Below are 57,078 nucleotides of genomic sequence, written 5' to 3' on the forward strand. Positions count from 1 at the left end.
AGGCGATCGTGTCGCAGCAAATGTATTGAATCGCGATTTCGAAGCCGATAAGCCGAACCGAAAATGGGTAACCGATGTGACTCAGTACCGCGTCCTTGATACATGGGTGTACCTCTCTGTCATCAAAGATCTCTTCAACAATGAGACGGTTGCCTACCATATGAGCTTACGGAATGACAAGGAACTTGTTCTAGAAACGTTCAGGAAGGCCTTCAAAAGAACGAAAGACGTGACTGGATTGATCGTGCATAGCGATCAAGGATTCCAGTACACGTCTCACGATTACCACGACATGCTGCAACAGGTTGGCGCCCAAATCAGCATGTCGCGCAGAGGCAACTGTTATGACAATGCCTCCATGGAGAGCTTCTTCTCCCATCTAAAAGTCGAAGGGCTCTATCCTTATGATATCCGAAGTGTGAACGAGGTACAAAGGCGAATTGAGGAATATATCGAGTTTTACAACTTCCGTCGCCCACAACGTAAATTAAACAAGCTGACGCCGGTAGAGTACCGACGCCAGCTTGCAGCCTAGGGCTTTTTTCAATGTCCGAAAAATGGGGTCTTGACCATTCAAAACGGTGGGTTTCTCTACAATCTGAGGGAGGATATATTCCCCTTATCGCTTAGCTACACCAACGGAACTTCAGGCATATCCGGCTGATTTGAATCTGGGCCAATCTTACCTGCAACCGCTAGAGCTCTCTCCGGCTTCGCTTCCGCTTTGACTGCTACAGCTGTTCTCTCAGGCTTTGCTTCCGCCTTGACAGCAACATACGCCGGGACTGCGGCAGCCATCATAGCTGCAGCTGCTACCGTCATAATCACGCTTTTTCTTTTCATGATTTATTACCTCCATGGATTGTTTTCATATCTTAGATTTCCGCAAACAACCGGTTTCCGCGTTCAGCAACAAACCGGAGCGCCTGATCGAGCCGATCCTCCCGAAAACCGAACATTGTTTCCATCATCGCCATCCAATCTTGTTTACGGGAATATTCATGAACCTCGGTACTGTGGTCCGTTTTAATAAACAGCTTCTGATTGATAACCGAATACGCAGCGTCCGGTTTAAATAAAGTCACAACGATACGACGCATGAATGGGTTATCCTCTTCGTCCCTAAGCGAATGGGCTATATCCGGCTCGAAGCTCTCCGCTTCGACTGGCGTCCACTCGATATATTTCGTTACGAAGCTCTGCCCATTCGCCCTTCTATCGATCATGTAACGGCTGGCATCCAGCCGAACGATCTCCACTTCTTCCCCGCGGCGAGAGAACCGAGGTTGCTCCTCTAGATCCAATGGCTCGAACAATGGCGCCCCATAGCCCACATCCACATAGTAGGCGCGCCCTTCGACGGTCACTTTATTCGCCAGATGCGCATTACCGTTCGTTGCCCGAACGATTTCCGTCTGGAACCCGAGCGATTGAAGCAGCCGGCCGAAATGGAGGTTCAGAATATAACAATTCCCTCCCAATCGCTCGCGCTCGACATGATCTAAGAAGGCTTCTAACGACGGAAGCCATCCCCACCCGGTCTTGCCTTGATTCAAGTAGTAATGAAACTTGCTCAAATTTTCGAACGGAATCTTGTGCAGGTGCCTTCGGACCAACAAACGCAAATATTCCATTGTCGGCATTTGAATATCGGCCTGAAGACAGGACAAGTATCGTTTCTGTAAAGCTTTATCCATGCCTCCGCCCCCTTTAATCCGGCTTTACAATCATGAAGATGAATATGACAAGCCCCAGTATCCCCGCCCACAGATGAAGATTGCGTACACGAGCATATAGACCGATCAAATGTGCCGCAGGTTCTTCCAAGGCTGCCGCCCCAGTCTCGTTGATGAGCTTCAGCAGCTTGTTGGCTGTTGGGTTCAACAATCCGATGATGAGTATTTCAATCACAACATAAACCGCCAAGGAACCAATAATCCATACCTGTGCGAACGGACCGTACGAACCTAAGAAGAACAATAAGAGTCCCGAGAGAATGGCCATCGTACCGAATATTTTGGGGAAGATCTCCAAGTACGCGACTTGCGTCAAGTTTCTCTTCATTTCTTCAGCCGTGGATGCCTTCCGCAGGATGAATGGAAATGCGTAAGCCGGTCCCAAGCCCAAGATTGCGGATAAAACATGGATGACGATCAAGCATACCAATCGATATCACCTCGCTTTCAATGAGAATTCATTTTCTTGTTCTCATCTTAGCAAGCGGGTGTCATTGCTCATATCGGTGAAAATACGTATTTATTCCAGACTCATTCGGAATCGTCCGTGAGCAGCCCCTTCTCCATTACATAACGTGTCAATGCAGCACGGGAGGGTACATTCAGCTTCTGGTATATCCGTTCTAGATGCGTCGTTACGGTTCTCGGACTAATAAACAACTGCTTCGCGATCTCCGCATTCGTAAGCCCTTTAGCGACATTGGCCGCCACCTGCCGCTCCCTTGCGCTGAGGCTTGAATGGAACGGGTCGGCTTCCTTCTCCCATTGCAGCTTGGCAAGCTCGATCACCTGCTTGAACAATGCTTCTCTCTCCTGCGCAGGCACGGATGTTATCGTGAGCAATGCTTCTCCAAGCTTGGCAGCAAGACCGGTAAGGTAGCGGTCCTCTCTCGAATGAACGGACGCCATCTGTCCGCTGTTGCCTTCGCAGCAGACGATACCGATTACCGCATGGGATGAGAGGATAGGAAACGCCAAATAACTGACGGGTGTCGCTTCTGTTAAAGGAGTCTCGAGCCTATCTTCCTGCGCTTCCGATTCAGAGCGGATCGAATGAAGATACCTAAGCTGGGAGCGGATGTTTGTTAAACGGACGATTCGGCGATCACTCTTGACCAATAATGCGAGTCTCTTCATCGATTCGAATGCCGCCGCGTCTACTCCGGCTCCGGGCACTCCCCGAGAGGCTTGCAGCTTTACATCCTGATCGTTCTCCCCCGGAATCCAGTAGGATAACCGGTTCCATTCGTGAACGGCTGCCAGTACGTTCAGCAAATCGCCATATGTTTCCGGGGCCGGTTTCAGATGGACGGATTCTTCGACACATTGGCGTACCGAAACGACTTCAAATACGACAACGGATCGCAAAGGCGCTGGTAGCGGGACTCCAGCCACCCATGAGACCGTCTCTATATCCTGTCTGATTTGTTCGAAGAGGGCCCCCTCGTATTCGGAACGGACGTAACGAACGGAAACTTCCCAGTGAATGAGATCATGCGGATTCACCATTTTGAGCAGCGCAAACGGGTTTTCCATTAGGTTTCGATACGTTTTGTTCAGGAGCTGGTTAGCAATAGCGATGCAATGAGGTTCCGCGTGCCACACTCGGGTCAGGTTAGCGATATTGGGGATCCCTTCGGCAGAGCCGGTGACAAGGCATGCAGGCAATGCGCCTTCGAATAGAGGCATGAGTTCTGCAGGCAGCATCATTGATCCCCGCTTTCCATCACTAGCGAACCGGCATCCGGTCCGGGCGTTTGCACGAAAACCGCTTGGATTTGAATGCCGACCGCTAGACATTCTGCTGGCGAGACTTGAAGCAACGGCGCGAGACTAGGGAGGTGCCGGGATGCCCTTCTGCTCTGCTCGGCAACCATAAAGTGATCTTCCTTTGTCAGCGACCGGAATCCGTTGATTCGGCCTTTGAACTGATAAGACTCGTTGTCCACTCCCGAAGTAAGAAGCGCGGCCAACTGCTGCTGGTGCTCCATATATTCTTTCAAACGCATCCACTGGGCTTTTAAGACGATGATCCATAGCAACTCTCGCTCAGGCTCCCATTGAAAGCCGTATCCCCTGCAGATATAAGGAGTTTTTCCTTGTCGAGCTGCCGCTAGATGGATAAAGATAGGCACCTGCCTTTGCATAAAAAGGGCTATTCCCTCCCGCCGCTTACTCACGTCTTTCATTCCTCTCTTTTCCATGTGTTTGTTCGTATTTCGAGTGAATCTTTTTGGGATATTGTCAAACATACATCTTACGTCTACAGGAATGACAGCATCTTAGTTAGTGGACAAACTGGAGGGGTTAAAGCGTGTCGAAATATAAAAATGCTGCAGTATGGATACCTTTAGTTTAGCGCTTATGATTACTGAAGTCGGCTGCGCCAATCGATACAACGCAGCAGATCACAATCATTCCGTTTTGACGAACTTGATTATACCGTATTCAGCACTCAAGAGTGGTCTCGTCTACATGAAAGTCACTCCAATAATGTCCTCGTTCACTGGCGTAATGGTTGAAGAATGGCTGTACTGGGACAACGCCACCTATATGAAAGAGATGGATTGGGAAAATGATTTAGCCTTATTAATTAGAAACCTCCGCCGCCAACGGAGGTTTTTGGGCATGTCTGAAAGTCCACGCCGCCAATGCTTAGTAAACATGACTGTTCTTTTGTTGTCTATAAAAAAAGCCATTGAAGCCATTCTTCCCTGACACACAGTTGTCAACAATGGAGGGTTATGATGGTCTCAGATGATTGTTCAGCAATCAATTCAGGTACAAGAAGGGAATGGAACGTATGACAAACAAATTACCCGCAATCGTTGGGGGACTGCTTCTTGCGATTCTGATGGCGTCCATGGACAACACGATTGTTTCAACCGCAATGGGCACGATCGTCGGAGAGATGGGCGGACTCGACAAGTTCGTGTGGGTCACCACAGCGTATATGGTCGCAGAGATGGCCTGCATGCCGATCTTCGGCAAGCTGTCCGATATGTATGGACGCAAACGGTTCTTCATCTTCGGAATCATCATGTTTATGATCGGTTCCGCATTATGCGGATTCGCGCAATCGATCGTTGAATTAAGTATTTTTCGGGCTGTGCAAGGGATCGGAGCAGGAGCGATGGTATCCATTGCGTTCACGATTTTGTTCGACGTCGTATCGCCTAAAGACCGCGGGAAGATGATGGGTGCATTCGGTGCCGTGTTCGGTTTATCGAGTGTGGTTGGTCCACTGCTAGGCGGGTACATCACCGATCATGTTAACTGGAATTGGATCTTCTACATCAACCTTCCGCTCGGCTGTGTTGCTTTACTGATGATTGTCCTCTTCTATAAGGAGTCGGCTGAGCATTCGCGGCAGCAAATCGACTGGGCGGGTTCGATGTTTCTCGTAGGCGCCGTTGTCTGCTTTATCTTCGCGCTTGAGCTGGGCGGCAAAACGTACGCTTGGGATTCACCGCAAATTATCGGATTGTTCGCCGGATTCGTGGTTCTTGCTTTCTTGCTAGTCGTGGTTGAGAAAAGAGCAGCAGAACCGATCATTTCGTTCGGTTTGTTCCGCAGCAGACTGTACGCAACGAGCAATCTGGTCGCCATGCTTAGCGGCGCAGCCTACATGACGGCGGCGATCTTTATCCCGATCTACGTGCAAGGCGTGTTCGGCGGTTCGGCTTCCAATTCAGGTTTAACTTTGCTGCCTATGATGTTCGGGTCGGTTGTAACTGCCACGTTAGGCGGATTTCTAATGACGAAGCTGCAGTACCGCACCATTATGATCGGGACGTTGGCGACGCTAGTGACTGGTATTGCCCTCCTATCGCAGATTACGGTAGAATCTTCTCGACTTTCGATTACGGGAATTATGATTCTTATCGGTCTTGGAATTGGTGCTTCCTTCTCGGTATTAGGCACTTCCGTGCTTCATTCATTCCCGGCGGCGCAGCGCGGAGCGGCCACCTCGACGCTGAATTTCAATCGCTCGCTCGGCATGGCGCTTGGCATTACGATCTTCGGAATTGTACAAAGCCACAGCATGCTCTCGAAGCTTACCGATTCACTTGGCAAAGGCGACATAGCGGTTCCCGCTGACTTGAACTTAAGCGATCCGCATTCGCTGCTGAATCCGACGTTCCGCGAATCGGTCGATCCTCAGCTTCTGGATACCGTAACAGCTGGGCTGTCGGGGTCCATCGAAGCAACCTTTGCTTGGAGTCTTATCCCTGCCGCTCTGGCGCTGATCGCAGCTTTCTTGATGACGAAGGACAAAATGGAACCGGCTGCCGAAGGCGAGGAATTAGCAGCCGTACATTAAATTCATATAACGGCATGCTGCGACATGCCGGTTTAGGAGACATGACGATGAAGCTTGAACGATTAATGACCATTACGATATTGCTGCTCAACCGCAAGCGGGTGCAAGCGCAGGAATTGGCGGACCAGCTTGAAGTATCGCTGCGTACCATTTATCGCGATCTTGATTCGCTTGGTCAAGCGGGCATTCCCATCGTCTCCTATACCGGCATGGAGGGTGGTTATGAGATTATGGACAGCTTCCGGCTGGATCGACAGCTGCTGTCCTTCGAGGAGCTGACCGCCCTCTCCACTGCTCTTCGCGGTCTCGCATCTACGAAGGCTTATGACTCTTCGAATATGGACCGCCTGCTCGGTAAGGTTGGCGCGATGGTCACGCAAGCCGAGCAAGGCCGGACAGGAGAAGGACATCGCATTCATATCGATTTCACCCCTTGGAAGAACAGCCAAGAGGATCAGAGTCGGTATGATTCGCTTCGTAAAGCTGTCGACGAACGAAAGCTCATCCGTTTCAACTACACGAGCCGAACAGGCGATGAGCAAGGGCGTGAAGTCGAGCCGATGGCGCTCGTGCTGAAGAACTATGCATGGTACCTGCATGGCTATTGCCGCTTACGCAGCGATTATCGGATATTCAAGCTGTCTCGTATTCAGGAATTAGAGGTGCAAGCTGGCACCTTCATTCGCCGAGAGGAATCGCAAGAGCAGTTGAATGAAAGGTGGACGCCGCCTGAGACGGATGAGAAGTTCGCGGTCGTTCTTCAATTTAAAGCATCAGCCGCAGTGAGCGTAATGGACCAATTCGATAACCAAGATATCGAACGGCTGCCAGACGGGCAGCTTATGGTGCGCACGACCTTTTCTAGTGAAAGCTGGCTTATTCGCACCGCCTTTCACTATATGACAGATGTCGTCGTGCTGGAGCCTGCTCATCTTGCCGCCAGGGTGAAGCAGACCGCGCTAGCTATTGCAAGGCAATATGATGGATTGAATACAGAATAAATTAGGGAAGGAGGTTGGCTTATGAAGTCTCTGCATGGCAAAGTAATCATTGTTACCGGGGCTTCTCGAGGGATCGGGAGAGCAGCCAGCGTGCAACTGGCATCGCTGGGAGCGCGGGTCGTTGTCACCGATTATGGGAATGAGACGGCCATCCAATCCGTTGCCTCCGAGATTGCTGCCACAGGCGGCGAGGCATTGGCAGTACTCGCTGACACTCGTAACCAAGAGCAGATGGAGCAGCTCGCAGATGCCGTGAAGAACGCATTCGGACGGATCGACGTTCTGATCTGCCATTCGAATGCTGGTGCCCACGCTTCAACCTTTGCCGAGCTCGCTTGGGAGCGGTTCGAACAGCAGCTGACGGTTGAATTGAAGTCGGCCTTCGTTACAACGAAGGCCGTTATCCCGACGATGGTGGCGCAGCAATTCGGCCGCATCATCTATCTTTCCAGTACGGAAGGCAAAGACCCCACGCCTCAACATATCGCATTCGGCACGGCAAAGGGCGGGCTTGATGCGTTCGCTCGATATATCGCGCAAGAATTCGGCCCATGCGGCATCACGGCAAATATCGTCGCTCCCGGCTTCGTAAGAGACCATGAACCGATGATGATCTCAGAAGAAGAAGGCCGAGTGATAGGCAGCTTTACACCGCTGGGCCGGATCGCCGAGCCGGAAGATGTTGCGGAGGTTATTACGTTTCTCGCAAGCGATGCAGCAAGATTCCTGACAGGGACGTACACACCGGTTACTGGTGGACTTGTCATGGAGTGAGCAGCATGTTAATACAGCAGTCCTCCTTTGTTCAATAACAAGGCCATCCTGTGCAGGATGGCCTTGGGGTTGATCGTTTGTTGAACTAACGTACCCGTTAGCGGGATAGCGCGAATAAGGTACTCAATCAAGGGGACTGACCCCTACGTGTGACAACAAAATGGCTCTTAACTCCTCTATTTCGGTAATCACTGCTAGAGGGCAAGGCTCTTGAGGTACTTGATAATTCTTCTTATTTAACCATATAGCTTTCAACCCTTCTTGTATTGGAGCCGCAACATCATTGGTCCAAGAATCTCCTACGACAAGTACCTGCTCTGGTGGTAAAGAAGTCATACGTAGAACATAATGATAAATTTCTGGGCTCGGTTTTTCATAGCCGATAACTTCGGATATGAACACATACTCTTTTGGAATGATACCACCTAGTCCGATTGCCTCCAATTTATCATTCTGCCACCCTTTGCTTCCATTCGTTAAAACTCCTATTTGATAATAATTACTAAGATCCTTAATGGTTTTGTTTAACATCACATTAGGCTTCATATGCTTCTTACTTATTGATTGGTAGAACATTTCAAAGTTAATTGCCGTTTCTACATCCGTTGTTTTCCCCATTTGATCCATAGAATAGAGAAAACGTTTAGTCCGATATTCGTCAAAAGAAATTTGTTTGCTATCTAGTTTCTTTACTAAGAATTGTTCTACATGACTAAAGACTTCAAATAAATCGTTACTATTCATTTCACTGGTAAAAAAATGATTTCTGAACGCGTCCTTGACACTATTTTCCCAATAGTCGGCAAAGTGTAAAAGTGTATCATCTAGATCAAACAAAACCAATTTAATTGGATGCATAATACGCTCCCTCCCATTATGTGATGATAAAGTCTTCTTGAATATTATTTTTCCAATTCTATCCTTCCGCTCAGATACATACAACACTAATTTTTAAACATTGTTTCAATTCGTTAATACTCTAACGTGTTGCGGCCTTTTCCGCTGCTCCATCGTTACCTCAAGGTGCTTATATGACTTCAAAGTGCGTACTTTTCAACTCCTTTCTCCTCCTGCACAATTAGGACCATAAGAGCTGAGGAGGCATGAGGAATGAATCGGAATGAGGAACAATCGCGCAAAACCGCACTTGTCATCGGAGCCAACGGTGTGATCGGACGGAATCTGATCGAGCATCTGTCGACACTCGAGGAATGGAATATGATCGGGGTTTCACGAAGGGGTGGAGAAGATACGAACCGCGTACGTTATCTAGCAGTGGACTTGCTCAATAGAGAGGATGCGCGAGTGAAGTTAAGCCAATTGACCAACGTTACCCATATCTTCTACGCGGCCTATCAGGATCGTCCTACATGGGCGGAGCTCGTCGCTCCTAACCTTGCAATGCTTGTGAACGTCGTCGATGCAATCGAGCCCATCGCCGTGAATCTGCAGCATATCAGTCTCATGCAAGGCTACAAGGTGTATGGCGCGCATCTTGGCCCCTTCAAGACGCCGGCAAGAGAAACGGACGCGAATCATATGCCGCCCGAATTCAACATCGATCAGCAGCAATTTCTCGAGAGACGGCAGCCAGGCAGCAGCTGGACTTGGTCTGCCCTGCGCCCTTCTGTCGTCTGCGGGTTTGCATTAGGCAATCCGATGAACTTGGCGATGGTTATCGCCGTCTACGCTTCCATATCGAAGGAACTGGGCTTGCCGCTCCGTTTCCCTGGAAAGCCGGGGGCTTACAACAGCTTACTGGAGATGACTGACGCCAACTTGCTAGCGCAAGCAACGGTCTGGGCAGCGACTGACGAACGTTGCGGCAATCAAGCATTCAACATTGCCAATGGGGACCTCTTCCGCTGGAATGAACTGTGGCCGAAGATCGGCGCATTCTTCGGGCTCGAGACTGCCCCTCCATTACAGATGTCATTAGATGTCGTCATGGCTGATAAAGAACCGCTCTGGAATAGCATGGTTGAGAACTATGATTTGGAGAACAACAGTTATGCCGACGTATCGTCTTGGCGTTTCGGAGATTTCGTATTTTCTTGGGATTACGACTTCTTCGCGGATGGAACGAAAGCTCGCCGATTCGGATTCCATGAATTTATGGATACGGAGAAAATGTTTATCGACATCTTCCAAGACCTTCGCCGACGCAAAGTCATTCCTTAATGGCTTAGCCCGATAACGGCGGTTCAAAGAGGATCTTGCCCCTCTCGCCATATACCTTATCAACATGAACATCGCCCCATCTGCACATCAGATGAAGGATCTCTTTCAAGCTCCACCCATATTCCGTTAACTCATATTCGACCTTCGGAGGCACTTGGTTATAAGCAATTCGGTTCACAATTCCATCTCTCACCAATTCGGTCAACTGCTGCGTCAGCACCTTCTGCGACATTGTCGGTATTAAGTGCATGAATTCACCATTGCGCTTCTTACCGAACGTGAGATGGAACAGAATGACCGGCTTCCATTTGCCTCCGATCACCTCAAGCGTAGCTTCGACCGCTGTGTTGTAAACTTTATCCTCGTTCTGCATGGCGTTAGATCGCCTCCCCTATTGCTTTACTTTACCAATTGGAGCCTGCGACTACAATATTGAACCAAGCAGTTCCACCCTATCTTCTCTTCAGCAAAATCAAAAAAGGACACCCCATTGGGTGCCCTCTTCCCTTTATTCCTGAGCCAAGCCAACATTCAAGAAAGCTTTGGTCCGGTCAAATTTCGGATTCGTGAACAATTGCTGTGGAGGTCCGGATTCAACGATCTCGCCTTTGTCGATAAACATGACCCGATTCGCTACTTCTCTGGCGAAGCCCATCTCATGCGTCACTACGATCATCGTCATGTGTTCCTCTGCCAGGTTCTTCATTACCTGCATGACTTCTCCCGTCAACTCAGGGTCGAGGGCCGAGGTCGGTTCGTCGAACAACAGAATCTCAGGATTCATCATCAGCGCACGGGCAATCGCAACCCGCTGCTTCTGGCCGCCGGACAGATTAGCTGGGTATGCCGAAGCTTTATCGGACAGTCCAACCTTCTCCAACAGCTCCAGGCTCCGTTTGCGAATATGGGCTTTCGAGTCGCCTTTCACAATTCGCGGAGCAAGCTCCAGATTCTCTCTTACGGTAAGATGGGGGTACAAGTTGAAATGCTGGAACACCATGCCCATCTTGGACGTAATCCGCTTGATTTCAGCTGGCTTCGCATAGATGCCATTGTGGACCAAAGCGTCTCCCGCGATTTGAATCGACCCGCCGTTAATCTGCTCCAGATGAATGAGACTGCGGAGCATCGTGCTTTTGCCGGAACCGGACGGTCCAATGACTGCAACGACATCCTTCTTCTCCACTTGAAACGACATTTGCTTCAGTACATGCAACTCGCCATACGACTTGCTGAGGTTAGCTACTTCAATGATTGCCACACGCGCCATCCCTTTTATTCAAATTTCGATCTTCGCTCCAGCCATTTGAAGAACACGGTCAGCAGCAATGTCATGACCAAATAAATAACGCCTGCGATAAAGAAAGGCATAATGGTGAAGTCACGATTAACCGCCGTCTGGGCAAAATGAAGCAATTCCGGAACTGCGACCGCATAGAGCAGCGCAGTATCTTTAATCAATGTAATCGACTCATTGGATACGGCCGGCAGGACGATCCGAAACATTTGAGGCACAACAATGCGTACCATCGTTTGCCGTTTACTCAATCCTAATACTTGAGAAGCCTCGTATTGACCTTTATCAATCGCAAGCAAACCGCCTCGGAATATTTCTGCAAAATAAGCCGCATAATTCAAAATAAATCCTAAACAAGCTGCGACAAATCGATCCAGCACCAAGTACTCTCCGATTCCCGGAATCATAGGAAGTCCGAAGCAAATGACGAGCAATTGCAGGAGCAGCGGCGTTCCGCGCATGATATAGATATAAGCATTAGCGAGCCATGATAGCGGCTTAATGCTGCTCTTTACCGCCAATGTAAGGAGAAAACCTAGAGGGATAGACACCACAATAGCGATTAAGAACAAAAGCACTGTCATTTTGGCCCCTTGCAGCATAGGGACGACGATAGACGTGAAATAATCAGCAGACATTTCCATATACCTCCACAAAAACAAAAACGGGATTTCCACATAGGAAACCCGGTTTTGCATCTCTTCCTCGATTAGGTTTACTTCAATACTTTATCTTCGCCGAACCACTTCTTCGAAATTTCGGCAGCGGTTCCGTCTTGATTCATCTCATCCAGCGCTGTCTGCAGCTTCTCGAGCAGCGCCTCGTTGCCCTTCTTAACACCGACTCCATATTGTTCAGGAGCCAGCGACTCATCGAGCAGCTTGAAACTGTCTTTATCTTGGGACATGTAATAATCAATGACCACTTCGTCGATGATTACCGCATCAATGCGGCCAATCTTCAGGTCGTTAAGCGCAAGTACGTTATCCGGATACTCCGTCACTCTCTTAACGCTTGCTTTCAACGGGCTTGCGTCCAATGCGTCTGCTGCCGAAGAGAGCGATTGAAGCCCCACTTCTTTGCCCGTCAGGTCATCCAGCTTGGAGAAGTTGGATTTAGCGAGCGTGACAACGACCTGTGCATTGGCCAGATAAGGCTTGGTGAAAAGCACTTTCTCTTTACGTTCGTCCGTAATCGTATATCCGTTCCAGATCAGGTCAATTCGACCGCTGTTCAACTCTGATTCTTTGGTTGACCAGTCAATCGGTTGAAACTCTGCTGTCTTGCCCATTTTCTCGGCAGCCGCTTTCGCCAGATCGATATCAAAACCGACGATTTCATTGTTATCGTCTCGGAATCCCATCGGCGCAAATTTGTCATCAATGCCGATTACGACCTTGTCCGAGTCAGCTCCATTCCCCTTCGAGCTCGAGCACCCTGTAATAATAGAAAATGCCGCCACTGCTGCCAACGCCAACGCTGCCAATCTTTTCATAAGTACCTTATCCACCTTTAGTCATGATGTCTCAAAAGCTTTAGTGCGTTACCACTTTATCAAGAATTACATGATAGCATAATCTATCGAAATATGTCGATATACGTGCTTCGAACTAGATGCTAGAAGAAATTTCAACTCTCATTCCACAAGCAGTAATAAAAAAAGAGAGGCTTGACGCCCCTCCTCTAATCGACTTTGTTTCGCTTGCGCTTCCGATAATAGCGGTTCCTATATCCTTCGCCAGCTGTGATCATATCCTTGTCCTCCATGACGCTAGACGCTCATCCATTATTAAGCGCAGTTCGTCAGGAATCCGCTCAAACGTAACCCCCGTTCCGAGAAACATAAGCCAATCCGCGTAATACGTAAGCGCATCAACGTCTGTCACATCCAGCTGAACATTAAAAATTCCGCTCGACTGAAACATCCCGGTAAATGCCAATAGGATTCCCGGCGGGTGCATGCGCTTAAAGCGCTGAATCCCAGTCGCATCAAGCCTTACAACAAGATTGGACTCGCGCGCAACACGCCGTTTTTTGCTTAGGATCTCTTGCTCAGACAACTTCATCTCCTGTTCGGATATCGCTGAATCCCGCAGCATGTCGACAGGCAAATACCGAAACTCATCCGTATCGAAATCATAGATCTCGACCAGCCACTGAGCGTTCGAGTTAAAAATATGCAGCAAATAAACGTCCATCAACTGCGGCCAGCCAGGACTCAGCTCATACGTCACGCGCAAATGCTTGTCCCGCACGGCAAGCGAAATCAGTTGATTCAGTTCCGCAGGCGCCGCATCGTCGAGCTCCAATAGATTCGGATTGCCAGGATTCGTATTCTCAAAAAGCAAAATATGATTCAACTCGATTAGTTCGTCTTGCTGCGTTTGCGTTGCGATCCCTATGAGTTTCTCAGTAATTGAGCGGCGATTTTGAAGATAAGGCAGCTGCGAATTTTTCGAAGCGATAAAGCTGATGAACATCGCTTTCAGCTCATCCGGGGTGAAGCGCGCGGCGGGAAGATACTGATTCTGCATGACATGGTAGCCGCCACCGCGACCAAGCTCGGTCGTCAGCGGAAAACCCATCTCCTGAATCTCGTTAATGTCGCGGATCGCCGTCGCGCGGGAAATCTTGAACTCCCGCTGAATCTCGGCAATCGTAAAATGCGCGCGGTTATTGATGTAGCGCATGATCAGGTTCACTCGTTCTGTTTTCTTCATGACTTAATTGTATCAAATAGGTATCACAAACCTCAATAAAAAGTATCATTTTTTGATACATTCAGCAAATAGAATCAATCTTGTAAAAAGGAAATTCACTCAAAGGAGAGAATCAAATGACTAACTACTCCATCAAAACGATCTCGGATAACTACAAAATGACTGCTTTCGGCGTACCGTTCGAAGACTTTAACGACTGGGCAGGCAATGCAGCAAAAACGGCAGCGAGAAAAGCAGAAATCACGGAAAACGGCAAGCTGGCTGAACTGCTCGCGCTCGCTGACGGGCAAGAATATCAAATCAACTACGTTATAGGCGGCAAGGCTTGGCGCGGCTTCGGCGTGATGGGCGAGTTCGAAGTGGAAGACGCGGTGGTCCTCGATTTTCTCGCTGGCGACTACCTTGTCGTTCCAGGCACAGGCGCCGACAAAGACCGACTTGCAGACGAAATCACAGGCAAAGTTTTCGGCGGCATGCTGCAAGAAATCACGGACTACAAATATGTTGGGCCTGGTAACGCAACATTCGTCGAAGCAGCTGAAAACGGTGATTTCTACGGTGAAATGTGTCTTCGCGTGAAAAAAGTAAATGGCTAAACTTGGTTGAATGATTGGGAACAACGTGAACTGCAAGCTTGCGAGAAAGGAGAATCGACATGGCAGAATACACGCTAGAACGCAAAAAATCGTTCGTATTGACCGCTTACGGCTTTTCAATTCAGTCCAATTTTCAAGACGTGCCGGCTTTGCTGAAGGAAAAATCAGCGTTTTGGGACGGACTCAAAGCTGACGGACGATTTGATAAGCTCAAAAACGCCGCAAAAGACGATCGCGAGTGGTCAGTCAACGAGGTTTATCAAGGAAAGCCTTGGAATTATTTCGCAGTAGAAGCACGTAAATCAGTGGCTGACGCAACGCGCGTCATCGAGTTTCCAGATAGCGAGTACATCGTGGTCGCAGGATATGGAGACAAGGAGACTTTGTTCGATCAGCTGACCTACCGCGCTTTCGGCGAAGTCTTGGGACAAATTACCGACTATGCTTACATCGGCGGTCCAAATGCGACTTACCGCAAAGATAACGGCGACGGCACCTTCTATGGTGAATTCTGGGTGCCCGTGGTTAAGAAATAAGGAGCCGTTATCAGATGCATTAGTTTGATCACAAAATTACATCACTATTAATGAAGCAACCACTCCTGACAATGGAGTGGTTGCTTCTTTATATAACTTCTCTTTATTGGGAATGTTCGCCAAGTTAGTGCTTTCTCAGTTTATTAAAGTCGAATAAGCGGTCATTTCTAATTAAATTATCGTCTCCCGTTATGACTTTGCTTACGTTGGGTTTTAAAATATCTCCTCAAGTTCATATATCATGCTGTGCATGCCCGGACTCAGCTTTTCAAGGTTTGCAGCATCTTCGGCTGATACTTTCCCTTCTGGTGACTGAAATGCTTTTTTGATGTCCTCCATACTGTCCCATTGCAGTTCGGCTACGAGGTAATATGTGATGCCTCCTCGAATTGGCGTTGTATTGCGACTTATCGAATAACGACGGAGACCCGGAAGTTTTTTAGCCAAGGGAATGTGTACCTCGCGGTAGTAGTGCTCAAATGCCTCAATATCATTTGGCTCAGTGTATAGTACTAAGAATCTAACCATTAAAAGACCTCCCTATTTTTGATTTTACTGAATTTGGGTTTGTGATTATCTGTCATATATTAAAGTCGATTAGAAGATAACGATTTCTACATTCCAGAAACATTTATTTTAATTTTCATCCACTAAGGAGTGCCGTTTCGTATGCGGAAGCAAATCCGAGTATAATAGAGGTTAAGTATTGGAATGAAGTTCAAGCTTTCAAATCTAGCGTAGATGAGGTTACCGATGAGCAAGCAGCATTTTACCCAATATCCATTAAGTGGAGAGATTCTAAGAGCGCTGAGCAGCTTAGGTTATGAGACGCCAACCGAGGTACAGACGAAAGTGCTTCCGATCGCCCTGGAGAAGAAGGATCTCGTCGTCAAATCACAGACAGGCAGCGGCAAAACAGCCGCTTATGGCATTCCGCTCTGCGAGCTAGTCGATTGGAACGAGAATAAGCCGCAGGCCTTAATTCTTACGCCAACCCGCGAGCTCGCGCTGCAGGTCAACGAAGACATTACGAACATTGGGCGATATAAGCGGATCAAGGCGACGCCTTTATTCGGTAGATCTCCTTTTCATATGCAAAAGGCGGAGTTAAAGCAGCGGACGCATATCGTCGTCGGTACGCCGGGACGTGTGCTCGATCATATTGAACGCGGCACGATATCACTTACGCGGATTGCTTATCTCGTCATTGACGAAGCCGATGAGATGCTGAATATGGGCTTTATCGAGCAGGTTCAGTCGATCATTCAAGCACTGCCTAGTGAGCGGGTTACCATGCTGTTCTCCGCTACTTTCCCTGAGGATGTAGCCCAGCTTTCACGTAAGTATATGGACCATCCTGTTGAAATCGAGATTAAAGCGAGCGGCCTGACGACGGCAACGATCGAACACTCCCTCATTCAGGTGACGGAAGCGGACAAGCTTGCGGTGCTCCACCATGTACTCATCGTCGAGAATCCTGACAGCTGCATTATTTTCTGCCGCACGCAGGAGCATGTCGATACCTTATTCCGAGCAATGGCCGATCTCGAATTACCGTGCGACCGTATTCATGGCGGCCTGGAGCAGGAAGAACGGTTCGAGGTTATGAATGCGTTCCGAAGAGGACAGTTCCGTTACTTGATCGCGACAGATGTAGCTGCCCGCGGCATTGATATTACGAATATTACCCACGTCATCAACTACGACATTCCGCTGGACAAGGAAAGCTATGTCCATCGCACAGGGCGTACGGGACGCGCCGGCAAGACCGGTAAAGCGATTACCCTCGTCACATCGAAGGATAGTCATCGACTAGCCGAGATCGAAGCGTACATTGGATTCTCGATTCCGAAAGTTGCGGCTCCCTCCGAAGAAACGGTTGATCGAGGCAGAGAAGCGTTTGAGCGCAAGCTGAACAAAGCGCCCGAGCAGCGATCCGATAAGCGCGAGCAATTAAACAAGAACATTATGAAGCTTAACTTCAATGGCGGTAAGAAGAAGAAGTTTCGGGCTGTAGACTTCGTCGGAACGATCGCCAAGCTCGATGGGGTGTCCGCGGACGATATCGGTATCATTACCATTCTCGATCATGTGACCGATGTCGAGATTCTCAATGGCAAAGGCCCGCTCGTGCTTGCAATGATGCAGGATACGACGATCAAGGGCAAGCTGTTGAAGGTGCGCAAGGGGAAGAAATAACCGAAGTAAATAAGGAATCAAACCAAAGAAGCTTCAAGGACATTGAATTGTTCCTTGAAGCTTCTCTTTGTGATGATCATGTTTACTTATGGTGCCGTGTCACCGCGCTGTCTGTATCGGCATGTTTTAAGGCCATCCTTCAGCGGATGGGCCTTAAATCACAGCGCCTTTTCTGCTCCTTCGCCGCTTTCGTTCCTATTCTCCCGGAGCAAGGTCCCATGCTCCTGAGTCCACGTCCACATCGCGGCAAAAATCGGCTGCAAAGCTTTCCCGCTCTCTGTAAGTTCATATTCGACATGCAGCGGTACGCCAGGATAAAGCGTACGAGTGACGAGTCCCTTCTCCTCTAACAGCCGCAAACGGTCTGTTAGTGTTTTCGGACTTATGGGTTGCAGCTTACGACGCAGTTCCCCGAATCGTCGGGTCCCGTTAATTAGCTCGAACAAGAGAAGAAGCGTCCATTTTCCATCCAGAATCTCAAGGATCGGTTCAACGATGCCTGGACAGGATCGATCTATCATCGGCTTTCTCTCCTTAGTTCATTTTTTGAAACTATTGCACTTAAATGTAACTACTTTTCAAATGTACCATGGTGCAATTATGATGTAAACCAAGAGAGGGGAAATATTCCATTGTTTAAGAAGGGAGGACACAACATGAACAGACCCTTTGAGTTGGATCCGATGGAGTACCCGTTCACGGATCGCTGGCTGCCTTACCGTGATGGTTATATTCATTACCTCGATGAAGGGCAAGGACCAACGGTTCTTCTCCTCCACGGAAACCCCACATGGTCATATCTTTATCGGAACGTCATCAAAGAGCTTCGCGAGGATTTCCGGCTCGTCGCTCCGGATTACCCCGGGTTCGGCATGTCGAAGGCGCCTACAGGTTACCGCTTTACGCCGCAAGAGCAATCGGCAGCCATTCAAAATCTGATTAACCATCTGGATCTGAAAGATATGATTGTAGTCGTTCAGGATTGGGGAGGCCCGATCGGGCTGAACTACGCGGTACGGCATCGGAATAACTTGCGCGGCATCGTCGTGATGAATACTTGGGCCTGGCCTGCAGAAATTATGCCGATGAAATTGTTTTCACTCGCCATGGGAGGTTGGCCAATCGGCCGCTGGCTTCAAACACGGTGCAACTTCTTCGCCAAAATCATTGTTCCGCACGGAATACATCATGCCGAGAAGGTCACGGACAGCTTGAGAAAAGCTTATACCGACCCGTTCCCGACTCCGAAGTCCAGGATACCGACATGGGTATTTCCAAGACAGATCCGCAAGGCACGAAAGTGGCTTACCGACATTGAATCGAAGTTGTCGAATTTATCCGATTTGCCTGCTCAAATATTGTGGGGAACGAAAGACAGCGCAGGCTTCCCGATCGAACAGATGGCCAAATGGCAAAGATACTTGCCGTTAAACGAAACCGAGATTTTGGAGGATGCCTCGCACTACGTGCAAGAGGATCGTCCGGACCGGGTAGTTGCAGCAATTCGAAGAATACGGTAGAGAATAAGAGGAGGAGTTTTACTATGAAAACAATTTTATGGGCAACCTTATCAGCTAATGGCAATTATGCGCAATCCGGTCCAGATAACCCGCCGAAAAAGGAAGCTCTGGACGACTTCTTTACACACGTCAAGGATACAGGGAATTTCATTGTCGGGCGTCGGACATTCGAAGGCATGCGTGGCAATGGTGGGCCAGGGCCTTTTGCCGATATCGATATCGTTGTCGTCTCTAAGAACGTCTCGGATATCCCGGGCGTAACGGTTGTAAGATCGCCAGAGGAAGCCTTGAACCACCTGCGGCAAAAAGGCCATCAAACCGCTCTCATTAGCGGTGGCGCGGATATCCACAATTCATTCCTCAGCCAAGATCTTGTGGACGAAGTGATTTTCAATGTGGCGCCCGTGATGGAAGGCAGAGGGTTGAATCTTCTAATCGATAAAGATAACTACTCATATAAGCATGTGGAGCTGCTGAACTGCCAGCCCCTCGGCGGTGGCATCGTCCAACTGCGCTATGCGATTCAACGATAAAATGGTTACTCTGCACAAAGACCCTTTTTCAAGGGTCTTTTAATTTTAAGAGAGCTGCAGATCGTCATCTCCTAAAAACTTGCCCTTATTTATGGTGCGGTTCACCAAGCAGACCTTTCTTGCTAGATCGGAAAAACCCGGAGTCCATCGTAATGTAGATACTACCTTCTCCTTCTATCCTCTTATTCAGAAAGGCTCTGAAGGCCATTAATTTATCGCCCTTCAGATAATCCCTTGCGTTCATAGGCGTTGAAGTCATGTAATGAATGAGCGGCTCCGCCTCATCCACCTTCATATAATCCTCATACCGAAGCAGATCAATGACCGAGAAGTGGAACGATAGGATCTCTGTTCCGTTATCCAGATGGAACCTCTCCATAACATCGTCCAGCACACGTAAATCCGGAGCGAATTCCCTCGCCAGCTGCTCTATTTCCTGAAGGTGGGCCTTGCTCATCGTTGAGGTATAGAACAAGCCGTCACTTTTGAGAACCCTATGGCACTCGGACAACGCTTGTTCGATATCCAACACGTGATAAAGCATGTGATTCGCAATCACGACATCGAACTCGCCATCGTGGAACGGAATGGATTGCGCGTCGACGGCAAGAAACGTAAACCTGCCGCTGCTGTCTTGGACATTGGAGCGTGCGACCTCCAGCATGCCCGAGGAGATATCCGTAAGCGTGATGCTCCATGATGGCGGAATTCTGTCCTTATTGCGGCTCCACAAGGCGGCATCGCCGCAGCCAAGCTCCAATATTCTCAGATTGGGTTCCGAGCCGAGTTGATCGAAGAACCAACGATGCCAACCCGTTTTATTGGCGCTGAAGGTGTCGTACAACTGGATTCTGGCCTGCAGACGGAGAGCGTTTCGATACTGCTCTCCCCAATCTTTCTCGGTATGAATCGTCTGAATGATTTCGGACAAGTTATCCCAATCCGTTTGCGCTTGTTGTTTCCCCAGCATATCGAGCGCTTCATCGATTGCTTTCGATACATATTGCATATGGGAAACCTTTTGCCGGATCACTTCCTTTTGCAGCATGAGCGAGCTTCTTAAGTCCTGTTCAGGGAAGGAATCTCCATGAATGATGGACTTGATTTCATCAAGACTTAGACCGATAAATTTGAGCGTATCAATTTTTTGCAGCCGGACTAAATCTTCTCTGCCGTACAATCGAGCAGAGGCATGGTTAACATGCGATGGCTTCAGCAGCCCGATCTGGTCGTAATACCGCAAGGTTCGAAGGGTCAGTCCCGTCCGTTTCGCAATCTGTCCTGTCGTCCAATATTCGTTATCTTCCATTCTACAGCCTCACTTATACGATTCGAGGAATATCTTTGAGCTTTGTATAGATGATTTTCCCCATTCCTTGAGCGACTCTCACCATTTCGTCAGCGCCTTGGGAAGGCCCTCCGATTCGAAGAACCGCATCGCAATGCTTCAATAGTCGAATAGAGGATGGATGGAAAATTTGATTGAAAATATCGTCTCCAATATTGAGCGACCCGGCTTTCTTAATTAGCGGAAGTGAATACCACTCGCCTAGCACAGGCAAATGGCCCGCCTCGTATACTTGAAGCGCGGTTTCGTTCATCAATTCGATGTTCCGATGAATCAACGCCGGATCGTCTCCCGTTCCCGAACGATAAGGTCCGGCAACGAGAATATGCTGCTGTCTTGGGGCAGGGTCTAGCAGCCGATTGATCTGAGCGTATTGCAGCAGCATAATCGTTTTGCCGTCTTTGATCTCCCCTGTTTTAATCATATCAAGCGCCTTCAGGAAGGAATATTCCAATACTTCGATGTTCTCTTGCTCTTCCTCGAGCCCTCCGCCATCGCTGATCCTCATCATCGGCGTGTATTCCGCGACGAAGAAATGCAGCAGTTCCGTTACGGACCCTGGCGACATGTAGGCTTCGCCGATTTTTTGAATTTTGTCTACCTTATATCCGGTCTCTTCTTCGGCCTCTCGGCGAATGCTCTCTTCGGCGCTTTCCTCGTCCAACAAACCCGCGCAAGCTTCGATTAATAACCCCGTCTCGTTCCCGTTCACGTAAGTAGGGATTCGGAACTGCCTCGTTAGAATAACGGTCCGCTTCTCCCGATTATAAAGCAGAATCGTTGCACCGTTCCCACGGTCGTACGATTCCCTGGACTGTTTCGTCCAAGTACCGTCCTTTGCCTCGCTCATATATGTAATTTTCTTAAGCTCATACCAGTTATCGGACAAAATTTCTTCGTTTACGATTCGGACCTTCGGATTCATCGTGATCCTCCCTTTCTTTCGATGAATCCCATTATATTGGGTTACGTAACGTCACCTTCAAGCTTTATTTGCTTATAAATTTGCAGACCCTTTATAAAGACAAATCTTAGGCCATCCTTTGCAGGATGGCCCATTCATTTGAACCTATCGTTCCGTCCCCATTTCTTAGCTCCCTTGCAGCAAGCGCCCGATCACCTCTCCGAATTGCTGCGGCTCCAGGGCATGATTGTACATGCCGAGAAATGCCGAAGTCGCTTCTGGATGGGCAGCGACCAACCGGTTAACCATCGTCTGCTCAGGTGTGAAAGGTACGTTCTTCGTAATCTGGCACGCCATATGATAACGAGACATCATTTTCGCTTCCGCCAAGCTCTGATACGATTGCGCCATCTGCTCCCACTCGGTTTCCCAGTTAGCATGCTGGGATAACACATTCGTCAACGTACGCGCACTAACTAACGCATCATGCATCCCTTGCCCGACAGCGGGATCCTTGAACGATAAAGCATCGCCAACGAGCGCCCAGCCTTCTCCCATTCCCTGATGCCAATCGTTATCGTAACCGCGCAGCCCTCGCACCTTCCCGACAAGCGTAGATTTCTGCACCCGTGCTGGCAGCGGAGAATCTCCGAAGCCGCTGTCGATTAGATCGCGCATCGCGGTTTCCGGGGATTGTGCGAATCGCTCGCTCCACGCCTCATCATCCAGCGGGAACATAACGCCAACCACGTACAATTGATCGCTCGTCGGGAACACGATAACCATATTGTCGTTGATTCTGTACAATTCCACATGAATATCGCCATCCTGCTCATAACCTGAGAAATACCCGACATAAGAAGCATAATCCGTCGGTACGGCCATGATCTGCGCACTGTTTACTCGTTTCCGCAAGGTCGAATTGCGACCATCGGCACCGACGACGAGTTTCGCCGTGAACTGCTGCGTCTCTCCGCTTCGATGAACCCCCGTAATGCCCGTGACCGTATTTCCCTCCCGAATCACATCCGTTACTCGGAAGCCTTCAAGCGACGTTACGCCAGGCTGCGAAGTCGCATGCTCGAACAGAATTTGATCCAGGTGAAGACGCCTGATACATAGACAGTCACTTTCTCCATTCACTTCAGGAAAGTCCCCATCGATGACCGCATCCTCGAACTGAACAACGGCCCGTTTATAAAGAGGCGTCCTCGTCTGCAACAGCCGATCTAGAACCCCCATTTCCCGTAGGATTGCCAAGGAGTTGTTGAAGAAATTGTGCGTCGATAGAATATCGCTCGGAAACTCTCCCTTGTCCACCAACAGCACTTCATAACCTGCTCGGGACAATTCATAAGCAAGCGTCGAACCGGCAACTCTTGCTCCAACAATAATAACGTCATAATGATGATTCATCTAATCATCCCCCACAACTGTTTTTCCAAATATTAGCTCCCGACAATCATATTGAGCGAGTGGAGATCTTATGTCCATCAGGCTGCAAACCTATGACTAAAGGCGCCCAACAAGTGGACGCCTCAGCTCATTTAAATATGGAAGAACTCTCTCAGCTATGTAATAGACCGTTCATTTCTTTCCAATGATAAATCGTTGCTTTGTCGGACTGATGGTCTGAGGCCTTATGCATTGTTCGAGCAATATTTCTAGCTTCCATGCCTTTGTAACGGTTCATTTGTCCCATGAACAATGGGTTTAACAACTTCCAGATCGTCAATATCGTTCTTTCTATTATACGAAATTCCTTGCGCCTCCCCATGATCATGCATGGACGAAAGATATGCGTATGCTCAAAATCCAATGCCATCAGCTTCTGTTCGATTTCGCCTTTGACTCTTAAATAGGGTAGACGGGATCGAAGGCTAGCGCCAACCGCGGTAACCACGAATACGGATCGGGCTCCCTTTTCTTTGGCGACTTGAGCAGCAAGTACGGGATAGTCCAAATCAATCTGTGGCGTCGTTCCGCCTAATGTAATGAACACATCATCCGCCTCAATCTGATCTTTCAAGTCAGGCAGCGTATTATAATCCCCTATTAACATAGTGAGCTTAGGATGCTGAATAGGCAAAGGCTTCCGGACTACGACAGTTACTTGTTCATAGGAGGAATGGTAGAGCAACTCGTTTAATAGATTCGATCCTACAAACCCGCTTGCTCCGAAGATGATTGCTTTTTTCATAGCGAACGACCCCCTGCTTCATAAAAACTTCCATTATTTATTATACGGTTCCCGCGCTATCTGTAACAGCAAATAAATAAACAAGGGCCCTCAATAGAGTGCCCCGGGCTAAACCTGCCAAGATAATACAGTACCCGTTCTGAGATTTATACTTGCAGAACCAGTTTGCCGACCGTGTTTTTTTGCTCCAAAAGCGCAAGCGCATCGGCGGCGTTTTCCATCGGATACACGCCGTGAATCTCAGCGTGGATCTCTTTCCTGGCCAGCATGCTTAAAGCCTCTCGTGCCGCTTTTCCAGTCTCTGCAGGATTGCTTGCGGCGTATGCTCCTAATGAGAAGCCAGCGGACTGTTTATTGGAAAACCATATCTGGTTGAAAGAGTGAGCAACATCCTGTTCACCGCTGGCGTTTCCGACAACAACCAACTGGCCCAGGGGCCGGAGCACCTCCAAGCTTTGTTTACGCATGCTTCCTCCGACAGGGTCAAAAACAGCGTGAACGCCTTTCTGTCCCGTTGCCTCCAATGTCCGCTCAGCAAAATCGGTCCGAACAAATAATTCGTCATACCCGAAAGAGGCCGCAAGTTTTGCTTTCTCTGGGGTGCCAACGGTCCCTAATACTTTGCCCGCTCCCAATCGTCTGGCTACCTGTCCCAGGAAGCCGCCCAAACCGCCTACCGCCGCATGAACAAGCACGTCGTCACCTGTTCTCATTCTATACACATCTTTAATTGCTAAGTAAGCGGTCGTTAGATTCACGATTGAAGCTGCCGCTGTCGCCAGGTCAAGCTCCACCCCCCATTGATCGAGCGGAACTGTCAATTCCGGCCGCACGTTCGCCATCGATGCGAATCCGTTAAAATCAAGCAGCGTCATAGAGGCGACGGGTTGACCGACGTAGAACCCCTCTACGCCTTCCCCGATTGCACGTACATATCCTGACACTTCCAGGCCGGGAGTAAGCGGCAATGGGAAATCCGATATAAATTCACCGCGGCTCAACAGCACTTCAAAATATCCAACGCCTGCATAGGCAACATCAATCGTAAGCAGGCCAGGGGGCGGCTGCAGATCCGGCTTTTCGCACCATTTTAAGCTTGCTGGTCCGCCTGGTTGATCAATTACAATGGATTTCATCTCCAATAACCTCCTGGTTCGGGAATGAGAACATTGTATTTCGTATCTAACGAGGTAACCAGTTTCCCTTTATACAGGTATCCGGACTAATAGGATTAACTTCGCAGAACAGCCAGTTTTGCCTCCGTATCGGTATTTGCGATGGGCGTAAATATACAGCAATGAAGGTTTTCATCTCCGTTAATAGTAGAAAAGGTATTTAATTGAAAAGACAGCAGTCCGGCTGCACAATGATCAAATGTATAATGAGTTGCTTTCTTTTGCTGAACGTTATGCAATCGCCATAACATTTGAAACTCCGCGCATTCGAGACACATCTGCCGGACGAAGGCCTCGAACCAACGATCGCTGGCATGTTGGTCGTAATACATCCGAAATACGCCCATCGTAAAATCCGCGAATTCCTGCCAATTCACCAACTGCTCACGCAGATTGGGATCTGTGAATATTAATCGCGTCATCACGCGTTCATCAGCGGGGATGGCATGGAAATCCGTAATAATCTCGGTTGCCAGCCGATTGAAAGCCAGCACCTCGGTTCGATGATTGGCAATAATGGCCGGGTAATTCACTTGATCGATAATGGTTTGAAGTTCGGGGTATGCTTCGCCAGTGTTCGGACTAGCAATACTCTCTCCTCCGTAGTCAGCCAATCGAAGCAAATGATTCTGCTCATCCGAAGATAATTGCAAGGCTCGAGCAACGCTCTCAATGACTTCCCTTGATACGGAAGCAACCCTGCCCTGCTCCAGCCAGGTATACCAAGTGATGCTCACTCCCGCAAGCTGGGCAACCTCTTCCCTGCGTAATCCCGGCGTTCTTCTTCTACCATAGCGGCTAGCAATTTCGATTCGGTCCGGTTTAATCCGTTCTCGGCGGGATTTCAGAAAATCCCCAAGTATCTTAAACTTCTCGTTTTCCATAGCCAATCAACCACACTTTGCACAAGAGTTTCGCTATCGTGTCTAGTTGTACTCGATGATTTACTATGACCGCCTGTTTCCTTGTCTTACTTCCTCAACGATCGCCTTAACGCCTACGTCAATCTGCTCCGGTTGCGTCTGGGAGATGCTTATCCGCAGAAACTTCTCCCGCGCCAAATAATCCGAACAATAAAACGCTCTTCCAGACGCGACGTTGATATTCCTCTCGGCAAGCCGCTTGATAAGCTGCTCCATATTGACGGTCGGCTTCATTTTAAATTGCGTATAGATGCCTGAACCTATCTTGGGCACTTCAAGCAATCCCGCCTCGTTGTATCTTTCGACTGACTCATTCAACGCTCGCATGCGCGACGCGTACAAGCTGCTTATTTTGTGCTTATGCCGCTCGTACATCCCGTTCTTGATATATACTTCAAGCGCCGCCTGGGACAGAAGCGATGTATCGGGATATATTTTGTATGCATGGAAGGTCTCTAGCAAACGTTCCGGCAGCACGACGGCCCCTACCCTTAAGCCCGGGAAGATAATCTTGGAGAAGCTCTTTACATAGATGACGTACGAATTCGCATCATAAGCATAGATCGGTTCGAATTGACGGTCAGTGCCCAAGTCGGCCATATAATCGTCCTCTACGACATATACGTCGTACTTGCCGGCTAACCTGGCGATTGCCTTCCTCTCTTCAGCACGATATGATGTGCCGAGCGGGTTGTGGTACCTCGACATCGTGTAGAAGAATTTGATGTTACCGCTCCTGAACCACTGCTCCAATTCATTCAAATCAATTCCTGCCGCCGTGCGCGCAATGCAGCAGACCGGTATGCGTTCCGTCTCCAGGAACCTTAAATAAATATCGTACGTCGGCTGCTCTACCAGAATCGCTGTTTTACCGTTCGGGAACGGCATTTTCGCCAGAATTTGCAGAGCCTGCTGTGCACCCGAAGTGACGATTCCCTGCTTAGCTTTAGCAAATACTTGGTCTCCGGCCAGATGCGACACGAGCGTATGACGGAAGGAATCCAGCCCATGCGGATCGCCGTAGGTAAACAGGTCGTACTTATAGATATCGATCGCTTTATTTAAGCAATGTTGAAAATCAAGATAAGGAAAAGCGTCCAAATCAGGCATTACTGTAGCGAAATCGATCATTGCGTCTTCTCGATTGTCGCGCCAATCTCCCGGCTTCTCAACGACAAAGTAGCCGCTCTGCGGAACCGAATATATGACGTGGCGCTTTTCCAGCTCCAAATATGCCCGTATGATCGTGCTGATGCTGCACTCGTAGGAGGCTGCCGCACTGCGAACGGAAGGCAGCTTCCGGCCGGGAAGATACGTCCCCTCCCGAATCTGTCGCTCCATATCCGATAGTATTGAGAAGTATTTCTTCACGTGCTCCTCATTCCCTTCTGAATTCATCATAACACGTAAATTCCAGAGGTTAATATATAGCTCTATCAAACTGTACCGATACAGTCGTCGTAAAATGCCGTTGTTCGGTCTATAGGTTTGCCCTATCCTCAAATCAACGGATGAAATGTTCGCGAACGCATTGCCGCCGTTAATTAGGAGGTCGAGCAATCATCAATTCAACTCATTCGAAGCTTGCGTATTTCATCGCCGTCGTTAATGCGGTTATTCTCGGAATATCCTTTTTATTTGCCAAAATTGCACTCGATTACGCCAACCCGCTAGACACGTTGACCTTCCGTTTCGCCGCTTCGTTCTTGGCCATGTCCATCCCGGTCGCGTTCGGCTGGGTCAAGTTGGCTTATCGCGGCAAGCCTGTGTACAAAGTGTTGTTGCTGGCTGTCACGTACCCGCTTGGTTTCTTCACGCTTCAAGCATTCGGTCTGAAGCATGCCACCTCGGCAGAGGGCGGCATCCTGTATGCATTCACCCCTGTCGTTACGATGATCCTCGCCTCCCTATACCTGAAAGAAAAGACTACCGTCTTACAGAAACTCTCTATTCTTCTGTCGGTATTCGGCGTCGTATTCATCTTCGTGATGAAAGGCAGCAGCATCGATCTATCGAACCTGACTGGGATCTCCTTGCTACTGCTGACATGTGTCGCTTTTGCCGGCTATACCGTTCTAGCCCGTCCGCTATTGAAGCAGTTCAGCCCGGCGGAAATTACTTATTTGATATTGGGAATCGGATTCATCGTTTTTTTGGCCATTACATTCGCCCAGCATGCCATCGACGGCACGCTCCATCAATTATGGGCGCCTCTTGCCAGCGGCACCTTCATCTCATCTATCATCTACTTAGGCGTAATATCGTCGCTGGGTACGGCGTTGATGTCCATCTACATTCTGTCCAAGATGGAAGCGTCGAGGATGAGCGTATTCGCCAATCTCTCTACGATCGTATCCATGGCAGCGGGAGCGATGTATCTCGGGGAAGAAGTGACCGTTTATCATCTGATCGGCTCAGCTCTGATCATTGCGGGAGTTATTGGAACGAATCGGTTGGGGCGAAGAGAGGCATTAGCAGTTGCGGTAAAGGAGTGAAAGCGTTAATCGTGTACTTATCCAATCTGTTTGTCGGCACAGTCGGTTAGCGTTCTCGTACGATCTGTAAAGGGCCATCCTTTACCGGATGGCCCTTTATATTATATTAGCGTGAAGTCTGAATTCATAAACCTGTATAAGCCTTTGCCAACTTAATTAATTCATCCTTCTCGCCGGTTCCTGTAACTTTCAGCTCGATCACCTGAGAATGCTCATTTTTATATTTCATCAATAACGTGTTCTCCCTTGAATACTCTTTGTACATCGCCATCAGTTGATCATTAACTTGTATTTGCTCCCACTTGCCAATAAAGGTCGAAGAGCCACCGGTCGCTCTACCCGCGATGAGGTCTGTGGCCTCTTGGTCTAATCTTTGGGACACGATCGCCCAGCGATTGTCAGCCAAATCATAAAGATCGTAGAAAACGGGGATATAACCGATAATGCGGGCATCGTTTCCATTCTCCTGAAGAATGGAATTCATCAGAACCCCGTTTGAGCGGGTTGGCTGCGCTTCGAGAGGAGCCGGTCTTAGAATGGTAAACGGAAATTGCTTTACCGCCCCATCCAAGTCCATGACTTCCTTGGCATTTGTGCGGTTGTTAAGTACATCTTCAATCGTTTCTTTGTAAGTTGGCTCTTGCCCGAATATAAGTACCTTGAAAGCGTCAATTATTGCGTTCTTGCCCCCATCATCTTCAATTGCGATCCTTTCGCCATTCCAGTTCAGTGGAAGAACGGAAGCAGAAACTGCCGCCGAGAATACAAAGAATAATGCAGTCGTCATGACCCACAATGCCTTGGGCCGACGCTTTATGTAACGCTGTGTGTGATCAGGAGCCTCGCTTCGATTGGACATGACTCGAATCCGTTCCATGACTGCGTTGCTGACATCAATAGTCGGCAATGTCATGCCGTCCAATTGTTTTCTTAAATTTCTATACTCGGATGGTTTGCTCATAATTGGTGCCCTCCCAGTCAGTGGATGTTGATCTAAGCTTTTTACGGATTCGTTCGAATCGTTTACGGACTGTCCCCGCCTTTAATTCAAGATGTTCGGCAATCTCATCAAGCGTATATCCTACAATCGTGTGTAAAATGATAATTTGTCTCTCTTCGGCAGTTAAACCTCTCAGTAGGTCATCTAAATCATTTTCCAATCGCTTCGATACCGCTTCCTCTGCGCTTGGTTCGTGAGATTGGCGCCAAAACTTTGGAAGCAATGAGTTCCACTTCTTCCTACGATTTAAGAGCGTAAGGCAATGGTTCCCCGCAATTTTGTATAGCCAAGCCAGGAAAGATTGATCGATATGATACAAATGCAAGCTCTGATAGGCTTTAATCAAGACTTCCTGTACGGCATCCTCCGCTTCCTGCCGATTTCCTAACAGATAGAGGCAATACGCAAACAATCTCTGTTGATACGCGTGAATGATCGGCTCGAAAGCATTGCAATCCCCTTGTTTGACCTGCCTAATGACTTCCTCGATTTTCATGCAAATTCCTCCCTTCTCGAAACTAATTACGCCTATATAACTAACAAACCTGGCTGCGTGTGACATGAAATACAATCAGATATGAAATATTAATGCCATCATTTGAGGGATGGTTTTGACTGTAGTTGATCGTACTGTAAACCGTCACCTATTTAAATAGATAATGAACATTTCGTGCATCATCAAGCATTGACGCTTTCATGTTGTCCGTCGTCTCTAAAGCACTGACTTTAATAGAGCATGGCCTTTATTTGTAATGCGATGCACTGTGATGTGTATATAACGGCAAGTTAAGGGGCCATCCTTTACCGGATGGCCCCTCAGAGAGATTATTTAAACATGCCAGTAATCGCGGACGAATATAGAACGAAATGGAAGGGTACCCGAGTAGGAACCAAACATATGGCTTTGATAAACCATATCCGCTATGAATCTGGCCGAATCATAATAAGGCTCATTGCGACAGCGGGTTGTCGGACTGAAACTGCTCCAGAAGTTGTTGTGTGTCGATGTCCGGTTCCGGATAATGAAGGTCCAAACTCTCCATTGAATTGATAATAATACGGAGCACCAAGTAGTCGCGGAACCATCGCTCATTAGCCGGGACGACATGCCACGGGGAATGTTTGGTTGCCGTGTGACGGAAGGCATCTTCATAAGCATCAACGTATGAATCCCAATGACGCCGCTCAGCCAGGTCGCTCGGATCGAATTTCCAGTGCTTTTCCGGGTCCGTCAGACGTTCGCGAATTTTCTCGAGCTGAAATTCGGGTGAAATATGCAAGAAGATTTTGATCAGCAGCACGCCGCTGTTCGTAAGAAGCTTCTCGAAATGCCGAATATTCTTCATTCGAGATGCTGTTTCCTCGTCCTGAATCGTGCCATGAACTCGGGTAATCAGCACATCCTCATAGTAGGACCGGTTAAACGCGGTAATATATCCTTTGGCCGGGACGACTTTATGCGTTCTCCACAAGAAGTCATGAGCAGACTCTTCCGGAGTCGGTTTCTTGAAGCTTTCCGCCCGAAAGCCCTGAGGATTGAGGTTCGACAGCACCTTCTTAATAACCCCGTCCTTGCCGCTGCAATCCATCCCTTGAAACAAAATGAGCACGCCATTCGTCTTCGAGGCAAACAACTTGTCCTGCAGTTTGCGAAGCTTCCGCTCCATCTGTTCGAACTCTTCTTGAATTTCTTCTTTGCTTGCGAAACCGCCCGTCTCGTTCGGATCGAAGCGATTCAGAACATGCTTGTCTGATTTGGTCAGCCGATAGTTTTTCAACATTGGGAACTCCTCCTCAAACACTATTCTATTTCTGGATATATTCGAGCTAATAACATTAGAACCCTCCAGACCATTGCTTCGGCTTGCAAAGTTCCCTTCACTATCTCTATAACGAATCGGTCTTCCACCGGGCAGCGTCCTTCCTGCTCCAGGACTTGACTTAAACCATGGTTTAAGTCGTATCCTATTCATGTCGACATTGAAATGCAGGATTCGGAGGCCTCCACATGAAGTATAAATCCATTGGCGAAGTGTCAGCTCAATTCCATATTCCGGAATCAGCCTTGCGTTATTATGAGAAGAAAGGACTGCTGCCGCTAATCGAGCGCGATGAGGCAGGCAGACGCTTATTCTCAGAACGTCAAATAGCGCTTCTTCAAGCCGTCGTCTGCCTAAAGAACACGCATATGCCCATAAAAACCATCCAGCAATATATGGAATGGATTGTAGAAGGAAATACCACCCTGGAACGCAGGCTTCACATGATGAAGGAACACAAACAAAGAATGCTGGATGAGATTGCAATGCTGACCGACTACTTACCGACAATCGATGAAAAAATTGAACGCTATATCAAACAGATGGAGGATGAACAACGATGAAACTGTCCGGAAATACGCTATTGATTACAGGCGGAGGCACTGGAATCGGATTAGCTTTGGCAGAGCGATTTATTAAAAACGGCAATACAGTGATTGTATGCGGCCGGCGTGACAATGTCCTTCAAGAGGCGAAAGAGAAGCTTCCTGGTCTTATCACTCGCGTATGTAATTTGGAAAAAGCATCGGATCGGCTTGCGCTATTCGACTGGGTAACGGCGAACTATCCGGAAGTGAACGCGCTGGTCAATAATGCCGGCATTCAGCAGCGTTTCAATGTGCTTAAATCGGATGCCAAAAACAATTGGGGTTATTTCAGCAAAGAAATCGCGACTAATCTGGAAGCTCCCTTCCACTTGACCATGCTGTTCGCTCCTTATTTGGCAACCAAGGAATCGGCGGCTATCATTAATGTCACATCCGGTCTGGCTTTTACACCGTTTGCGATTGCCCCCATGTATTCGGCGACCAAGGCGGCGCTTCATTCGTTCACCGTAAGCCTAAGACATCAACTATCCGAAACGAATGTCGAGGTTATTGAAGTTGCTCCTCCAGCGGTTAACACGGATTTAGGCGGAGCAGGATTGCATCAGCAAGGGGAACCGTTGGATGCCTTCGCAGATGCGATTTTCAACGAATTGGCTGGGGACAGCAAAGAAATCGGGTACGGCACTTCTGCAGCCCGCTTGCGCATGTCTCGAGACGATATCGACGTCTATGCCGAGAAGATGTACCATTCTACGAAGAACTTGATCTAACGGAGACCTAGTCATCAAATAAGCGTGCCCCTTCCGCTGGCAACATTGCGGAAGGGGCACGCTATTCAAGTATGAAGCATGGCGAGATTTTTGAGTACGTTCAACACCATGATTAGAGTAACCACCCGCTGTCGGCAATTACCTTCGAATTTGTCTAAAGAATCGCCGCAAGTCTTGAACCATCAGATCGGGAACTTCCATGGCGGCGAAATGGCCCCCTTGGTCGAATTCAGTCCAGTGAACGATGGAATGTTCGCGCTCCGCAAGAGTGCGCACAGGCAGAGCTTGCTCGTAAGGAAGCACCGCCACGCCCATAGGGACAGGACACGAACCCGGCACGCCTTTGGTTTTGAAATTCTCGTAGTACAGACGTGCAGACGATCCCGCGGTGCCGGTTAACCAATACAACATCACATTCGTTAGCATTCGATCGTCATCCACCCGGCAAGCCGGATCGGTCCACTCCCAGAACTTCTCAACGATCCATGCCAGCTGCCCGACAGGGGAGTCCGTGAGCGCATAGGACAATGTTTGCGGACGGGTCGCCTGCAGTCTCATATACCCCGCGGGAGCGGATCGGTGCCGTTGAGACCTCTCAAGCCTGTCTCGCTCCTCCTGGGACAGCTCTTCCAGGTCGAAATCGTCGGCCGGAATTGTGTGCAAAAAGTTCAAATGTACGCCACACATATGCACATGATCCACTTCGGCCAATGCCCTGGAGATGAAGGCCCCCCAATCGCCGCCTTGAGCGCCATATCGTTTATAACCCAGACGTCTCATCAGCTTCGCCCAAGCCCGGGCAACCCTGTTTACATCCCATCCTGGCTCCTTAGTAGGACCCGAGAATCCGAAACCCGGAATCGACGGGATAACCAAATGAAAGGCATCGGCCGGATCACCTCCGTGGGACCTTGGGTCAACAAGCGGTCCAATCATGTCGAGGAACTCGACGATCGAGCCCGGCCAGCCGTGAGTAAGAATAAGCGGCAGCGCATCCCGCTCCGGAGAACGAACGTGCAGGAAATGAATGTTCGCCCCATCGATCGTTAATGTATACTGCGGAAAACGGTTTAACCAAGCTTCATGTTTGCGCCAATCGTACGATCTGCGCCAGTAGTCCGCCAAGTTCTTGAGATAGTCGAGCGGCACTCCGTAATTCCAGCCTTCTTCTTCCAACCCGTCCGGCCAACGGGTTCGGGCTAGCCGATCCCGAAGGTCGTCGAGCTCGCCTTGCGGAATCTCGATAGTATAAGGCTTTATCTCCTCATCATATAACGCCATAAGATTATCCTCCATATTCCCAGCAATAAAGTATTAAAAGCCTTATATCAGCCTTAATTTTACAATCCAATTTGGATAAAGGATAATATAGGAATCTGTCAATTTCTCGACCAATTCATTACATCCGATATATGGGAAAGAGGCGTATCCATTGGAGCTTCTACAATTGAAATATTTTCGCACGGTAGCCAGACTGGAGCATATGACCAAGGCGGCCGAACAACTTCATATTGCACAACCTGCTCTCAGCAGGACGATCTCCAGACTGGAAGAGGATCTAGGCGTTCTATTGTTTGATCGCGTAAACAGACAAATTCGTCTCAACGCATTTGGCAAAACCTTTTTATCCAAAGTCGAATTGGCTTTATCCTTACTGGATGAAGGAAAGAAGGAAGTCATGGAGATGGCGGGGCTTGAACGCGGAACGATCAGCATCGCAACGAACACATTAAACTGTCTCTCTCCTGCTGTAGAGGCTTTTCGCGAGAAGTTTCCAAATGTCAGATTCCGCATCAATCAGATTGCACCTACCGAGACTTACAGCATAAGTGAACTTCTGGAGCAGGGTATTACAGATCTCGGATTTGGACCGATAGCTTTTGGCAAGCCGGGCATTCGTGAATGTTCCGTACTGCAGACAAAGATCTTCTTGGCTGTGCCAAGCGGACACCGGTTGGAGAAGCAGAGCAGCATTACATTGGAGCAGGCAGCAGACGAGCCGTTCATCGAATATAAGACCGGACACCCGTTTCGCAAGGCCAATGACGAAATCAGTCGCAGAGCAGGAATTCAGAGGACCATTCTTTGTGAGGTGGATGAACCCGCCGCCTTGCACGGCCTGGTACGGTCAGGTTTAGGGGTTGCATTCCTCCCAGGATGCAAATGGAATGATGTAGCGCAATATTCCTTGCTTCCTATTCAAGACTCGGATAACAAACATACGTTTTTCGTCTCATGGAATGAAACGCGTTATCTATCTGAAGCTGCGCGCGAATTTCAGTATTTCCTTATTGACTATTATGCTAAAGAAGGAGTGAGCGCTTAAATGAGGATGTTGGATTTCCCGAGGAACCCATTGGAAAAACCAGGATACAATTTGGTATTCCAAGACGACTTTGATGCCAATGAACTGGATCGTACCAAATGGCTGCCCTTTTACTTACCGCAATGGAGCAGTCGTTCGAACGCTGCGGCAAATTACCGTTTCGAAGACAGTCAGATTCTTCTGAGCATAACGGAGGATCAAAAGCCGTGGTGCCCGGAGTTCAATGGTGACGTGAAAGTAAGCAACCTGCAAACAGGGACGTTCTCCGGGCCGCTTGGAAGTGACTTAGGACAGCATCGCTTCTCACGCGATTGCCTCGTTCGAGAGGAACAGCTCGAAGAGCGGTTGTTCGTCCCGCAATACGGCTATTTCGAAATCCGGGCTAGAGGGCTAGGCACGCCGCGGAACGTCTGTGCCTTCTGGATGATCGGCTTCGAAGATACATCCGAACGCTCGGCGGAAATTTGCCCGTTCGAACTGAAAGGATGGAACGTGAAAGAGGGATCGTGCACGCTCGGTTTCGGTATTCATCCGTTCGGCGATCCGAGCATAGAAGAGGAGTTTATCGAACGGGAGTTTGAGATGGATCCCACGTTGTACCACGTGTACGCGGTTGATTGGACGCCGGAAGGTATCGACTTCTATATCGATAATGTAAGGGTCCATCGCTCGCAGCAATCACCGTCTTATTCCATGCAATTGATGCTCAACATCTATGAGATCCCCCCGCAAGAGAGCGGCAGCGATGAACCTGCCGAGTATCCGAGTGAATTCGCGATCGATTACATACGGTGCTATCGGCGCCAAGAAAATGGAATACGCCAATGATTTGGAACTTGCTTTCCTTAAGCTGTGGTGAAAATATGAAACCGCCCTTCATCCTTATTGGACTTTGGGCGGTTTAGTTTAATTGGTCGCCATGGCAGCCTAGTTAAAAGCCTAGTTAAGCGTGCGATAACAGAGGGGCACAAAACGCGAAGTTTAAGTTCAAATCCTTCTTCGACTTCACAAATAATAAATCGCTTTGACTCATAGGTTCACAATTCACATTGTCAGTAAACCGGTCAGGCGTGAAGTGGAACTGAATGATTTCCGTATCGCTGTTACTAATATGAGAAAGTAATCGTACTAAATCGACCTTGTTCTTGCTCACCACATCATACAGGTGGAGTACATTCCCTTCATTTTGATAAACGATGATCGTCTCTTCTTCTTCCATTAGATAAATCGAATCTTGAAAAACATTTAATGCATAGAACATAAAAATCCCCTGATTATCGCTTATACCAAATTGATTGGAAATCGGCGTACACGTTTCAAGGATTTGTGTGATCAATTGCAGATCCTCTTCATTGGAGCAATCCAGTTGTCGTAATCCATTATTAACGATGGAGATTGGCGCAGCTTTCATGCTGAATCGCACTTCACTGCAAGGAGCGAACCCGAATTTGGGATAAAAGTGATGCACGCTGTCGTTCGCGAACAAATAGAACACTTCACATTCATCTCGATAAGTTTCCAGGACATGCTTCATTAATGCGCCGGAGAATCCGTTGCCTCTATAGTCGGGATGCGTCATAACGGTTCCAATCTGAATGGCTCTATGGTTTGTTCCATCGATGATTAAGTTCAATTTGCTGATCGAAACATTAGAAACGACTTTCTGGTTTATAACAATCGAGTGGCAAATATAATGGTTATCCCAGAAGCCTTGCTGAAACCAATGCTCGAAGTCGATTCCGAAAACCTCGTTCGCTAATTGATTAAAGCTTTTCCTTAGGATCTCATCGTTCTTATAGTTACTCATAAGGGAAAATCCCGACGCATCATCGAAAGGGCTATTCATTTCTGTGCCTCCTAATAGGGAAGGAAACAAAATACCGAGGTTATAGGAGAAAATGAGCGCAAAAAAAGCAGTAACCATAAAGGTAACTGCACGGATGGCTAATAACGCTCCATACCTTGCATCCTTGTAATGGATTAAATGAACAAACTACTCCCTTGGGTGCAAAGCAGCCAAAAGATAGATTGTCTCCTAATCGACATCCATTACAAAGTCGTTGGCATAGCGTCAATCCCCTTCCACTTTTCTCCTGAAACAAAACTATCAAATGATTATAATCAAGTCAAGAAAGACATTGACCCTTTCATGCACCACGCAAAACATCTGCATCGAATTGCGGAATATTTTCTTTGTACAGATCCCGATGAATAACTTCATCCGTTGAACTAGTCCGTTTCATTCTGCAGTCCAACAAGTTTAGAGCCGATAGTCTCATTCTGCAATAATAGAGCAAATCATATCTGCCACCCGATCTCTTGGAATGGCTAACGGTTCTTGACTGCATTGTAAGGCTAGCCCGAAAATCGCCCAGCTGATTACGCGGGCCGAACGTCTCCAACACAACAGAGTCCTGTGCATGTTCACCTCCTTTTCACGCGGAATGCCTGTCGGTACAAACTTGCCGTTATTTATAATACGGTTCACAGTATCATAAATAAAGTGGAGTCGATGAGGGGGAAGCAGGCATTTTGGCACTCGAAACAGCCACTGCGCATACCTTGTGAGAAATACCTAGCTTGCGGAGGAGATGACACCTTGAATACTATGAAAGGAGGCCCCCTGAGAAGCATACGCCCCTATGGCAGGCTTCCTCTGTTATTCGCTCGCAACGCTGGCCAATTTCGGCCGGAAACGCAATACTTGGCGCAAGCCGCCGGTTTCCGCTGCTCGCTCGAGAAAGACCGCGTGCGGCTTACATTGTTTCGGTCCGAACGAATGCCGCACGGCGAGCGATTAATGGAAGGCATCGCTCTGGACATGCTCTTCGAGGGTTGCAACGATGCCTGCAGGATAGAAGGCAGTTTACTTGAGGAAGGCAAATTCAATTATTTTCAGGGCAACGATCCGAACCGCCATTACGCTAAGGTAGACGTATACCGCCTAGCGGCCTACCGAGAGCCATGGCCGGGCATCGATGTCGAGATTCGGGGAGAAGAAGGATCGCTTAAGTTCGACTGGATTGTAAACCCCGGAGCCGGAATCGAGGATATACGGCTTAGATACGAGGGGGCTGACTCGCTCGAGATCGACGAGGAAGGACGGCTTCTCGTCGTCACCGGGCAAGAAATCATAGTCGATAGACGTCCCATCGCTTATCAAGGTGAGGCCGACACGTACACGCAGATCGAATGCCGTTACGCGCTTGGACACGGCGAGAACGGCGAGAGATGGGTTGGCTTCGAACTGCTTGACGAATACGACAAGACGCTTCCCCTCGTGATCGACCCCGTCATCGAGTATTCGACTTTTCTTGGAGGGACTGGCACGGAGGAAGGCATCGCGATCGCGGTGGACGACATCGGTCAAGCCTACGTGACGGGGAGCACGCTGTCCACCAACTTTCCCGTGACGCCGGGAGCCTTCAGCTCCACGCGTACCGGAACCGCGGAGGATTTCTTCGTCACGAAGCTGAATGCGACCGGTACAAATCTGAGTTATTCGACTTATATCGGGGGCAGCGCACGCGATATCGGCAGAGCTATCGCCGTTGATCGTGCCGGATGCGCTTATGTGACCGGCACCTGCCTCTCTGGCGATTACCCCACGACGCCGGGTTCGTTTATGCCGGCGCCTGCTTCGGCGAGAGCGCACGCAGTCGTCACTAAGCTCGACCCAAGCGGGAGTTCTCTCGTGTATTCGACTTTCGTCGGCGGCACCGGATCAGACAGCGGATATGCCATCGCCATAGACGCCTTCGACAACGTCTATCTCGCCGGACAGACGGATTCAACGGACTATCCCACGACTCCGGGGGCGTTCAAGACGACTAACCCCAACGGTATTCCGATCAGCTTCGTCACGAAGCTGAATACGCAAGGATCGGCGTTAATCTATTCGACGTATTTGGGCGGTAGCGGAACGACCGACATCAGAGGAATCGCCGTAGACAGCACGTTTCATGCCTATGTTACCGGCGCAACCGTAGCAGCTAACTTCCCAACGACGCCCGGCGCCTTCCAGGTCGCTCGCAAAGCCGGAATAGACGGTTTCGTAACGAAATTGAATCCCGCCGGAACGGGCTTGGTCTACTCCACCTTCCTCGGCGGAACACTGAACGACACCCCTAACGCGATCGTAGTCGACGACGAAGGCAGCGCATACGTGACAGGGCCAACCAATTCGGCGGATTATCCGACGACGCCAGGGGCGTTCATCTACTCGGTCATCGATCGAAATACGATGTTATTCATCACCAAGCTTAATTCGAACGGAAGCCAGTTGATCTATTCCTCGCTCGTCGGCGGCATTGGCGCCGTCAGGCCGACATCGATTGCGCTAACTTCCTCCCGCAACGCCGCCGTCACGGGGGAGACGACCTCGACGGATTATCCGGTAACATCAGACGCCTTTCAATCTACCTTCAACGGCTCTTCGGACGCGTTCGTCATGGTTCTCGACCCGCTCGGCTCTGCGCCGCAATATTCCACGTATCTGGGCGGAAGCTCGACCGATATCGGCAATGGCATTGCGGTCGATCCGGCAGACGCCATCTATGTAATCGGGCAGACCTTCTCCAACAATTATCCCACGACGCCTGGCGTGTTCCAGCCCGTGCGCAGAGGAATCGACGCCTTCGTCACGAAGTTCGGCAATCCAATCAACCTGAATGTAATCAAATTGTCCGATCGGTCCGAGGTCAGGCCGGGAGAAACTGTCGTCTTCTTCATTGAAGTGACGAACGACATCGTCTCTCTGACGAACGTCACCATTGAGGATCCGCTCCTGAGAGTAATCATCTCTCTCCCCGAACTGCATCCCTTCGAGACCCGGATCTTCGAGCTTCCATTCTCCATTCCGTCGACCGAACCGCCGGGAACGATCGTGAATGAAGTATTCGTGCGAGCGGCACAGATTCCAGACCCGATTCGAGCGGAAGCGACGATTCTCGTTGCCCAGCAGCCCATTCTCAATGCGATTAAGACCGCGAACCCTTCCGCAGCCATACCGGGCGAAACGGTTATCTTCTCGATTACTTTATTGAACGCAGGCAACATCGATCTGGTCAACGTTCGAATTATCGATCCGCTGCTTGGCTTGGATCAGGTCATCGAAGTTCTTCAAGTCGGAACCAGCTATGCGATTGATTGGCCGTTCGTCATCCCCCAAGGACAACAGATCGGTCTCACGATCGCGAACGCCGTGACGATTACCGCCGACAACTTGCCCGTCCCGGTTACGGCCGGAACGGTTGTGGAAGTGCTGCCCGCGCCGCGGCTGGAGCTCTTCAAGACGGGAGATCGAAATGTAGTCGCGCCTGCAGAGACGATCGTCTTCACGATCGTCGCGATAAACACAGGAAACGAGACGTTAACGAATGTGATCGTATCGGATGACGTCGTGGGGTTGAATGCAACGGTTCCATCACTCCCGCCCGGAGAGCGTGTAACGTTTCAACCCTCCTTCGTTATTCCGCTCGAGACGCCGCCGGGCGAATACACGAATACATCGTCCGCGGTTAGCGATGAGACGGAAGTCGTATTCTCCAGCTTCTCCGCTACCGTGCTCGCAGTTCCAAGACTCGGCATTCGCAAAGTGCCTTCGGTCGGGGCGGCGAAGATCGGAGAATCTTATTTCTATTCCATCGTCGTAGCGAATTTCGGCAACATCCCCTTGACGCAGGTCCGATTGTCCGACCCGCTGCTCGGCTTCGACCGGATCGTGACGCGAATGGAAGTCGGAGAGATCTTGCAGATCGACCTTCCGTTTACGATTCCGGCGGAAACTGAAGTCGGGGCTCGCATCGTCAACGTGCTCTCCGCCGATGCAGCGGAGCTCGGCCTGCAGCAGGTGGAATCGACGGTCGAAGTGACGAGTGCGGGACTTGCGATCGTCAAGTCGCCGGACAGAATGTTTGCAGCGCCGGGCGAGACGGTAAACTACACGCTGGAGGTTATGAACCTGCTGGCAGCGCCGCAGACGAACATTGTACTGACCGATCCGTTTCTCGGGTTTAACGAGACGGTCGCGATCTTGCCCACAGGAGGCGTGATTACCCGCAGCGTCCCCTTCGTCGTCCCTGCCAACGCTTCGAATGGCAGCGTCATCTTGAACGAGTTCGCCGTCTCTTCCGATCAGACGCCCGTGCAGCGGACGTCCGCCGAACTCGTCGTCCGAATCGTTCCTGCTCCCGGTCCGACAACGCTGGCTGTCCGCAAGCTTCCCGATCGGGACGTCGCTCAGCCCGGCGAGACGGTTCGTTATACCGTCGAAATCGAGAATACGGGTTCAATTCCGGCCACGGGAATCGTCGTTCTGGATTCGCTGACCGGCAGTTCCACAACCATTCCGGTCATCGCACCCGGCGATGTCTCATTCGCGTTCTTCACGTATACGGTTCCCACCGATACCGTTCAAGGCACGGTTATCTCCAATCGCGCGACGACAATATGGAATGAGCTGCCGCCCGACGTCACGAGCGAATTCGGCGAAGCCCGCATCGTGGTCGCCAGCCCGAGATCTTTGCTCGAACTATCCGCGACGGCAACTCCGGAGCTAGCGGCTCCCGGGCAGACCGTTACGAAAACGATCGCCGTGCGCAATCGTTCCGCGATGGCGCTGACGAACGTTCGCGTCATTGATCCCTTGCTTCAGTTCAGTACCGTTATTCCCGCGCTCGGACCCGGTGAATTCAGGGAATTCGTCTTGCTCTACGTGGTTCCGACCGACTCGAGAGGCGCTACGGTCTTCCTCAACCGGTTAGCCGTATTCTCCGACCAGACGCCATTACAGCTAAGGACTGTGCCGATCGAGACCAAGTCGCTTCCTAACGCGCGCCTAACGCAGACCGTCGACCGATCGGAAGGTCAACCAGGCGAGACGGTCGTATTCTCGATCCGGGTAAGGAACACCGGCAACGTCGACCTGCTGCAAGGCATCCTGATCGCACCTTTATTGAACCTTCGTCTCAGCACAGCCGTCTTCGACATAAACGCAGACGTAACGATCCAGATCCCGTTCGTGCTTCCGGCTGTAGACGAAGACACGATCTTGACGAGTCGAGTGTTCACTTCGTCCTCCAACGGGCCCTCGCTTGAAGCGATAGCCGTCGTTCACGTCATCGTAGACGAAGAATAGTGGTATCATAAACCCGCTGCAGAATGGCTGCGGGTTACTTCATCAAGGATAGAATAGTTCATGGCTGGCCCTAGGAGCAGCTTGGCTCCAAGGCGTTTATTTTTCCAATATCTTGTTTCATCACCTCAGAAGGCCGCCGCATTTTCATGCGGCGACCTCTAGCAACTAAAAAGAAATGTATTTTACGATCATGTTGGCGATTAGATGTTCTGACCGCCCGAGACCTCGATTCTCTGCGCATTAACCCAGCGATTATCCGAACCGAGCAAGCTGGCGACTGCGGGACCGATGTCGTCGGGCACTCCGACACGACCAAGGGCAACCATCGCGGCGAACGCGTCGTTGTAAGCAGGCGTGTCGCGGACAGCGCCGCCTAGAAAGTCGGTTTCGATTGCACCAGGCGCAATGGTATTAGCGGTGATGCCTCGGTGACCAAGTTCTCTAGCCATATAGACGGTTAGAATCTCGACCGCCCCCTTTGCCGCAGAGTAAGCGGAGAAGCCAGGGAAAGAGACACGAGTGAGACCCGATGAGAAGTTCACGATACGACCTCCATCCGCAAGCAGAGGCAGAAGGGCCTGCGTCAAGAAAAATACGCCCTTAACATGCACATTAAACAGGCCGTCGAACTGAGCTTCTGTCGTTTCGGTAAAGTCGATCATTTCTCCATGACCGGCATTGTTCACCAGATGATTGAAAGTGTTGCTATTCCAAGTTGACTGCAGGTTCGAACGAACGGTCTCAACAAAGGCAGCAAAGCTGGATATCTTTCCAACATCGAGCTGTAGAGCGACTGCTTTACGCCCCAGCGCTTCGATTTCGGCAACAACCGAGTTTGCTTCTTCTGCTTGACTGCGATAAGTCAGGATAACATCGCCGCCATGACGCGCAATGCTGATGGCCGTGTTGCGACCAAGTCCGCGGCTGCCGCCAGTGACGATTGAGATATTTGCCATTGTAACTTCATCCTCTCAGAAATGATTTTGAACGACAATGCAATCATAGAAGATGAAGTTCACTTGAAGTCAATGCTATTTTTTATAGAGTAATAAGCGCATAATCGAACAGAAAATTCGTTGATTTATTTCATAACCCTCTACTTTTGCGAGCGTAATTTCGGTAAAATCAATTCATGTCGTCAAATATTCACTTAAAGCATACTTTAAGAGAAAGCGGTGAAATTTACATTTATGTTGACTATAAAAGATGTTACCGAAATGACAGGAATATCAGCTCCCACCCTTCGCTATTACGAAAAGGAGGGGCTTCTACCCTATGTGAAAAGAAATGAAAATGGAAAGCGGCTATATGACGAAGAAGATTTAAGCTGGATATCCTTTGTTACCGCGCTTCGAGCCACAGGAATGCCGATTGCTCAAATTCAGAAGTATGTTTACTTGTTTAAAGAAGGGGACTCGACGATTGCGGAACGAAAAATGATGATGCTTCACCATAAAAAAGACATTGAGAAGAGCATAAAAGAACTGTATTTTAACTTGGATAAAATAAACTATAAACTTGCTCTATATGATGTTCTAGAATCTCAGATTGAACGAACGACCATAAAAATTTAACTTCTCGAACCCGGGCTCGCCTGCACAATCAACCTTGTTGTTGAGATACTCAACGGAGGTCGACCGATCAAATGAGCTAGAGTCGGATCGACTTGCGCAAAATCACCCTGTCGGCTCGCTAGAAACATCCCCATCCGCATATTTATACTAGCTTCCGGTACACCTTGAGACAGCATGCGGTCCCGGAACTCTTCATCGGACACAACGATTCGACGAATGCTTCTCCCCAAGAGCTCGGAAGCGATTGCCGCAATCCCTTCCATGTCAATGGCTTCGGATGCCGTCAAATTGGGAGTCATGCCGTCTAATTTCTGCTCGCTTATGATTGCCGCCGCAGCTTCGGCCAAGTCCGAATGGACTGTCCAGGCAACCGGACCGTCTTCTGGAGCGATCAATTCTCCTGTGGTCATGGCTCCGCCGATCAACATGGGTGCCGCTGCTGCGTAATAGCCATGACGGAGCGACGTGTAAGGCATACCTGATGCTTTCAGCAGTTCTTCGGTAGCCGCGTGATGAATCATGGGAGCGAAGTGCGATGTCGGGGATGCGCCCATGTGACTTGTGTACAGCATTCTGCCAGCCCCTGCTTTCTTGGCCGCGTCGATCGCTGCTTGATGCTGCCGAATGCCATGCGGGATGCCAGCCTCGCCCATGATGCCGGTCGAAACGATGAGTACCTGCGACGCCCCCTCAAAGGCGTGATGCAAACTCTCGGCATCGTCGAAATCGCCCCGACGAACACGCACTCCTCTTTCTTGAAGCGCTTGTGCCTGATTCGGATCGCGGACGCTGACCCCGATCTGTTCGGCAGGTACACGCTTAAGCAACTGCTCAACCACGGCCCGACCTAATTTTCCGTTGGCTCCGGTTACGATAATCATGACAATAACATCCTTTCGTTTTGTATTTTGTAAGATGGTGTAATAAGTACGCGTTATCCCCGAACAGTCTTACCGTTTCTGAATTGCATGTTGGGAAAAGAAGCGCCTGCGATCTCATGTTCCGGTATCGCTTCTTCGATCTCCCTGACATCATCTTCAGTCAGATGAATATCAAGCGACCGCACAGCTTCTTGAAGATGAGTCGGCGATACGGTACCGATGAGCGGAATGATGTCTTCGCCTTTGGATAATAGCCAGGCAAACGCCAGTTGGGATAACGTCATTTGTTTCCTTGCGGCGATCGCACCCAGTTTCTTGGCCAGCGAAACATTCTTCTCTATATTCCCTTCAAAAAATAACGGGATGTAGCCGCCTTTGCTTTTGCGGATCCGCTCTTCTGTCCAGCTGCCGGCAAGAAGTCCATGAGCCACCGCCCCGAAAGCAACAACGCCGATCCCCAATTCCCTTGCAGTCGGCAAAATCTCCTTCTCCATGCTTCGGTTGAATAGCGAATATTCGATTTCGGCTAAGCTGATCGGATGCGTGGCATGCGCTCTTCTCAACGTCTCCGCATCGACCTGACTGATTCCGATCTGCTTGACGTAACCGGCCTGAACCAATTCGGAGATGGCGCCGATCGTTTCTTCAACTGGAATGCCCAGATCGATTCTTGCGGGCTGATAAAGATCAATATAGTCAAGATTTAGCCGCTTGAGCGAATGAGCAAGATAGTTCTTCACATGATGGGGAGAGACATCCAGTCCGTACAAAGAGCCGTCTAACGTATTTAAAGCGCCGAACTTCAACGATATATAGTATTCATCCCTTTTGTACCCCTTCAACGCTTCCGCGATGGTCATCTCGCTTCGGCCTGCACCGTAGAAATCCGCCGTGTTGAGATGATTGATTCCACTTTCGAAAGCGGCATGAATGGCGGCAATGCCGGCGCCTTTGACATCCTCATTGACATTAGACATATGACCGCAGCCAAGTCCTATTCTGGAAAGCTCTAGTCCGTTTTGTTGATCATTCATCCTAACAACCTCCTGATTATTTTATTATTCAAGATAATGTGTAGTCGTCTACCTATTTGTTTAAAAAAAATAACTCAACCCTCTGGCAAGTTCATTACTTCAACAGCTGTTTCTCAACGTTTTCAAAAGCACGGGTCAGCAGAGACGCAAACATGGCTTTCTCGGCATCCGACATCCCTTGGGTGATCAACTCTTCCGATTCCGAGAAGGCATCACTCCTCCCGCTAAAAAACTGTTTGGCTTTGTCCGTAACATCAATACGGAGGTTGCGTCCGTCGGCATGGTTGCTGCTGCGTGTGATGAATCCGGATTTCTCTAGACCGTTCAGTAAGTTCGTCACAGACGGACCGCTTAAAGCCATTGTTTGTTCAAGAAACTTGCGGTTAATCTCAATATTCTCCTCAATGGATTGATGAATATGCGACAGCAGAATCGCCTGCGAGCTATTCAAGCCGTGATCCTTCAGAAGCTGGTCGATGATTTCTTTCACTCTTTGCGCGATGACTTTAATGTATAGGCTATAGGGGTACTTGTCGAAAACACTTGGCATAGGTATCTCCTTGAATTATGTAGATGTCTACACTATAGATTCGGTTTTTCGTTTTGTCAATGATAAACTTGAACTTCTTGGAATACATTCTTGTATATTCCACCTAGCTTTCTCTAAAGCAGAATAGGGCGCTCTTGTGAGCGCCCTCAGCCTATTGAAAACTCGTTTTAAATTATATAATAAATCATACGACTTGAATTCCCTTCATTAGAAACGTTTGGCAACCTCCTTAGCATGCGCAATTGCTTCTTCTTTAATGGCTGGAGCCCGCTCTGATGATGCCGTTCCCTCAGCAAAGATAGCCTCCGTAGATTGAATGCCATAGAAACCTAAAATCTTTTTCAAATAGCTGTATCCCATTTCAATTTCCGCAAGAGGGCCTTGCGAGTAAACGGAACCACTAGCTTGAATGTGCAGCGCCTTCTTGCCGGATAACAGACCTACAGGACCCTCCTTGGTATATTTGAACGTCTTGCCTGGAATTGAAGTCGCATCCGTGTATGCTTTCATAACCGGCGGAATCGAGAAATTCCACATGGGGGAAACATACACATACTTATCGGCAGCCACGTATTGATCGACAACCTCGTCAAGACGAGCTACTTTGGATTGCTCGGCTTCGGACAGTGAATCCCAAGACGAACCCGACCGAAGCTTATCCCAGCCACGCAAAACATCGGCATCGAATTGTGGAATATTCTCCTCGTACAGATTCAAATGAACAACCTCATCTGTCGGATTAGCTTCACGGTACGCTTCAATAAATTCTTTACCTACCGCGAGGCTAATAGATTCCTGAGGATCAAGGGGATGGGCGGTGATGTACAGTACAGTTGTCATAAATCAAAACTTCCTTTCTGTAATTAAGTTTATTACGCTTCCTAGACTGATCATATAATATGTACTTACTTATTTAAAGTAGGCACAATAATGTGGTATAGTATTAAAAAAGGTACTGTAACGGAGGCTTACGTATGCAGGAAAAACCCGTCCAATGTCAATTCGTTGCGGCGCTGGATTCGATCGTCGGCAAGTGGAAGCCGATTATCCTTTATCATTTGCTTCAAGGCACCCCCCTTCGGTTCAATGAGCTAAGAAGATTGCTGCCCGATATTACGCAAAGGATGCTTACGCTTCATCTGCGCGAATTGGAAGAGGAAGAGCTCGTTAGCCGAGTCATTTACCCGCAGATCCCGCCGAAAGTGGAATACTCCATCACGGAATACGGCATGAGCCTGTCTCCGATTCTGGAAACCTTACATCAATGGGGAAAGGCCCATGTCGAGCGAAAGCAGCTTAAGCAAGAGAATAATGAACAAATAAAAACGGACTAGCGTTTGAATACGCTAGTCCGTTTCATTCTGCAGTCCAACAAGCTTAGAGCCAAGAAACTTCTTCCGTAATAATGGAGCAAATCGTATCTGCCATCCGCTCTTTAGAAATGATTAACGACTCTTGACTCCATTGTAAGGCTGGCCCAAAAATCGCCCAACTGATTACGCAGGCCGACGTCTCCAACATGACTGCGTTCTCTGTATGTTCGCTTCTCTTTAGAAGAGTACGGGTTTTAATCTTACCTGCCTTTGGATCATCGATTGCTGTGTGATATCTACTTGAAGAAAGGAGAGGTAGAAACGGCCCTCCACCATGCAAGAGAGAAGCAGTCTTTATCTCTGAGGAATTGGGGTTAAAAGGAGCACTCGCCTCTTCCCTCTTAGGCGTCGGCGATGTTTGCTTTGCCAGGCAAGAGGATGACGATGCACGCGTCGAGCGTTCTCTAGCGCTTGCACAACAACTTCATCATGCTATGTTCACTGCACTGGCGAATGGGCGTACAAGGGGGCTAACCAAATACTAAGTAAGCTCCATTGGTCAGCACATACCGTAAACGCCTGATGGTACAGACTTGCCCTAGAAGCTAGGGCTCTTGTGGGAGCAATCCAACTGGTGATCTATCGTCAATTGCAATGGAGTTGAGCTTTCAAACGATGGGGTCATTACCCCAAGACTGGTGTCAAGGCCGCCGCTGCAGCCTCCCGGCTTCTCCTCGACCGAGAGTGGAGCGGACAGGAGAGTCTGGCCGTGTTCGGACCGGAAGACCTCTCCTACGAGGATATGGCAGAGATCCTTACCGAGGTGCTCGGCACGCCGATCCGCTTCGAGCAGATGACGCTCGACAGCTACAAGCAATTATTTCTTGGCATCGGCTATTCGGAGACAATGGCCCAGAGCATGGTGGACATGGAAATTGCCGGAGCGGACGGAATCAACAATGCGCTCCGGCGTACGCCGGAAACCACCTCGCCCACCAGCTTCCGCCAGTGGGCAACAGCAGTTCTTAAGCCGGCCTTCGATGCAATGTGATGCGTGTATCCACTGCTCTTCTATTAAACAGAACAGGGCGCTCTTCTGAGCGCCCTCAAAGTAATCGGATCAGCTTTGAAGCATTACTTTCCTTTACATACGATAATACCTAGTGGATTAGGCGTGTTCACCAGTTCGGCAAGCGCTTTGGGCCAGGCAGAGTCTTCTGGGTAGAGTGCGGTACGTAGATATGACCAGACTAGCGCCCGCAGCGCAGCCACGCGTTCGGGATTTTCGTCGGTTGTTTCCGCCGCGTCGTACGAGGATACTCCGCCAAGCCCGTGCTCCGCTCCTAGCAGTGTCAACAAGCATTTGGGGCCGGGACTCTGGTAGTACGCATCCTTGCGCCAATCCTTGCGATCGGAAAATCTGGGGCTCCAGTCGTTTTCGCCCGCAATGATTAAAGCTTGCGTTGTCATAGATGCAAAGCTTGTTGTTCCCAAGATCGGGTAGTGCTCGGTTGCGAACGCGGCGAGGTCTTCACCTCTACTGAATCACAGATTCAATTTCGCAATTGCCTCTATCACAAGTAAGAACCTCCTGTTCGACCACTGCTTCATATTCCTCATTTCCAGCTAATCATGCAGAACCTTCCGCAATGCGTTTATGGCTTGCTCCTCAGCTTTCCTTCCTTGATCATAGGCGCCTGTTTGGAGCATGAAACCATGGACCATGCCAGCATAACGCTTCGCTTCTACTGGAACCCCGGCCGCTTTCAATTTCTCGGCGTAAGCTTCCCCATCGTCACGCAGAGGATCAAATTCCGCAGTGATAACGAGAGCTTGCGGCAGACCGCTAAGATCGGGAGCCAATAACGGTGATGCGTAAGGGTTCTGTCCATCCTGTTCTTTCGCCAAGTAGTGGTTCCAGAACCACCGCATTGTGTTTGTTGTTAGACCGTATCCTTCTGCATTTTCTATGTATGAATCCGTATCGAATGAATAGTGGGTAACCGGATTGAACAGCAACTGAAACTTGACGGATGGGAAGCCTTTATCCCGAGCCATTAACGATACAACCGCGGCAAGGTTTCCACCTGAGCTATCTCCACCAACCGCAATACGATCGGCATCCGCACCAAGAGCGGCAGCATGTTCTGTAACCCACGCCAACGCTGCATAGGAATCTTCAGTTGCTGCAGGGAATTTATGCTCCGGCGCCAAACGGTAATCCACAGAGACCACAATACTATTCACACCATTAGCCAGTCTGCGGCACAACACATCTGCTGCATCAAGATTACCGACCATCCAACCTCCACCGTGATAATAAACGATAACCGGCAAAGGCGCTTCGCTTCGAGGGGTATAAATCCGCACCGGAATGGAATCGATCGGACCCGGGATTATTCGATTGTCAATCCTCCAAACTTCTTCCGGCTGTGCAGCCATCGCCCTTAAGTTGATTTTTCTCGCATCCTCCACGGCTAAAGCATGCAGAGGCGGAACACCCAGCTGCTTCATTTTTTCAAGGACAACTTGAACTTGAGGATCGATCGGCATAACAATTCCCTCCCTATTGTGTCGTTTCTTGATGTAGTATACTTTTCTAAGTCTCAATCGCATAAGTACGCACTTTTTCGTGACATAGTACCCAATTAGTAACTGTAAGGTTAGGAGATGTTGTACATGAGTGGCTGTCCTGTGGAGGCAACGCTGTCAGTGATCGGAGGGAAATGGAAGATTGTTATTCTCTGGCGCCTAGCACGCGGTACCATGCGGTTTAACGAACTCCAACGCGCAATTACTCCAATCACCCGCAAGATGTTAACGGAACAACTGCGAGAACTGGAAAGCGATAATTTAATCGTGAGGACCGTCTACCCGGTAGTTCCTCCGAAAGTCGAATACTCCCTCAGTGAATACGGCAAGACCTTTATCCCTGTCATGCAATCGATGGCCCAGTGGGGGTTAGTTCATCTTGAACGTAATGCTTAATTAATGGACTACGATCGTACTATGTTCCTGAATGATGATGTTGTCCAGACTCGCAGAATTCCGTAACGCGTGTTATGATAAAGGATAGAAAATGGAACGTGAAGCCGGATGGAAAATCGAACTTCACAAAAAGGCTAGGTGTATAACAAATGGGACGCAACCGCGAATTCGATATAGATCAGGCACTGGACGCAGCACTTTGCGTGTTTTGGCAAAAAGGTTATGAGGGCACGTCGTATTCTGATCTGACGCAAGCTACAGGTGTCGAACGCCCCGCGCTCTACTCTGCGTTCGGCAACAAGGAGGCGTTATTCCGCCGGGTTCTTGAGCGCTATTACGAGCACTACCATGATTTCTTTCCGGCGGCGCTGGAGCTGCCGACCTCGCGGGAGGTAGTCGCACGCATCTTTCGCGGGGCGGCCGAATTGCAAACTCGTTACCCTGATCACAAGGGGTGTCTATATGTCCACGGCGACTTGGCCGGCTCGGATGAATCCGAACCTATTCGACGTGCACTGATCGATGCACGCGCGGACGGAGAAGCTTCGCTGCGAGATCGTTTCGAACGGTCACAACGGGAGGGAGATCTGCCGGAGAATACGAACTGTGCAGTGCTGGCTGCTTACGTGATGGCCGTGCTCCACGGTATGGCCGTTCAAGCCAAGGCCGGCTTCAGCCGCAACATGCTGGAGGCTGTTGCCGAGCAAGCGCTCTCCACTTGGCCTACCGGCAATTCTACGCTTTCCGGAAAGTCTTCCTAATTCTTTGTATAGAGGATTATCGTTACAAAAACATAAGCTTGGTTGTCATGTGCGTAATGCTTCTTCAATCATAGAAACAAAGAAGCTCCCGATAAGTGGGAGCTTCTTTGTTGTTTACAGGAATTAATTGACTCACTTCAAGATGATCCGTTGCGCCCTGTCGAGATTGGCGATCAGCTCGGCACGAGTCTGGTGCATGTGCGCAAGCCAAGCCGGCTGGCCGGGACCGCTGCGCCATGACTCGCTCAACGGACTGTTGTCGACCGTATCGAAACCGAATTGGTCGTACAGCCGCGTTACGAGTTCCGTGGCCTCATAGAAGTCGCTCGAGACCGACAACGCATGGCGGTTGGGGTCGCCAGCTGGTCTACTCGAAATGAAGAGACGGGGGGCCTGGATGTGGGTAAAGGCCTTCGCCACCTTCGAGGCAGGAAGTTGCTTCTGGCGAAGCTCATGAACGGTCATCTCGCCAGAGTCGATCATGGGGAAATAGCCATCGCGCCAAGGCATGTAGTTGTTCGTGTCAAGCACGATCTTACCCTTAAGCTGCTCCACAGGCATGTCGTTGATCAGCTTAAGGGGGACGGCCACTACGACGAAGTCGCCAGCCTCGGCAGCGCCGGCCGCAGTCGCAGCGCGTGCTGACGGGCCGAGCTCATCAATGAGACTTTTCAACGTCTCGGGACCTCGCGAATTGGCAATGACGACCTCATACCCGTTGGCGATAGCCGCACGCGCGATCTGGCTGCCGACCTCGCCCGCGCCAATGATGCCGATTACGGGCATAAGTATGTACCTTTCGCTCCGATCATTTCCTCGCTTTTTGCCCAAAGCCGCTCCGCTTTGTTCGCATCGAGCGCATACGATCTTACGCCGTCGGCAAACGGGTTTGGTGTGTCATCGATCGGCGCGACTGCACAATCTTCGAGATAACGTCCTCCGATTTCGTCTTTGTCAGCCACGACTGCTGCCCAAACCGACGTAGCGGCCGCCTGCGCGATTTCTTTGAGATTCGCTGGCGGCAGTCCTGCTTCGGCGCGAGCTTTGCCAACGCTCTCGAGAAGACCCTGCAAGCCTTCCTGCGAGAAATGGCGCGCAAGATCGGTAGCACTATTCCCGGGCATCACCGACGCAGCCCGGATACCCCGATTACGATGCCGTTTATCGAATTCCACTGCAAAGAGTGAAGCGGCCGTTTTCGATCGGCCATAAGCGACGAATGGGTCGTATTCCTGATGCTCAAAATTCGGATCCACGAGATCAACATCAGCGACACGATGAGCTTGGGACGACAGCACCACTAAACGTCCGTTATCGGCGAGCAGCGGCTCGATTCGATTGATCAATGCGAAGTGGCCAAGATAGTTCGTCCCGAACTGGATTTCGAATCCATCGACCGTCCGGCCGATCGGGGTTGCCATGACCCCTGCATTGGCGATAATGCCGTCGAACTGCCGGCCGCTCGCCAACAGCATATCCGCGCAGGCGCGAACACGTTGCAAGGATGCGAGATCAAGTTCGAGCAACTCCAGGCTGCCTCCTCCTTGCGCCGCGGCGTTAAGGACCGACGCGGTGGACGCCTCCGCTTTTACTAGATCCCTCACCGTGCCGACAACGCTAGCGCCGTGAGCGACCAGCGAGCGGGCGGTTTCGAGGCCAATGCCCGAAGATGCGCCTGTAATGAGAAATCGTTTCCCCTTAAGATCAACACCGGAAAGCACCTGATCGGCAGTTGACTTTTCACTAAATTTGCTAGTAGTCATATGTTTCTTGTTTCCTCCTTTAATTGCGTATCTGTTACGTGTTTTGTTCCCTAACCGTCTATCGGATTTTATCATAACGATCATTACGTTAATCTATATTATACAGACGTTTTTGCATTGTCAATATCATAACGTTTATTACGTTAAGGATCACAGCAAACTCTTGCCCCTTAATCTGTTATCTAATTACGGGCAGAAAAGAGCAAATAAAAGAGCGAACACCTTATAAGTGTCCGCTCGTCGATATCGCTCACGAATATCGCTCACGCCTTCCGAACAGAAGGCGAGTAAAATACGTCAGCATGCATATGTTGAATTTGGTCCCAGTTACCGGGATTAGTCGTGTCTGGTGAGCGGTGTTCTAGAATGGCCTGATAGAGGGCAGTTTTCTCTTCCAAATGGGCAACGTGCCGTTTGGCTTCTTCGAGCTGAATGAGCGCAACTTCTTTATGCTTCATCATGAGCGCGCAGCGTTGCGGAATGGTTGAATCCCCTTCAAGACAGAGATCGACGTACTGTTTGATGATTTCAATCGGCATCCCGGATTGCTTGAGACATTTGACGCCATGCAGCCAGTTGATCGATTCATTATCGAATATCCGGATGTTGTTTTGATTGCGCTGCACGCTTGGCACCAGGCCTTTATCCGTGTAAAAGCGCACGGCATGCTCGGTGAGTCCCGTGATCAAGGCGGCTTCTTTGACCGTATGCATATGAAATCCTCCTTATAAAAAAACGTTTGAAGGCGGCTTGCCTTCGTGTAACACGAAGGTATTAAGCTTACTGTAATGCAAATCAGCTGTGAAGGGAATCCCCGTTGCGATGCCCGATTCCCGAGATACACGCCGGTTGCTGGATTACATTTGAACAATAGGAGGAATTGCAATGCAAACCGTAACATTGAACAATGGCGTGACAATGCCGATCATCGGCTTCGGTGTCTACCAAATTCCCGATGCTGATGAATGCGAGAATGCGGTATATGAGGCGCTGATGGCCGGTTACCGCCTGATCGACACCGCCGCCGGTTATCTGAACGAGGAAGCGGTTGGACGCGCGATCAACCGCAGCGGCGTACCGCGCGAGGAACTGTTCATCACGACCAAGATTTGGGTTCAAGATGCCGGTTACGAGAGTGCCAAGCTGGCGTTTGCCAAGTCTCTCAAGAAACTACGCCTCGACTATCTCGATCTATACCTTATTCACCAGCCGTTCGGCGATTACTATGGCACTTGGCGCGCGATGGAAGATCTGTACCGCGAAGGCAAGATAAAGGCAATCGGTGTCAGCAACTTCCTGCCCGACCGTCTGATGGACCTCATCGTTCATAATGAAATCGTGCCCGCCGTCAACCAGGTCGAAACACACCCATTCTACCAGCAGATCGAGAGCGCCGCTTTTATGAAAGAGCAGAGCGTGCAGCACCAATCGTGGGCGCCGTTCGCTGAGGGGCGGAGCAACATGTTCGGCAACGAAGTGTTGGCTTCTATCGCAGAAAACCACAACAAGTCCGTCGCCCAGGTCGTATTGCGCTGGCTTGTTCAGCGTGAAGTCGTCGTCATTCCAAAATCGGTGAGAAAAGAGCGGATCGTCGAAAACATCGATATTTTCAATTTCGAGTTGAGCTCAGAAGACATCGAACAAATTTCCACCCTCGATACGAAAGAAAGTCTTTTCTTATCCTACCACGATCCGAAATTCGCCAAGCTGCTGGGCACCTTGCGAGTCGATCTGTAAACCTGGTTCGAACCGTAAACTCATTACGGACAGAACCGCCTCTTGGACTATCATACCCATTGAACGAAGGCAGCCGGTCACCTTGCGTGGCCGGCTGCCTCCGTTTGCGGTTGAGCTAAAGTCGCTGTCTGTAACGGCAAGTACTAAGTCCATCTTTTGCAGACCGTCAATGTCTTCCTTGAAATCGTTTAATCGCATCCTCAGTCACCGGCTGGAAGAAGTTAAGAAGGTTGCCGTCAGGATCGCGGAACAGCATGGAACGGTTCCCCCACGGCATTGTGGTCGGTTCCTTTACCCAATTATCGACAAACGTCTTTAAGCGCACATATTCGGCCTCAACATCGTCCACGCGGAACTCAATAATGACAGTGCGATTATTGGCCGCCACTGCGGAATCGGCGCCGAATAGCTGCGTCGTCTGGGAGTGGCCGATTGCAAGGGTGAATGATGGCAGAACGAGTTCGGCAAATACGGGCGCGGGTCGTTCCGCCGAAACCCCCACGACTTTCTCATAGAACTCGACGAGACGATCCACGTCGTCGGTAATGATGCGTACAGAAGCGAAATTCACTAGATATCATCCTTCCTGTATTCATAGGTTTGGCTGTGTTCCGCTGCCGTTGCAAAACTACTTCCCTATCGCCTTAACATTTACATGTCCCATTATAAAAAACGCTACTGACAACGTTATGTCAGTAGCGTTTCAGAATTTTTCGGGCTTCCTCACGAATCCGATTTCGGAATGATTCCGGTTCCAACACGATTACGCCCGCTCCCCAGCCAAGCACCCATTGCAGCGCTTCATCCGGCAGCCGAACGCGTAAGACCACATCCAATCCGTCTTGATGCCCTTTCATATCCTCTATGTAAGGATAGTTCGATTCCTTCACCTTATCTGCAATGTCATGGTCAAATCGTAGGCAGACTCTCAAGTGGCGATCGTCTGTAGGTGTATACTCCCTTAAGTCAAAATGCGCCGGGAGTTCGAATCGTTCGTCCAGTTCGATAAGTTCAGCCATTCGGGACAACCGAAAATGGCGGATGTCTTGGCGCAGATCGCACCGAGCAACAAGCATCCACGACCCTTCAACGAGTACAAGGCCATAAGGAGCGACGGTACGATCGCTATGGCGGCTCCCCGCGGAATCCGCAATTCTTTTTGAATAATGGAATCTGATCTTTCGCCCATCTAACAGAGCTCGACGGATCTTATCGAGATTTTCCCTTTCGTTTGACTCGGCTGCCCGTTTGCCAGGAGCGAGCAATCGCAGCGATTTGCGTATACGGGAGGCCTCGCTGCGGACGCTGTCTGATAGAATGACCTCGATTTTCCTCCTAGCAAATTTAGCTCTATCACGATAATCATCATCAAATCGTTGCTCGATAAAGTCTGTTCCGATAAGCAAGGTCACGGCTTCCTCTATTGTAAAACGGATAGGAGGCAGAAAATATCCCTCCATTAAGGAATACCCTGCGCCTGTAGTGCCTGTAATCGGGACGCCTGCTTCGCTGAGCGCCTGAATGTCGCGATAGATGGTTCTCACGCTGGTTTCGAATCTTGCCGCCAAATCTTCTGCGCGTACCACTTTCCTGCCTTGCAGCTCCAGCACGATGGCCAACAAACGATCTGTTTTGTTCATTGAGTGCCCCTTTGAAACATAATGCCTTACAACAGAAACTGGCCGTCACTTATGATACCCGGGGAGAAGACCGCGTTCACGAAATCGTTCGTAAAATCTCCCCAACCTGACTTTCAAAATCGGAATCGACAGCCGTATCCAAATGTTCAGGACGAATCATTTGATATTGTTTCATCTTATAAAATTCGATAATTGCTTGTTTCAAGGTGAGATCATACCATTGAATGCTAAATGTCGGGTCCATAATCCGCCGCAGCATAGCATCATCTTGAACCAAGGACAGAACAGCGTTCATTCTGTTGAAAACCTTCTGATCCATTCCGGTTTCAAAAAAAGCTTGCAGATTTTTATTTCGATTTTGTTGGGCAATGACAAGCTTTTCAAAAAGCCGCGGATAGAATTCCTTAAGATCTTGCAGAAACAAATCGGATATAAAAATAACGCATAGCAACGATTGAAGAAATGTTTTTTGAAAGCGCTCAACAAAAGGAAGAGAATCATCGTTTACCACGGTATCCGCCTGCTGCAAATACTCAATTTCATATTCTACGACTTGCTCGATGATATCGTCTTTGGATGAAAAATGCTTATAAAGCGTTACTTTGCTTATATCCATATATTTTGCAATATCGTCTATTTTCATCTGGCTGAATTTGGTTTTTCTGATTATAGGCTTAATTTTATTAATATAGCGATCTGCGCTCACGGGTTTTCTCACAACTGAGGCCTCCTTTGATACTTATCTATAATAGTATAACAAAATGGCTGCTATC

60 protein-coding genes are annotated in these 57,078 nt (G+C 49.4%); 23 read left to right on the top strand and 37 right to left on the bottom strand.

Going from position 1 to position 57,078, the window contains the following annotated elements; all coding sequences use genetic code 11:
* The coding region (locus SBI19_RS13520) for an IS3 family transposase (protein WP_317968971.1) at positions 1–535 on the top strand (535 nt) is incomplete at its 5' end.
* Positions 536–630: 95 nt separating this feature from the next.
* Here the strand turns inward: SBI19_RS13520 and SBI19_RS13525 are convergent.
* The 5 genes from SBI19_RS13525 to SBI19_RS13545 all read right to left on the bottom strand — a co-directional run bounded on the left by SBI19_RS13525 (position 631) and on the right by SBI19_RS13545 (position 3,745).
* Complete coding sequence (locus SBI19_RS13525; protein WP_317968973.1) at positions 631–843, bottom strand: hypothetical protein; 213 nt, start codon at positions 841–843, stop codon at positions 631–633.
* Between the two features lie 32 nt (positions 844–875).
* On the bottom strand, positions 876–1,697 hold the full coding sequence (locus SBI19_RS13530) for an arylamine N-acetyltransferase (RefSeq protein ID WP_317968975.1): 822 nt from the start codon (positions 1,695–1,697) through the stop codon (positions 876–878).
* 13 nt (positions 1,698–1,710) lie between these two features.
* Positions 1,711–2,166, bottom strand: a complete 456-nt coding sequence (locus SBI19_RS13535) for a DUF2269 family protein (RefSeq protein ID WP_317968977.1) — start codon at positions 2,164–2,166, stop codon at positions 1,711–1,713.
* Positions 2,167–2,267: 101 nt separating this feature from the next.
* Complete coding sequence (locus tag SBI19_RS13540) at positions 2,268–3,446, bottom strand: LuxR C-terminal-related transcriptional regulator (protein ID WP_317968979.1); 1,179 nt, start codon at positions 3,444–3,446, stop codon at positions 2,268–2,270.
* Positions 3,443–3,745, bottom strand: coding sequence for a hypothetical protein (locus tag SBI19_RS13545; protein ID WP_317968981.1), 303 nt, complete (start codon positions 3,743–3,745; stop codon positions 3,443–3,445). The genes SBI19_RS13540 and SBI19_RS13545 overlap by 4 nt, the downstream gene beginning before the upstream one ends.
* A 466-nt stretch (positions 3,746–4,211) precedes the next feature.
* Between SBI19_RS13545 and SBI19_RS13550 the strand changes: the two genes are divergently transcribed.
* The 4 genes from SBI19_RS13550 to SBI19_RS13565 all read left to right on the top strand — a co-directional run bounded on the left by SBI19_RS13550 (position 4,212) and on the right by SBI19_RS13565 (position 7,835).
* Complete coding sequence (locus tag SBI19_RS13550; RefSeq protein ID WP_317968983.1) at positions 4,212–4,454, top strand: hypothetical protein; 243 nt, start codon at positions 4,212–4,214, stop codon at positions 4,452–4,454.
* Positions 4,455–4,539: 85 nt separating this feature from the next.
* Positions 4,540–6,060 carry an MDR family MFS transporter gene (locus SBI19_RS13555; RefSeq protein ID WP_317968985.1) on the top strand — a complete coding sequence of 507 codons (1,521 nt, stop codon included), beginning with the start codon at positions 4,540–4,542 and terminating at the stop codon, positions 6,058–6,060.
* 47 nt (positions 6,061–6,107) lie between these two features.
* A complete protein-coding gene (locus tag SBI19_RS13560; protein WP_317968986.1) occupies positions 6,108–7,061 on the top strand; it encodes a helix-turn-helix transcriptional regulator in 954 nt (317 codons plus the stop codon).
* 21 nt (positions 7,062–7,082) lie between these two features.
* Complete coding sequence (locus SBI19_RS13565) at positions 7,083–7,835, top strand: SDR family NAD(P)-dependent oxidoreductase (RefSeq protein WP_317968988.1); 753 nt, start codon at positions 7,083–7,085, stop codon at positions 7,833–7,835.
* Between the two features lie 123 nt (positions 7,836–7,958).
* Here the strand turns inward: SBI19_RS13565 and SBI19_RS13570 are convergent, their stop codons facing one another.
* Positions 7,959–8,693 carry an HAD family hydrolase gene (locus SBI19_RS13570; RefSeq protein ID WP_317968990.1) on the bottom strand — a complete coding sequence of 245 codons (735 nt, stop codon included), beginning with the start codon at positions 8,691–8,693 and terminating at the stop codon, positions 7,959–7,961.
* A gap of 252 nt (positions 8,694–8,945) precedes the next feature.
* On the opposite strand from SBI19_RS13570, the gene SBI19_RS13575 reads away from it, so the two are divergent.
* Complete coding sequence (locus tag SBI19_RS13575; RefSeq protein WP_317968992.1) at positions 8,946–10,016, top strand: SDR family oxidoreductase; 1,071 nt, start codon at positions 8,946–8,948, stop codon at positions 10,014–10,016.
* Positions 10,017–10,020: 4 nt separating this feature from the next.
* Here SBI19_RS13575 and SBI19_RS13580 read toward each other — a convergent pair whose 3' ends face one another.
* From SBI19_RS13580 to SBI19_RS13600, 5 genes are all read right to left on the bottom strand, one after another.
* Positions 10,021–10,389 carry a winged helix-turn-helix transcriptional regulator gene (locus SBI19_RS13580; RefSeq protein WP_317968994.1) on the bottom strand — a complete coding sequence of 123 codons (369 nt, stop codon included), beginning with the start codon at positions 10,387–10,389 and terminating at the stop codon, positions 10,021–10,023.
* A gap of 135 nt (positions 10,390–10,524) precedes the next feature.
* Entirely contained in the window at positions 10,525–11,277 is a 753-nt protein-coding gene (locus SBI19_RS13585; RefSeq protein ID WP_317968996.1) for an amino acid ABC transporter ATP-binding protein, read from the bottom strand.
* A 14-nt stretch (positions 11,278–11,291) separates the two neighbouring features.
* Positions 11,292–11,951: an amino acid ABC transporter permease gene (locus tag SBI19_RS13590; RefSeq protein ID WP_317968998.1), complete on the bottom strand. Its 660-nt coding sequence runs from the start codon at positions 11,949–11,951 to the stop codon at positions 11,292–11,294.
* 77 nt (positions 11,952–12,028) lie between these two features.
* Entirely contained in the window at positions 12,029–12,808 is a 780-nt protein-coding gene (locus tag SBI19_RS13595) for an amino acid ABC transporter substrate-binding protein (protein WP_317969000.1), read from the bottom strand.
* Between the two features lie 253 nt (positions 12,809–13,061).
* Positions 13,062–14,033 carry a helix-turn-helix transcriptional regulator gene (locus SBI19_RS13600; RefSeq protein WP_317969002.1) on the bottom strand — a complete coding sequence of 324 codons (972 nt, stop codon included), beginning with the start codon at positions 14,031–14,033 and terminating at the stop codon, positions 13,062–13,064.
* Positions 14,034–14,149: 116 nt separating this feature from the next.
* Here SBI19_RS13600 and SBI19_RS13605 point away from each other — a divergent pair, with 116 nt between their 5' ends.
* Positions 14,150–14,629 (top strand): hypothetical protein, encoded by a 480-nt coding sequence (locus SBI19_RS13605; protein WP_317969004.1) that lies wholly within the window; start codon positions 14,150–14,152, stop codon positions 14,627–14,629.
* Between the two features lie 59 nt (positions 14,630–14,688).
* A complete protein-coding gene (locus SBI19_RS13610) occupies positions 14,689–15,165 on the top strand; it encodes a GyrI-like domain-containing protein (protein ID WP_317969006.1) in 477 nt (158 codons plus the stop codon).
* Positions 15,166–15,378: 213 nt separating this feature from the next.
* On the opposite strand, the gene SBI19_RS13615 is transcribed toward SBI19_RS13610, so the two are convergent.
* On the bottom strand, positions 15,379–15,693 hold the full coding sequence (locus tag SBI19_RS13615) for an EthD family reductase (protein WP_317969008.1): 315 nt from the start codon (positions 15,691–15,693) through the stop codon (positions 15,379–15,381).
* Positions 15,694–15,918: 225 nt separating this feature from the next.
* On the opposite strand from SBI19_RS13615, the gene SBI19_RS13620 reads away from it, so the two are divergent.
* On the top strand, positions 15,919–17,364 hold the full coding sequence (locus SBI19_RS13620) for a DEAD/DEAH box helicase (RefSeq protein WP_317969010.1): 1,446 nt from the start codon (positions 15,919–15,921) through the stop codon (positions 17,362–17,364).
* Between the two features lie 158 nt (positions 17,365–17,522).
* Here SBI19_RS13620 and SBI19_RS13625 read toward each other — a convergent pair whose 3' ends face one another.
* Positions 17,523–17,885, bottom strand: a complete 363-nt coding sequence (locus SBI19_RS13625; protein WP_317969012.1) for a winged helix-turn-helix transcriptional regulator — start codon at positions 17,883–17,885, stop codon at positions 17,523–17,525.
* Positions 17,886–18,020: 135 nt separating this feature from the next.
* Here SBI19_RS13625 and SBI19_RS13630 point away from each other — a divergent pair, with 135 nt between their 5' ends.
* Entirely contained in the window at positions 18,021–18,884 is an 864-nt protein-coding gene (locus SBI19_RS13630; RefSeq protein ID WP_317969014.1) for an alpha/beta fold hydrolase, read from the top strand.
* Positions 18,885–18,907: 23 nt separating this feature from the next.
* Positions 18,908–19,417: a dihydrofolate reductase family protein gene (locus SBI19_RS13635; protein WP_317969016.1), complete on the top strand. Its 510-nt coding sequence runs from the start codon at positions 18,908–18,910 to the stop codon at positions 19,415–19,417.
* A gap of 85 nt (positions 19,418–19,502) precedes the next feature.
* Here SBI19_RS13635 and SBI19_RS13640 read toward each other — a convergent pair whose 3' ends face one another.
* From SBI19_RS13640 to SBI19_RS13670, 7 genes are all read right to left on the bottom strand, one after another.
* Positions 19,503–20,726, bottom strand: a complete 1,224-nt coding sequence (locus tag SBI19_RS13640; protein WP_317969018.1) for a MerR family transcriptional regulator — start codon at positions 20,724–20,726, stop codon at positions 19,503–19,505.
* A 13-nt stretch (positions 20,727–20,739) separates the two neighbouring features.
* Complete coding sequence (gene nudK / locus SBI19_RS13645; protein WP_317969020.1) at positions 20,740–21,690, bottom strand: GDP-mannose pyrophosphatase NudK; 951 nt, start codon at positions 21,688–21,690, stop codon at positions 20,740–20,742.
* 165 nt (positions 21,691–21,855) lie between these two features.
* Positions 21,856–23,085: an NAD(P)/FAD-dependent oxidoreductase gene (locus tag SBI19_RS13650; RefSeq protein WP_317969023.1), complete on the bottom strand. Its 1,230-nt coding sequence runs from the start codon at positions 23,083–23,085 to the stop codon at positions 21,856–21,858.
* A gap of 151 nt (positions 23,086–23,236) precedes the next feature.
* Positions 23,237–23,869 carry an NAD(P)H-binding protein gene (locus SBI19_RS13655; RefSeq protein ID WP_317969025.1) on the bottom strand — a complete coding sequence of 211 codons (633 nt, stop codon included), beginning with the start codon at positions 23,867–23,869 and terminating at the stop codon, positions 23,237–23,239.
* Between the two features lie 146 nt (positions 23,870–24,015).
* Positions 24,016–25,005, bottom strand: coding sequence for a quinone oxidoreductase family protein (locus SBI19_RS13660; RefSeq protein WP_317969027.1), 990 nt, complete (start codon positions 25,003–25,005; stop codon positions 24,016–24,018).
* Between the two features lie 95 nt (positions 25,006–25,100).
* Complete coding sequence (locus tag SBI19_RS13665; protein ID WP_317969029.1) at positions 25,101–25,928, bottom strand: helix-turn-helix transcriptional regulator; 828 nt, start codon at positions 25,926–25,928, stop codon at positions 25,101–25,103.
* Between the two features lie 63 nt (positions 25,929–25,991).
* The gene (locus SBI19_RS13670) at positions 25,992–27,338 is read right to left on the bottom strand and encodes an aminotransferase-like domain-containing protein (protein WP_317969196.1); all 1,347 of its coding nucleotides are present in this window, start codon (positions 27,336–27,338) and stop codon (positions 25,992–25,994) included.
* A 191-nt stretch (positions 27,339–27,529) separates the two neighbouring features.
* Here SBI19_RS13670 and SBI19_RS13675 point away from each other — a divergent pair, with 191 nt between their 5' ends.
* The gene (locus tag SBI19_RS13675) at positions 27,530–28,462 is read left to right on the top strand and encodes a DMT family transporter (RefSeq protein ID WP_317969198.1); all 933 of its coding nucleotides are present in this window, start codon (positions 27,530–27,532) and stop codon (positions 28,460–28,462) included.
* A gap of 124 nt (positions 28,463–28,586) precedes the next feature.
* Here the strand turns inward: SBI19_RS13675 and SBI19_RS13680 are convergent, their stop codons facing one another.
* From SBI19_RS13680 to SBI19_RS13690, 3 genes are all read right to left on the bottom strand, one after another.
* Positions 28,587–29,423: a hypothetical protein gene (locus tag SBI19_RS13680; protein ID WP_317969031.1), complete on the bottom strand. Its 837-nt coding sequence runs from the start codon at positions 29,421–29,423 to the stop codon at positions 28,587–28,589.
* Positions 29,401–29,958: an RNA polymerase sigma factor gene (locus SBI19_RS13685; protein ID WP_317969034.1), complete on the bottom strand. Its 558-nt coding sequence runs from the start codon at positions 29,956–29,958 to the stop codon at positions 29,401–29,403. Before SBI19_RS13685 ends, SBI19_RS13680 begins: the two co-directional genes overlap by 23 nt.
* A 454-nt stretch (positions 29,959–30,412) precedes the next feature.
* Complete coding sequence (locus SBI19_RS13690) at positions 30,413–31,243, bottom strand: PPK2 family polyphosphate kinase (RefSeq protein ID WP_317969036.1); 831 nt, start codon at positions 31,241–31,243, stop codon at positions 30,413–30,415.
* Between the two features lie 227 nt (positions 31,244–31,470).
* Here SBI19_RS13690 and SBI19_RS13695 point away from each other — a divergent pair, with 227 nt between their 5' ends.
* The gene (locus SBI19_RS13695) at positions 31,471–31,845 is read left to right on the top strand and encodes a MerR family transcriptional regulator (RefSeq protein WP_317969038.1); all 375 of its coding nucleotides are present in this window, start codon (positions 31,471–31,473) and stop codon (positions 31,843–31,845) included.
* Positions 31,842–32,600, top strand: coding sequence for an SDR family oxidoreductase (locus SBI19_RS13700; protein ID WP_317969040.1), 759 nt, complete (start codon positions 31,842–31,844; stop codon positions 32,598–32,600). The genes SBI19_RS13695 and SBI19_RS13700 overlap by 4 nt, the downstream gene beginning before the upstream one ends.
* Positions 32,601–32,738: 138 nt before the next feature.
* Here SBI19_RS13700 and SBI19_RS13705 read toward each other — a convergent pair whose 3' ends face one another.
* Complete coding sequence (locus tag SBI19_RS13705) at positions 32,739–33,881, bottom strand: epoxide hydrolase family protein (RefSeq protein WP_317969042.1); 1,143 nt, start codon at positions 33,879–33,881, stop codon at positions 32,739–32,741.
* Between the two features lie 151 nt (positions 33,882–34,032).
* On the opposite strand from SBI19_RS13705, the gene SBI19_RS13710 reads away from it, so the two are divergent.
* Both SBI19_RS13710 and SBI19_RS13715 read left to right on the top strand, forming a co-directional pair.
* Complete coding sequence (locus tag SBI19_RS13710; protein WP_317969044.1) at positions 34,033–34,926, top strand: LysR family transcriptional regulator; 894 nt, start codon at positions 34,033–34,035, stop codon at positions 34,924–34,926.
* Positions 34,927–35,754 (top strand): glycoside hydrolase family 16 protein, encoded by an 828-nt coding sequence (locus tag SBI19_RS13715; RefSeq protein WP_317969046.1) that lies wholly within the window; start codon positions 34,927–34,929, stop codon positions 35,752–35,754.
* A gap of 115 nt (positions 35,755–35,869) precedes the next feature.
* On the opposite strand, the gene SBI19_RS13720 is transcribed toward SBI19_RS13715, so the two are convergent.
* A complete protein-coding gene (locus SBI19_RS13720; RefSeq protein WP_317969048.1) occupies positions 35,870–36,772 on the bottom strand; it encodes a GNAT family N-acetyltransferase in 903 nt (300 codons plus the stop codon).
* A gap of 762 nt (positions 36,773–37,534) precedes the next feature.
* Between SBI19_RS13720 and SBI19_RS13725 the strand changes: the two genes are divergently transcribed.
* Positions 37,535–42,064, top strand: coding sequence for a DUF7948 domain-containing protein (locus SBI19_RS13725; protein ID WP_317969200.1), 4,530 nt, complete (start codon positions 37,535–37,537; stop codon positions 42,062–42,064).
* 200 nt (positions 42,065–42,264) lie between these two features.
* On the opposite strand, the gene SBI19_RS13730 is transcribed toward SBI19_RS13725, so the two are convergent.
* Positions 42,265–43,020 (bottom strand): SDR family NAD(P)-dependent oxidoreductase, encoded by a 756-nt coding sequence (locus tag SBI19_RS13730; protein WP_317969050.1) that lies wholly within the window; start codon positions 43,018–43,020, stop codon positions 42,265–42,267.
* 234 nt (positions 43,021–43,254) lie between these two features.
* Here SBI19_RS13730 and SBI19_RS13735 point away from each other — a divergent pair, with 234 nt between their 5' ends.
* Positions 43,255–43,638, top strand: coding sequence for a MerR family transcriptional regulator (locus SBI19_RS13735; protein WP_317969202.1), 384 nt, complete (start codon positions 43,255–43,257; stop codon positions 43,636–43,638).
* Here the strand turns inward: SBI19_RS13735 and SBI19_RS13740 are convergent.
* The 4 genes from SBI19_RS13740 to SBI19_RS13755 all read right to left on the bottom strand — a co-directional run bounded on the left by SBI19_RS13740 (position 43,635) and on the right by SBI19_RS13755 (position 46,943).
* Positions 43,635–44,519 (bottom strand): SDR family oxidoreductase, encoded by an 885-nt coding sequence (locus tag SBI19_RS13740; RefSeq protein WP_317969052.1) that lies wholly within the window; start codon positions 44,517–44,519, stop codon positions 43,635–43,637. The genes SBI19_RS13735 and SBI19_RS13740 overlap by 4 nt on opposite strands.
* A gap of 53 nt (positions 44,520–44,572) precedes the next feature.
* A complete protein-coding gene (locus tag SBI19_RS13745) occupies positions 44,573–45,553 on the bottom strand; it encodes an aldo/keto reductase (RefSeq protein ID WP_317969054.1) in 981 nt (326 codons plus the stop codon).
* Between the two features lie 94 nt (positions 45,554–45,647).
* Complete coding sequence (locus tag SBI19_RS13750) at positions 45,648–46,103, bottom strand: MarR family winged helix-turn-helix transcriptional regulator (RefSeq protein ID WP_317969056.1); 456 nt, start codon at positions 46,101–46,103, stop codon at positions 45,648–45,650.
* A gap of 207 nt (positions 46,104–46,310) precedes the next feature.
* Entirely contained in the window at positions 46,311–46,943 is a 633-nt protein-coding gene (locus SBI19_RS13755; RefSeq protein ID WP_317969058.1) for an NAD(P)H-dependent oxidoreductase, read from the bottom strand.
* A 134-nt stretch (positions 46,944–47,077) separates the two neighbouring features.
* Between SBI19_RS13755 and SBI19_RS13760 the strand changes: the two genes are divergently transcribed.
* Together SBI19_RS13760 and SBI19_RS13765 are read left to right on the top strand one after the other, a co-directional pair.
* The gene (locus SBI19_RS13760) at positions 47,078–47,437 is read left to right on the top strand and encodes a winged helix-turn-helix transcriptional regulator (RefSeq protein WP_317969060.1); all 360 of its coding nucleotides are present in this window, start codon (positions 47,078–47,080) and stop codon (positions 47,435–47,437) included.
* Between the two features lie 748 nt (positions 47,438–48,185).
* Complete coding sequence (locus SBI19_RS13765) at positions 48,186–48,467, top strand: Rossmann-fold NAD(P)-binding domain-containing protein (RefSeq protein ID WP_317969062.1); 282 nt, start codon at positions 48,186–48,188, stop codon at positions 48,465–48,467.
* 575 nt (positions 48,468–49,042) lie between these two features.
* Here SBI19_RS13765 and SBI19_RS13770 read toward each other — a convergent pair.
* Positions 49,043–49,969, bottom strand: a complete 927-nt coding sequence (locus tag SBI19_RS13770; RefSeq protein ID WP_317969064.1) for an alpha/beta hydrolase — start codon at positions 49,967–49,969, stop codon at positions 49,043–49,045.
* Positions 49,970–50,086: 117 nt separating this feature from the next.
* On the opposite strand from SBI19_RS13770, the gene SBI19_RS13775 reads away from it, so the two are divergent.
* A complete protein-coding gene (locus SBI19_RS13775; RefSeq protein WP_317969066.1) occupies positions 50,087–50,404 on the top strand; it encodes a winged helix-turn-helix transcriptional regulator in 318 nt (105 codons plus the stop codon).
* Between the two features lie 149 nt (positions 50,405–50,553).
* Positions 50,554–51,165: a TetR/AcrR family transcriptional regulator gene (locus SBI19_RS13780; protein WP_317969068.1), complete on the top strand. Its 612-nt coding sequence runs from the start codon at positions 50,554–50,556 to the stop codon at positions 51,163–51,165.
* Between the two features lie 132 nt (positions 51,166–51,297).
* Here SBI19_RS13780 and SBI19_RS13785 read toward each other — a convergent pair whose 3' ends face one another.
* The 3 genes from SBI19_RS13785 to SBI19_RS13795 form a co-directional block, all read right to left on the bottom strand.
* Positions 51,298–51,951: an NADPH-dependent F420 reductase gene (locus SBI19_RS13785; RefSeq protein WP_317969070.1), complete on the bottom strand. Its 654-nt coding sequence runs from the start codon at positions 51,949–51,951 to the stop codon at positions 51,298–51,300.
* Positions 51,942–52,928, bottom strand: coding sequence for an SDR family NAD(P)-dependent oxidoreductase (locus tag SBI19_RS13790; protein WP_317969072.1), 987 nt, complete (start codon positions 52,926–52,928; stop codon positions 51,942–51,944). Before SBI19_RS13790 ends, SBI19_RS13785 begins: the two co-directional genes overlap by 10 nt.
* A gap of 263 nt (positions 52,929–53,191) precedes the next feature.
* Positions 53,192–53,641 (bottom strand): MerR family transcriptional regulator, encoded by a 450-nt coding sequence (locus tag SBI19_RS13795; RefSeq protein WP_317969074.1) that lies wholly within the window; start codon positions 53,639–53,641, stop codon positions 53,192–53,194.
* 172 nt (positions 53,642–53,813) lie between these two features.
* Between SBI19_RS13795 and SBI19_RS13800 the strand changes: the two genes are divergently transcribed.
* The gene (locus tag SBI19_RS13800; RefSeq protein ID WP_317969076.1) at positions 53,814–54,665 is read left to right on the top strand and encodes an aldo/keto reductase; all 852 of its coding nucleotides are present in this window, start codon (positions 53,814–53,816) and stop codon (positions 54,663–54,665) included.
* Between the two features lie 166 nt (positions 54,666–54,831).
* Here the strand turns inward: SBI19_RS13800 and SBI19_RS13805 are convergent, their stop codons facing one another.
* From SBI19_RS13805 to SBI19_RS13815, 3 genes are all read right to left on the bottom strand, one after another.
* Positions 54,832–55,236, bottom strand: coding sequence for a VOC family protein (locus SBI19_RS13805; RefSeq protein WP_317969078.1), 405 nt, complete (start codon positions 55,234–55,236; stop codon positions 54,832–54,834).
* Between the two features lie 121 nt (positions 55,237–55,357).
* On the bottom strand, positions 55,358–56,305 hold the full coding sequence (locus tag SBI19_RS13810) for a helix-turn-helix transcriptional regulator (protein ID WP_317969080.1): 948 nt from the start codon (positions 56,303–56,305) through the stop codon (positions 55,358–55,360).
* Positions 56,306–56,381: 76 nt separating this feature from the next.
* Complete coding sequence (locus tag SBI19_RS13815; protein WP_317969082.1) at positions 56,382–57,023, bottom strand: TetR/AcrR family transcriptional regulator; 642 nt, start codon at positions 57,021–57,023, stop codon at positions 56,382–56,384.
* Positions 57,024–57,078 lie beyond the last annotated feature (55 nt).

Origin of the sequence: Paenibacillus sp. CCS19, assembly GCF_033239625.1 — a bacterium.
Lineage (GTDB): Bacteria > Bacillota > Bacilli > Paenibacillales > Paenibacillaceae > Paenibacillus_T.

Bases quoted from the DNA above. Each gene is read 5' to 3' on its own strand.
- SBI19_RS13525 (WP_317968973.1), bottom strand. From the start codon at position 843: ATGAAAAGAAAAAGCGTGATTATGACGGTAGCAGCTGCAGCTATGATG.
- SBI19_RS13530 (WP_317968975.1), bottom strand. From the start codon at position 1,697: ATGGATAAAGCTTTACAGAAACGATACTTGTCCTGTCTTCAGGCCGAT.
- SBI19_RS13540 (WP_317968979.1), bottom strand. From the start codon at position 3,446: ATGATGCTGCCTGCAGAACTCATGCCTCTATTCGAAGGCGCATTGCCT.
- SBI19_RS13545 (WP_317968981.1), bottom strand. From the start codon at position 3,745: ATGCGTTTGAAAGAATATATGGAGCACCAGCAGCAGTTGGCCGCGCTT.
- SBI19_RS13550 (WP_317968983.1), top strand. From the start codon at position 4,212: ATGAAAGTCACTCCAATAATGTCCTCGTTCACTGGCGTAATGGTTGAA.
- SBI19_RS13555 (WP_317968985.1), top strand. From the start codon at position 4,540: ATGACAAACAAATTACCCGCAATCGTTGGGGGACTGCTTCTTGCGATT.
- SBI19_RS13560 (WP_317968986.1), top strand. From the start codon at position 6,108: ATGAAGCTTGAACGATTAATGACCATTACGATATTGCTGCTCAACCGC.
- SBI19_RS13565 (WP_317968988.1), top strand. From the start codon at position 7,083: ATGAAGTCTCTGCATGGCAAAGTAATCATTGTTACCGGGGCTTCTCGA.
- SBI19_RS13570 (WP_317968990.1), bottom strand. From the start codon at position 8,693: ATGCATCCAATTAAATTGGTTTTGTTTGATCTAGATGATACACTTTTA.
- SBI19_RS13575 (WP_317968992.1), top strand. From the start codon at position 8,946: ATGAATCGGAATGAGGAACAATCGCGCAAAACCGCACTTGTCATCGGA.
- SBI19_RS13580 (WP_317968994.1), bottom strand. From the start codon at position 10,389: ATGCAGAACGAGGATAAAGTTTACAACACAGCGGTCGAAGCTACGCTT.
- SBI19_RS13590 (WP_317968998.1), bottom strand. From the start codon at position 11,951: ATGTCTGCTGATTATTTCACGTCTATCGTCGTCCCTATGCTGCAAGGG.
- SBI19_RS13595 (WP_317969000.1), bottom strand. From the start codon at position 12,808: ATGAAAAGATTGGCAGCGTTGGCGTTGGCAGCAGTGGCGGCATTTTCT.
- SBI19_RS13600 (WP_317969002.1), bottom strand. From the start codon at position 14,033: ATGAAGAAAACAGAACGAGTGAACCTGATCATGCGCTACATCAATAAC.
- SBI19_RS13605 (WP_317969004.1), top strand. From the start codon at position 14,150: ATGACTAACTACTCCATCAAAACGATCTCGGATAACTACAAAATGACT.
- SBI19_RS13610 (WP_317969006.1), top strand. From the start codon at position 14,689: ATGGCAGAATACACGCTAGAACGCAAAAAATCGTTCGTATTGACCGCT.
- SBI19_RS13615 (WP_317969008.1), bottom strand. From the start codon at position 15,693: ATGGTTAGATTCTTAGTACTATACACTGAGCCAAATGATATTGAGGCA.
- SBI19_RS13620 (WP_317969010.1), top strand. From the start codon at position 15,919: ATGAGCAAGCAGCATTTTACCCAATATCCATTAAGTGGAGAGATTCTA.
- SBI19_RS13625 (WP_317969012.1), bottom strand. From the start codon at position 17,885: ATGATAGATCGATCCTGTCCAGGCATCGTTGAACCGATCCTTGAGATT.
- SBI19_RS13630 (WP_317969014.1), top strand. From the start codon at position 18,021: ATGAACAGACCCTTTGAGTTGGATCCGATGGAGTACCCGTTCACGGAT.
- SBI19_RS13635 (WP_317969016.1), top strand. From the start codon at position 18,908: ATGAAAACAATTTTATGGGCAACCTTATCAGCTAATGGCAATTATGCG.
- SBI19_RS13640 (WP_317969018.1), bottom strand. From the start codon at position 20,726: ATGGAAGATAACGAATATTGGACGACAGGACAGATTGCGAAACGGACG.
- nudK (WP_317969020.1), bottom strand. From the start codon at position 21,690: ATGAATCCGAAGGTCCGAATCGTAAACGAAGAAATTTTGTCCGATAAC.
- SBI19_RS13650 (WP_317969023.1), bottom strand. From the start codon at position 23,085: ATGAATCATCATTATGACGTTATTATTGTTGGAGCAAGAGTTGCCGGT.
- SBI19_RS13655 (WP_317969025.1), bottom strand. From the start codon at position 23,869: ATGAAAAAAGCAATCATCTTCGGAGCAAGCGGGTTTGTAGGATCGAAT.
- SBI19_RS13660 (WP_317969027.1), bottom strand. From the start codon at position 25,005: ATGAAATCCATTGTAATTGATCAACCAGGCGGACCAGCAAGCTTAAAA.
- SBI19_RS13665 (WP_317969029.1), bottom strand. From the start codon at position 25,928: ATGGAAAACGAGAAGTTTAAGATACTTGGGGATTTTCTGAAATCCCGC.
- SBI19_RS13680 (WP_317969031.1), bottom strand. From the start codon at position 29,423: ATGAGCAAACCATCCGAGTATAGAAATTTAAGAAAACAATTGGACGGC.
- SBI19_RS13685 (WP_317969034.1), bottom strand. From the start codon at position 29,958: ATGAAAATCGAGGAAGTCATTAGGCAGGTCAAACAAGGGGATTGCAAT.
- SBI19_RS13690 (WP_317969036.1), bottom strand. From the start codon at position 31,243: ATGTTGAAAAACTATCGGCTGACCAAATCAGACAAGCATGTTCTGAAT.
- SBI19_RS13695 (WP_317969038.1), top strand. From the start codon at position 31,471: ATGAAGTATAAATCCATTGGCGAAGTGTCAGCTCAATTCCATATTCCG.
- SBI19_RS13700 (WP_317969040.1), top strand. From the start codon at position 31,842: ATGAAACTGTCCGGAAATACGCTATTGATTACAGGCGGAGGCACTGGA.
- SBI19_RS13705 (WP_317969042.1), bottom strand. From the start codon at position 33,881: ATGGCGTTATATGATGAGGAGATAAAGCCTTATACTATCGAGATTCCG.
- SBI19_RS13715 (WP_317969046.1), top strand. From the start codon at position 34,927: ATGAGGATGTTGGATTTCCCGAGGAACCCATTGGAAAAACCAGGATAC.
- SBI19_RS13720 (WP_317969048.1), bottom strand. From the start codon at position 36,772: ATGAATAGCCCTTTCGATGATGCGTCGGGATTTTCCCTTATGAGTAAC.
- SBI19_RS13725 (WP_317969200.1), top strand. From the start codon at position 37,535: ATGAAAGGAGGCCCCCTGAGAAGCATACGCCCCTATGGCAGGCTTCCT.
- SBI19_RS13730 (WP_317969050.1), bottom strand. From the start codon at position 43,020: ATGGCAAATATCTCAATCGTCACTGGCGGCAGCCGCGGACTTGGTCGC.
- SBI19_RS13735 (WP_317969202.1), top strand. From the start codon at position 43,255: ATGTTGACTATAAAAGATGTTACCGAAATGACAGGAATATCAGCTCCC.
- SBI19_RS13740 (WP_317969052.1), bottom strand. From the start codon at position 44,519: ATGATTATCGTAACCGGAGCCAACGGAAAATTAGGTCGGGCCGTGGTT.
- SBI19_RS13745 (WP_317969054.1), bottom strand. From the start codon at position 45,553: ATGAATGATCAACAAAACGGACTAGAGCTTTCCAGAATAGGACTTGGC.
- SBI19_RS13750 (WP_317969056.1), bottom strand. From the start codon at position 46,103: ATGCCAAGTGTTTTCGACAAGTACCCCTATAGCCTATACATTAAAGTC.
- SBI19_RS13755 (WP_317969058.1), bottom strand. From the start codon at position 46,943: ATGACAACTGTACTGTACATCACCGCCCATCCCCTTGATCCTCAGGAA.
- SBI19_RS13760 (WP_317969060.1), top strand. From the start codon at position 47,078: ATGCAGGAAAAACCCGTCCAATGTCAATTCGTTGCGGCGCTGGATTCG.
- SBI19_RS13770 (WP_317969064.1), bottom strand. From the start codon at position 49,969: ATGCCGATCGATCCTCAAGTTCAAGTTGTCCTTGAAAAAATGAAGCAG.
- SBI19_RS13775 (WP_317969066.1), top strand. From the start codon at position 50,087: ATGTTGTACATGAGTGGCTGTCCTGTGGAGGCAACGCTGTCAGTGATC.
- SBI19_RS13780 (WP_317969068.1), top strand. From the start codon at position 50,554: ATGGGACGCAACCGCGAATTCGATATAGATCAGGCACTGGACGCAGCA.
- SBI19_RS13785 (WP_317969070.1), bottom strand. From the start codon at position 51,951: ATGCCCGTAATCGGCATCATTGGCGCGGGCGAGGTCGGCAGCCAGATC.
- SBI19_RS13790 (WP_317969072.1), bottom strand. From the start codon at position 52,928: ATGACTACTAGCAAATTTAGTGAAAAGTCAACTGCCGATCAGGTGCTT.
- SBI19_RS13795 (WP_317969074.1), bottom strand. From the start codon at position 53,641: ATGCATACGGTCAAAGAAGCCGCCTTGATCACGGGACTCACCGAGCAT.
- SBI19_RS13800 (WP_317969076.1), top strand. From the start codon at position 53,814: ATGCAAACCGTAACATTGAACAATGGCGTGACAATGCCGATCATCGGC.
- SBI19_RS13810 (WP_317969080.1), bottom strand. From the start codon at position 56,305: ATGAACAAAACAGATCGTTTGTTGGCCATCGTGCTGGAGCTGCAAGGC.